28 protein-coding genes are annotated in these 57,671 nt (G+C 40.9%); 12 read left to right on the forward strand and 16 right to left on the reverse strand.

The window, feature by feature from the left end; genetic code table 11:
* Positions 1 to 188: 188 nt before the first annotated feature.
* The 4 genes from malQ (at position 189) to hrpA (ending at position 13,495) form a co-directional block, all read left to right on the forward strand.
* On the forward strand, positions 189 to 2,426 hold the full coding sequence (gene malQ, locus MXE38_RS01205; protein ID WP_246910241.1) for a 4-alpha-glucanotransferase: 2,238 nt from the start codon (positions 189 to 191) through the stop codon (positions 2,424 to 2,426).
* 708 nt (positions 2,427 to 3,134) lie between these two features.
* Positions 3,135 to 5,342: a 1,4-alpha-glucan branching protein GlgB gene (gene glgB, locus MXE38_RS01210; protein ID WP_246910243.1), complete on the forward strand. Its 2,208-nt coding sequence runs from the start codon at positions 3,135 to 3,137 to the stop codon at positions 5,340 to 5,342.
* A 547-nt stretch (positions 5,343 to 5,889) separates the two neighbouring features.
* Positions 5,890 to 8,079, forward strand: coding sequence for a glycogen debranching protein GlgX (gene glgX / locus MXE38_RS01215; protein WP_246910249.1), 2,190 nt, complete (start codon positions 5,890 to 5,892; stop codon positions 8,077 to 8,079).
* A gap of 1,339 nt (positions 8,080 to 9,418) precedes the next feature.
* The gene (gene hrpA, locus MXE38_RS01220; protein WP_246910309.1) at positions 9,419 to 13,495 is read left to right on the forward strand and encodes an ATP-dependent RNA helicase HrpA; all 4,077 of its coding nucleotides are present in this window, start codon (positions 9,419 to 9,421) and stop codon (positions 13,493 to 13,495) included.
* Positions 13,496 to 13,705: 210 nt separating this feature from the next.
* Here the strand turns inward: hrpA and MXE38_RS01225 are convergent, their stop codons facing one another.
* The 3 genes from MXE38_RS01225 to MXE38_RS01235 form a co-directional block, all read right to left on the reverse strand.
* Complete coding sequence (locus tag MXE38_RS01225) at positions 13,706 to 14,275, reverse strand: helix-turn-helix domain-containing protein (RefSeq protein WP_246910252.1); 570 nt, start codon at positions 14,273 to 14,275, stop codon at positions 13,706 to 13,708.
* Between the two features lie 600 nt (positions 14,276 to 14,875).
* Entirely contained in the window at positions 14,876 to 15,664 is a 789-nt protein-coding gene (locus MXE38_RS01230; RefSeq protein WP_246910255.1) for a DUF533 domain-containing protein, read from the reverse strand.
* Between the two features lie 885 nt (positions 15,665 to 16,549).
* A complete protein-coding gene (locus tag MXE38_RS01235) occupies positions 16,550 to 16,810 on the reverse strand; it encodes an HPr family phosphocarrier protein (protein ID WP_246910258.1) in 261 nt (86 codons plus the stop codon).
* 216 nt (positions 16,811 to 17,026) lie between these two features.
* Here MXE38_RS01235 and MXE38_RS01240 point away from each other — a divergent pair, with 216 nt between their 5' ends.
* Both MXE38_RS01240 and MXE38_RS01245 read left to right on the forward strand, forming a co-directional pair.
* Entirely contained in the window at positions 17,027 to 17,413 is a 387-nt protein-coding gene (locus tag MXE38_RS01240) for a hypothetical protein (protein ID WP_246910261.1), read from the forward strand.
* Between the two features lie 955 nt (positions 17,414 to 18,368).
* On the forward strand, positions 18,369 to 20,087 hold the full coding sequence (locus MXE38_RS01245; protein WP_246910264.1) for a methyl-accepting chemotaxis protein: 1,719 nt from the start codon (positions 18,369 to 18,371) through the stop codon (positions 20,085 to 20,087).
* 819 nt (positions 20,088 to 20,906) lie between these two features.
* Here MXE38_RS01245 and MXE38_RS01250 read toward each other — a convergent pair.
* The 3 genes from MXE38_RS01250 to MXE38_RS01260 form a co-directional block, all read right to left on the reverse strand.
* A complete protein-coding gene (locus tag MXE38_RS01250) occupies positions 20,907 to 21,608 on the reverse strand; it encodes a hypothetical protein (protein WP_246910267.1) in 702 nt (233 codons plus the stop codon).
* Positions 21,609 to 22,176: 568 nt separating this feature from the next.
* Positions 22,177 to 22,851 carry a M15 family metallopeptidase gene (locus MXE38_RS01255; protein WP_246910270.1) on the reverse strand — a complete coding sequence of 225 codons (675 nt, stop codon included), beginning with the start codon at positions 22,849 to 22,851 and terminating at the stop codon, positions 22,177 to 22,179.
* Between the two features lie 120 nt (positions 22,852 to 22,971).
* Positions 22,972 to 32,754, reverse strand: coding sequence for a hypothetical protein (locus tag MXE38_RS01260; protein WP_246910273.1), 9,783 nt, complete (start codon positions 32,752 to 32,754; stop codon positions 22,972 to 22,974).
* Positions 32,755 to 33,058: 304 nt separating this feature from the next.
* Between MXE38_RS01260 and MXE38_RS01265 the strand changes: the two genes are divergently transcribed.
* Entirely contained in the window at positions 33,059 to 33,211 is a 153-nt protein-coding gene (locus MXE38_RS01265) for a hypothetical protein (RefSeq protein WP_246910275.1), read from the forward strand.
* A 210-nt stretch (positions 33,212 to 33,421) separates the two neighbouring features.
* Here MXE38_RS01265 and MXE38_RS01270 read toward each other — a convergent pair whose 3' ends face one another.
* Together MXE38_RS01270 and MXE38_RS01275 are read right to left on the reverse strand one after the other, a co-directional pair.
* Positions 33,422 to 34,432 (reverse strand): Asd/ArgC dimerization domain-containing protein, encoded by a 1,011-nt coding sequence (locus MXE38_RS01270; RefSeq protein ID WP_246910277.1) that lies wholly within the window; start codon positions 34,430 to 34,432, stop codon positions 33,422 to 33,424.
* A gap of 522 nt (positions 34,433 to 34,954) precedes the next feature.
* The gene (locus MXE38_RS01275; RefSeq protein ID WP_246910279.1) at positions 34,955 to 36,652 is read right to left on the reverse strand and encodes a methyl-accepting chemotaxis protein; all 1,698 of its coding nucleotides are present in this window, start codon (positions 36,650 to 36,652) and stop codon (positions 34,955 to 34,957) included.
* A gap of 931 nt (positions 36,653 to 37,583) precedes the next feature.
* Between MXE38_RS01275 and trxB the strand changes: the two genes are divergently transcribed.
* A complete protein-coding gene (gene trxB, locus MXE38_RS01280) occupies positions 37,584 to 38,528 on the forward strand; it encodes a thioredoxin-disulfide reductase (protein ID WP_246910281.1) in 945 nt (314 codons plus the stop codon).
* 185 nt (positions 38,529 to 38,713) lie between these two features.
* Here trxB and dapE read toward each other — a convergent pair whose 3' ends face one another.
* The 3 genes from dapE to MXE38_RS01295 form a co-directional block, all read right to left on the reverse strand.
* Positions 38,714 to 39,928 carry a succinyl-diaminopimelate desuccinylase gene (gene dapE / locus MXE38_RS01285; protein ID WP_246910283.1) on the reverse strand — a complete coding sequence of 405 codons (1,215 nt, stop codon included), beginning with the start codon at positions 39,926 to 39,928 and terminating at the stop codon, positions 38,714 to 38,716.
* 185 nt (positions 39,929 to 40,113) lie between these two features.
* Positions 40,114 to 40,764 (reverse strand): hypothetical protein, encoded by a 651-nt coding sequence (locus tag MXE38_RS01290; RefSeq protein ID WP_246910285.1) that lies wholly within the window; start codon positions 40,762 to 40,764, stop codon positions 40,114 to 40,116.
* A gap of 240 nt (positions 40,765 to 41,004) precedes the next feature.
* Positions 41,005 to 45,399 carry a hypothetical protein gene (locus MXE38_RS01295; RefSeq protein WP_246910287.1) on the reverse strand — a complete coding sequence of 1,465 codons (4,395 nt, stop codon included), beginning with the start codon at positions 45,397 to 45,399 and terminating at the stop codon, positions 41,005 to 41,007.
* Positions 45,400 to 46,091: 692 nt separating this feature from the next.
* Here MXE38_RS01295 and MXE38_RS01300 point away from each other — a divergent pair.
* From MXE38_RS01300 to MXE38_RS01310, 3 genes are all read left to right on the forward strand, one after another.
* Entirely contained in the window at positions 46,092 to 47,486 is a 1,395-nt protein-coding gene (locus MXE38_RS01300; RefSeq protein WP_246910289.1) for a J domain-containing protein, read from the forward strand.
* A gap of 425 nt (positions 47,487 to 47,911) precedes the next feature.
* Positions 47,912 to 48,976, forward strand: coding sequence for a methionine ABC transporter ATP-binding protein (locus MXE38_RS01305; RefSeq protein ID WP_246910291.1), 1,065 nt, complete (start codon positions 47,912 to 47,914; stop codon positions 48,974 to 48,976).
* A 19-nt stretch (positions 48,977 to 48,995) separates the two neighbouring features.
* Positions 48,996 to 49,637 (forward strand): methionine ABC transporter permease, encoded by a 642-nt coding sequence (locus tag MXE38_RS01310; protein ID WP_246910310.1) that lies wholly within the window; start codon positions 48,996 to 48,998, stop codon positions 49,635 to 49,637.
* Between the two features lie 655 nt (positions 49,638 to 50,292).
* On the opposite strand, the gene ilvD is transcribed toward MXE38_RS01310, so the two are convergent.
* From ilvD to MXE38_RS01330, 4 genes are all read right to left on the reverse strand, one after another.
* Positions 50,293 to 52,131: a dihydroxy-acid dehydratase gene (gene ilvD / locus MXE38_RS01315; RefSeq protein WP_246910293.1), complete on the reverse strand. Its 1,839-nt coding sequence runs from the start codon at positions 52,129 to 52,131 to the stop codon at positions 50,293 to 50,295.
* 97 nt (positions 52,132 to 52,228) lie between these two features.
* Entirely contained in the window at positions 52,229 to 53,164 is a 936-nt protein-coding gene (locus MXE38_RS01320) for a branched-chain amino acid transaminase (RefSeq protein ID WP_246910295.1), read from the reverse strand.
* Positions 53,165 to 53,473: 309 nt separating this feature from the next.
* Positions 53,474 to 54,493: a bile acid:sodium symporter family protein gene (locus MXE38_RS01325; protein ID WP_246910297.1), complete on the reverse strand. Its 1,020-nt coding sequence runs from the start codon at positions 54,491 to 54,493 to the stop codon at positions 53,474 to 53,476.
* On the reverse strand, positions 54,477 to 54,656 hold the full coding sequence (locus MXE38_RS01330; RefSeq protein WP_246910299.1) for a hypothetical protein: 180 nt from the start codon (positions 54,654 to 54,656) through the stop codon (positions 54,477 to 54,479). The genes MXE38_RS01325 and MXE38_RS01330 overlap by 17 nt, the downstream gene beginning before the upstream one ends.
* A 1,065-nt stretch (positions 54,657 to 55,721) precedes the next feature.
* Here MXE38_RS01330 and MXE38_RS01335 point away from each other — a divergent pair.
* Complete coding sequence (locus MXE38_RS01335) at positions 55,722 to 56,333, forward strand: hypothetical protein (protein ID WP_246910301.1); 612 nt, start codon at positions 55,722 to 55,724, stop codon at positions 56,331 to 56,333.
* A gap of 243 nt (positions 56,334 to 56,576) precedes the next feature.
* Here MXE38_RS01335 and MXE38_RS01340 read toward each other — a convergent pair whose 3' ends face one another.
* A complete protein-coding gene (locus tag MXE38_RS01340; protein ID WP_246910303.1) occupies positions 56,577 to 57,521 on the reverse strand; it encodes a hypothetical protein in 945 nt (314 codons plus the stop codon).
* Positions 57,522 to 57,671 lie beyond the last annotated feature (150 nt).

The following is a 57,671-nucleotide window of genomic DNA, read 5'->3' on the forward strand; positions in this document are numbered from 1 at the left end:
TGTTAAGTAATAGGTAGACAACTTTAGGATGTTTATTCTAGCTCCTTTTTCTGCGGTAAGTGATTGACAGCCTATAAGAGATAGGGGCCATGCTTTAAACACTAAAACTTATTAAGAGTTAATAGAACTAAGAAAGGGAAAGGCGCTTCTTCCTCCTCTTCGTCAGGAGGAGGTTTCTGCGTAGAATTATGATGATTGATTTAGAAAAATTTGCTGATCATGTAGGCATTGCTCGTGATTATTACGATTGCAATGGTCAATATACTCAGATTACTAAAGAAGCGCGTTTAGCTACTTTAGGCGCTATGGGTTATGACCTCAAAGATGAAAAAGGCCTACAAAATATTATCTTAAAAGAGGAAATTACTCCTTATAACGAAATTTTGGATCCAGTAACTGTGATTCGTGAAGGTGAGCGTCCTTTTATTATGATGCGCACCCTAGAGAAGCTCAGTGAAGCAGCTGTTCTGTCATGGACATTAACTTTAGAAAGTGGTGAAGTCTATAAAGGCTCTTGCCCATTAAACGAAATTGAAATTGCCGATTATGAGGAAGTTCAAGGTCGAGTTTATGATACTCGTCGTTTTATTATTCCTAATGAATTTCCTCAAGAGGTCGCCTCTTTACCTTTAGGCTATCACACCTTTAAGGTAGCTATTGATGATGGGGTTGTGCATTATGACTCCATTGAACAATCCTTAATCATTACTCCACTTAAATGCTATGAGCCCGAGGAGATTAAGCAAGGACGTAAGTTCTGGGGCGTTTCAGTACAGCTTTACTCTTTACGTTCACGCAATAACTGGGGTGTAGGCGATTTTCATGATCTCAAGCTCTTATTAAAGGCGGTACATGATCGTGGCGGTGAGTTTGTTGGTTTAAATCCTCTGCACGCTGGATATCCTGCCAACCCTGATCCAGACATGATAAGCCCATATAGCCCATCATCACGTCGCTGGCTCAATATTATCTATATTAGTGTTCCTGATGTTCCTGAGTTTAGTACTTGTAGTGTGGCCAAAAACTATGTGGCATCCAGTGCTTTTACTAAAAAGCTTCAGTCATTAAGAGATCGTGATTATGTTGATTACAAGTCAGTTTTAGATCTAAAGCTTAAAGTTTTAGAAATGATTTTTGACTACAATCGTATGACCGATCGTAGATCTAATCGTGGCAAGAAGTTCTTAGAGTTCATCAATCAGGGCGGTGAATCCTTGATGAGCATGGCAACTTATGATGCTATGCAGCGTACCTTCTACCAAAAGGGTATTAATGCTTGGGGATGGATGAAATTCCCTAAAGAGTATCAAGAGTGCCATGGCCCATTTGTTATTAAGTGGCGTGAGCTTAATAAAGAGCTAGTATATTTCTATTGCTACTTACAGTTCTTAGCTCAAGAGCAGTTACAAGATGCTTACCAAGCTGCCTGTGATGAGGGCATGGTATTGGGCACCTATCGTGATTTAGCTGTAGGTGTTAGTGAGGGTAGCTGTGATGTTTGGGCCGATAGCGATGATATTTATCGTGGCAGTGCCGAGATTGGAGCTCCACCTGATCCATTAGGCCCATTAGGCCAGTCATGGGGTCTTGCTACTATAGAGCCTCATGCTTTACGTCGTAGTCGCTATAAGCAATTAATTGAGCTTTACCGAGCCAACATGCAATCATGCGGTGCTTTACGTATTGATCATGCTGCTGGTTTATATCGTTTCTGGTGGGTGCCTGTTGAACATAAGGCAACTGAAGGCGCTTATGTTAATAACAATATTCATGATTGGCTTGGCATCATAGCTCTAGAGTCACAACGTAATAAGTGTATGATTATTGCCGAAGATTTAGGTACTATTCCTTTAGAGTTACGTATTGCCTTAAAGGAAGTAGGTGCTTTATCTTACAAGCTCTTCTTTGGTGAAAAGGCTCATGATGGTGGCTATATTGCTCCACAAGATTATGAAAAGCAGGCTTTAAGCGCAGTTACTACTCACGATATGCCAACCTTATTAGGCTGGTGGTCTGACTATGATCTTAAGATGGGTCAAGAGCTCGGTATTTATACTGAGGATGATGTTAAGCGCATTGGTGATGAGCGTAAGTACAATAAGCAACGCATTTTAGATAGCTTACATGGCTTAGGCTCAGTAGGTGAGGAAGTGCCTCGTAATGCCAATGATATCCCACAAATGACTCATGAACTTATTTTAGGCATTGAGCGTCATATGTGCCGTGGTTCATGCGTATTGTTCTCCAGCCAAATCGAGGACTGGATTGGCGTACTTAAGCCTGTAAACGTGCCTGGCACCTTTAGAGAGTACCCAAATTGGCGACGCAAGCTAACAGTTAACATTGAAGATTTAGACAAGGACAACTTTGTCAAAGAGTTAACCAAGGCTATGACTCAGGCTCGTGAAGAGGCCTCAGATAAGTAATTAATAGCTATAGTTAGTCTAATTACCAAAAAGCGCAATCTTGCCCCGATTACCAAGGTAAGATGAGCGCTTTTTTTATTTGGGCCCTCCCTTAACTAATAATCACTCCAAGTCCTTATGTCCTTATGTCCTGATGTCATGCTAGCTGTTAGACCATCAGGGTAGCAGGTTAGGAGGAGGGCGTTGATTATAAAGGAGAGGCTTGGGGTGGTTTGTAAAATAGCGGCGGTAAGGGGCTATAATAGATATTAATTTATGTTTAGGATGTAAGTTTTCAATTTTTAATGCTTAGTTTTAGCGCATTAGGGTTTAATCTTGACCAGTTTCGTCTAAATAATTGAGAACTTGGTCAGGTTACATGCTTTTGCCTCTGCAAATACCTACCTAGCTTGTAATACACTATATTAAGTACGACTAATTAAAGTTAGTTTTTGGTTTATTTTAGTTAATCACAGGGCTCATAGTGGTGATGAGCTTTATGGTTACCATTTTCCTTGTCTTAAGCATAAGACAGGGGTAAGAAAATTATCTTACTGCTGATAAGAGTGTGCCCAGCAGGTGCTAATTTTCTTACTTTTTGCATATTGTAAATCATGGCTAGCTGCGGCAGTCTTAGGAAACTTAGACTTACTTTAGACGCTAACCAGTTTTATTTGAGCGCTCGCGGCGGTTTATCGCTTGAGATTGCCAAACACAAAGGAGCTAGAAATGCTTATTGATGAACTAAATAGTGCACGTTTATCCAAACCATTTGAGGCTTTAGGTTTACAGCCTAATCCTAATGGTAAGGGCTTTATTATGCGTGCTTGGCTGCCAGGTGCTAAGACATGCCGTGTAATGACTCTTAAAGGCAAGAAAGACTTAGGTGAGTTAAGTGTTGTAAATCCTGACGGTCTTTTTGAAAAAGTATTTGAGGATGTAACAGAGCCTTTCCACTATTATTTTGAAGTAGCTTATAACGACGCTACTATCGAGGTAATTGATCCATATCAATTCCGTGAAGAGGCATTCTATGGTCTCAATACTATGTATGAGACTCCAGAGAACATCTATAAGACCTTAGGTGCACAATTAATCGAAGTAGAGGTTGATGGCGTTAAGGTACGTGGTACTAAGTTTGCTGTTTATGCACCATCTGCCACTAGCGTAGCTGTAATTGGTGACTTTAACTTCTGGGATGGCCGTCGTCATCCTATGGCCCGCTCCTTATTAGGTCACTGGGTATTATTTGTTCCTGGTCTTGAGGCTGGTCAACGTTATAAGTTTGAAATTAAAGATAACAATGGCAACCGTCTCCCTCACAAGGCTGATCCAGTTGGCTTCTATCACGAGCAATATCCTTCCTTTGCTTCTATTATTTCTGATCAAACCACCTATAAGTGGAATGATGATGAGTGGCGTAAGTCTCAACAAAATGACAAGCTTACTCAGCCAATGTCCATTTATGAGGTGCACCTTGCCTCTTGGAAGAGAAAGTTAGATGGCTCTTCATTAAGTTATCGTGAGTTAGCTAAAGAGTTAGTAGATTACTGTAAGGAAATGGGCTATACCCACATTGAGCTCTTACCTGTAATGGAATATCCATTCTCTGGCTCTTGGGGTTATCAGCCAACTGGTCTATTTGCTCCAACTTCACGCTTTGGTTCAATTGATGACTTTAAGTTCTTCGTTGATACCTGCCACCAAAACAATATTGGTGTGATTTTAGACTGGGTTCCTGCTCACTTCCCAACCGATGCTCATGGTTTAGCCCGTTTTGATGGTACCCCAGTATATGAGTACGAGGATCCACGCCGTGGTTGGCACCCTGATTGGAACTCTTTAATTTACGACTTTGGTCGTGATACCGTTCGTAACTTCTTAGTTGCTAGTGCTTTAATTTGGCTTGATTACTACCACGTAGACGGCCTTCGCGTAGACGCAGTAGCCTCTATGCTTTACTGGGATTACTCTCGTAAAGAAGGCGAGTGGATTCCAAACGTTAATGGCGGCAACATCAACTACGAAGCTGTATCTTTCTTAAAGTGGTTCAACGAGACTGTTTATCGTAAGTTCCCTGGCGCTATGACCATTGCAGAGGAGTCAACTGCCTTTACTGGTGTATCCCGTCCTACTTACACTGGTGGCTTAGGCTTCGGCTTTAAGTGGAACATGGGCTGGATGCATGATAGCTTAGAGTACATGTCACAAGATCCTTACTTCCGTAAGTATCACCACGGTGAGATGTCTTTCTCTATGATCTATGCCTACAATGAGAACTTCATCCTCTCTATTTCTCACGATGAGGTAACTCATGGTAAGCACTCCATGCTTTACAAGTTACCAGGTGATGAGTGGCAACAATGCGCTAACTTACGTGCCTTCTTAGCTTACCAATATGGTCACCCAGGCAAGATCTTAAACTTCATGGGTACTGAAATTGCTCAGGGTAACGAGTGGAATCACGATGCTAGCTTAGATTGGTGGTTACTACAGTACGACAAGCACAAGGGTGTTCAGGCTTTAGTTAAGGATCTCAACCACTTCTATAAGCAAAATGAAGTGTTATGGGCCAATGACTACGATCCTGATGCCTTCCGTTGGCTTGATGTATCAGATGCAGAGCACTCTGTCTTTGCTATGTTACGTACTTTACCTGATACCTCAAAGGGTGGCAGCGGCGAGAACAAGGATGAGATCATTATGATTTCTAACTTTACTCCTGTGCCATATGTTGCTTACCGCTTAGGCGTACCACGTCCAGGTACTTATAAGGTAGTATTCAATACTGATGATAAGAAGTACTGGGGTTCTGGCTATTCTACTGGTCCTGAGAAGCTAATTGCCTCCAATATCTCTTGGCAGGGTCAATACCACAGCTTAGTATTAGATTTACCACCACTTGCTACTATCTTTATCAAGCGTGTTGGTGATTAATTAAACTTGATAGTTAGTTGTTAACAGGTCAGGCTCTTAGTGTTACTTTTCGTAAGCTAATGAGCCTGGCTGTAATTAAAATTCTTTTTACCGTTTAAGAATTTTTTTTAAGAGGTTTGTTTTCTTCTGCTTTCTTTTCCTTGTAGCTTTCTTGTAACAAAATTTGGTCATTAGATAATAAGATTTATGTTAATAGTACTCACCATTTGTTAGTGCTATTGCTAGTCTAGGACAGGATTTTCAAGTTTAAATTTATTAAAGGAAACGAGGTATAAGAAATCAAACCTTTTTTGTTTAACTTTGATGCTGACTAAAGTGTTGTGCTTTTAGTGAGCGTCCTAATCCATAGCTAAGAGGCTGATTAATATTAGCAAGCTCTAGCTGTAATAGGATCTGTAATTGCGTTTGCCTGTGCCGTTTTATTTGTTTATCTCTATCAATAAAGCTCTTTTAAGGTTAGCAAATTTGTAAGCAGCAATTCATATTCTTTCCCATGGTTAGTTGTGGTTAGTATTAAATAAGTCTAAGTGCTTGGTAAGGAGCGAATATGCTCGAGCTAATTTCTGAGGATAGATTACGCAAGGTCGGGTTTGGTGCAACCTTATACCCTGACGGATGCTATTTTAGTATTTGGGCTCCTGATGCCAAAGAAATAGTAATTCACTTATACACTAAGAGTGAAACTAAGCTAGGAGCTTTTACACTACAAAAGAAAAAGGGTGGCGTGTGGTATGGCTTTATTAAGGGTGCTAAAGCAGGTGATTGCTATGCTCTTGAGGCCAAAGGAGAAAATGATCCTGCTAAGGGTTATTATTTTAAAGAAGGCCGCTTTTTAGTAGATCCTTATGCAAAGCAGTTAAACAAGGCTTTTGCTTATGATGAAGATATGTATCTTAATCATAGTGAAGAGTTTATTCCTAAAGCTGTGATCATAGGCGCTGAGGAAGACTTTAATTGGGAGGGAGTGCCAAAAGTTTTCCGTGATCGTGCTGATGTGATTTTATATGAAGCACATGTTCGTGGCATGACTATGCTCAAAGAAGATGTTCCTCCTAATGAGCGTGGTACTTATTTAGGTATGTGTCACCCAAGTGTGATTGCACACTTAAAGCATTTAGGTATTACTACTGTGCAAATTATGCCAGTAGCTGCCTCTATGTCAGAGCCATTTTTGGTTAAGCGTGGTCTAAAGAATTACTGGGGATATAACCCTGTATGCTTCATGGCTCCAAATCCAAGCTATGCCTCTGATCCTGCTAATGCGGTCAATGAGTTTAAGACCATGGTTAAAACTTTCCACAAAAATGGCTTAGCTGTTATTTTGGACGTGGTATTTAACCATACTGCTGAGGCTGGTTTAGATGGCCCTGTTCTAAGCTATAAGGGATTGGATGCCCGATCATATTATGCTTTTGAGCTCAATCAAGATGGCTCCTTAAATTACTTGCAGTTTATTAATGTTACAGGCTGTGGTAACTCATTTAATGCCGATACTTTTATTTCTACCCGTTTAATTATGGATAGTCTTAAGTATTGGTTAGATGAAATGCAAGTAGATGGTTTCCGCTTTGATTTGGCGGTTACCCTTTGCCGTGAAAGCCACTCTAATCAGTATTATGCTTTTGATAAAAACTGCGGTTTCTTTAAAGCTTGCTTTGCTAACGAAGATACTAATAGTGCGCTCATGATTGCAGAGCCTTGGGATCCTGGTTTAGGAGGCTATCAATTAGGTAACTTCCCTCGTGGCTGGTCTGAGCAAAACGATCGCTATCGTGATTGCATGCGTCGCTTCTGGCGAGGTGAAAAGGGCTTGCTAGGTGATGTTGCCACCAGACTCTTGGGTTCACGTGATGTCTTCTTAAAGGGACATCGCTCCATTAATGCCTCGGTTAACTATATTACTTATCATGATGGCTTTACCCTTGAGGATTTAGTTTCTTATAACTACAAGCACAATGAGCTAAATCTTGATAATAATAGTGATGGCTCATCAGAAAACTTCTCTTATAACTGTGGTGCTGAGGGTCACAGCAAAGATCCAGAGATTATTAAGCGCCGTTGGCAATTAAAGCGTAATTTAATGGCCTCCTTAATTATTTCTCAGGGTATACCTCATATTTTAGGCGGTGACGAACTTAGTCGAACTCAGCTGGGTAACAATAATACTTATTGTCAGGACAATGACCTTAACTATTTGCATTGGAATATTTCCATTGAGCAGCAATATTTTAGAGACTATATTGCTAAACTTATTTCAGTGCTCAAAACTTCTCGTGTGTTATCTGAAATTAATCTTTTTGATGACTTTTTCTATAAGTTTGAGAATGATTATATTGCCAAGTGGCGTAAGAGTGACGGCACCTTATTAAAAGATCAAGATTGGCATAGTCCAGATATTAATCACTTAATGCTCTATGTAGGTGATAGAAACTACCGTGGAGAGCGTTGGTGTTTGATGTTTAATAATGAAGACAGGGATCTTATGTTCCGCATGCCAAGCATTTTACATGATCGTTATTGGCATGCCTTAATTGACTCCTCAGAGGAGGATGGTATACCACGTCGTTACTCTAATGAATCAGGCTTAGAGAGCATGTGTGCGGCACATAGTGTTAAGGTCTTACGTATGGATGTAGTTGAAAGCTCAGCCTTGGCCAGCGATGAAACCATGGATGAACTTATCTCCTCACACATTCTTAATCGTTATGCTCCTGGCAACACTAAGTTCCAATATTAAAGTCAAACTATTGATAGTTAAGCTAGCCTAGGCTAGCAATAATTAAAGGCAAGCACTTAATAATGGCTTGCCTTTATGTTTTTTAGAATATAAATCTATATAGCGTATAATAGCGATGTTTTAGCCTTAGAGCTAAGCAATGAATATTTAATAATTTTTACATTGCCGAGAGGCAATAAGCATATTTAGGAAGTCCTTGGTCATGAGTGATAAAAACTCAAACTCTTTTAGTTCCTTTGCCGATTTAAAAGATTTACAAGTACGCTTACGCCAGCAAGAGGCCGATCAAGCTCAGGCTAAGGCTGATGCTATTGTAGTTAAAGAGGGCAACGAGCACTTAAATCCTATTAAGCAAAAAGCAGCTCAGCTAGCAAAATTTAGCTCCCAAGCCCAAGTGCATGGCCAATCTCAGGGCCAGGGCCAAGCTCAGGGCAAAGCCCAGGCTCAAACTCAAACTAAGGCTCAAGGTCGCAGCTCAAATCAGGCCAAGACTCAAGGACAAGCTGGTAGCAATGTCCGTTATAACAATCGTAATAACGCTCAAAAAACAGGTTTTAAGAATAAAGCTGCTAATGATGAGAAGCTCAATAGCCAAGAGCGCTTAGAGCATGCTCTCAATCGCTTGCAACGCAAGGCCGACAGCCTCAATCGCCATCACGATAAAGATGTAGCTAAAGAGCAGAAAAACGCCTCTTACTCTAATCTTAAGCCAGAGCTTAAGTCTCAGCACGAACCAGAGCAAAAGCAAAAGGCTAAGCACGATAAAGGCGCTAATCACAAGAAGGTTGCTAATAATAGCAATAGCAAAAAGGCCCGCCCTGCTAATAAAGGCAAAGCTCCGCTATTACAAGGCAAATACTTTGATGTTGAGCTCTTAAAGGAAGTTAGAGCTAAACAAGATGAGGTAAGTTACCAGACTCGTCGTACTCTGTACCGCAAGCTAGGTGAGCTTGATAATGTGATTTTGCAGCTCATGCAAGATCTCTTCACCAGCAACGCTAGCGCTAATGCCAGCGCAGGTGCAGGCACCAGTGTAAGCAATGGCGCAAGCGCAGATAGCACCGCCAGCGCAGGCACTAGCGCAAGCGCAGGGGCTAATGCAGGTGTAGGCACTATGGGCAATGATAGTGCTGCATCTGCGGTCGCATCTGAGACTGCTGCTGCGACTGCGTCGGATGCTGCAACTGCTGAGGCTGCGGGTATGGCTAGCGCTCAGGGTGAGGCAGGGGCTGATAAGAGTGTTAATAAGAAAGAGCTGCTTGAGTTAGTACTGTCCTCTGGCGAGTATGGTCAGCGTAAAGAGGAGCTACTTTGCTACTTACAAAGCGAAGTAGAGGCCATGGCTTTACGTGAGAAAAATGTACCTAAGCTTGAGTATCCTGAGTCTTTACCTGTAAGCCAGCGTAAAGATGAAATTATTAAGGCTATTGCTGAGAACCAAGTAGTAATTATTGCAGGTGAAACTGGCTCTGGTAAAACAACTCAAATTCCTAAGATGTGTCTTGAGGCTGGTTTAGGTCGCAAAGGCTTAATTGGTCATACTCAGCCACGTCGTATTGCTGCTCGTGCAGTAGCTTCACGTATTGCCCAAGAGCTTCATGAGCAGTTAGGTAATAGTGTTTCTTATAAGGTACGTTTTACCGATATTAGCTCGCCTAATGCCTACATTAAGCTTATGACTGACGGTATCTTACTATCAGAATTAGTAAGCGATCGTCTCTTGCTTAATTATGATGTCATTATTATTGACGAGGCCCATGAACGCTCTTTAAATATCGACTTTTTATTAGGCTATTTAAAGAACTTACTAGCCAAGCGTCCAGAGCTTAAGCTCATTATTACTTCCGCTACCATTGATGTAGAGCGTTTTGCTCAGCACTTTAATAATGCTCCTATTATTGAGGTCTCAGGTCGTACCTATCCTGTAGAGGTAGTTTATATGCCTCTTATGGAAGACAATAAAGGCGTATATATTGAAGGCCACGATGGTAAGGGCTATTACGAGCGTGATCATAAGAGCAATAACCATATTATTGAGTCTCGTAATGAGGCTATTGATGAGGTCTTGTCCCAAGGTGGTCCAGGGGCATGGGCCGATAATTCCATGGCAAGTTTAAAGGCTGCTGCTCAAGCTTCCATCAATGCTAAAAAGCTCGCAGCTAATGCTGTTATCCCACGTTCTAGCTCTTTGGACGACGATAGGGATGTGGCTGATACTTTAGATTTACGCCAAGGTATTTTACAAGCCATTAATTATTTACAAGCTCGAGGACGTGGCGATACTCTAGTATTCTTGCCTGGTGAACGTGACATTTTAGAAATTGCTCAATTCTTGCGTAAGGCAGGCCTTAAAGATACTGAAATTGTGCCTTTATATGCCCGCTTAGCAACAGCTGAGCAAAACAAGATCTTTACTGATCATACTGGTGTACGTATTGTGCTGGCTACTAACGTTGCTGAAACTTCATTAACTGTACCTGGTATTCGCTATGTTATTGATCCTGGTTTAGCTCGTATTTCACGTTACTCTTCACGTACTAAAGTACAAAGATTACCTATTGAGCCTATTTCTCAAGCTAGTGCTAACCAAAGAAAAGGCCGTTGCGGTCGTGTTAGTGATGGTATTTGTGTACGCTTATACTCAAAAGAAGATTTTGACAATCGTCCAGAGTTTACCGATCCAGAAATTTTAAGAACCAATCTGGCCTCAGTATTACTACAAATGGCCTCATTGCGCTTAGGTAGTATTGAAAACTTCCCATTTATTGATGCACCAGCACCACGTCAGGTAAGTGATGGTTTACGTCTATTAGATGAGTTGGGGGCTATTAGTGATAAGCCTTGGTCTAAGGCCTCTAAAGATGATGAATCGCAATTACAGCTTACTAATGTAGGTCGTATTTTATCAAGATTGCCTTGTGACCCACGTTTAGGACGCATGATGGTTGAGGCCTCCAAGTACCATGCCTTAAGCGAGGTTATTGTTATTGTCTCAGCTTTAGCTGTAATGGATCCTCGTGAATATCCATTGGATAAAAAAGAGGCTGCTACCCAGTGGCATAAGCGTTTTAATGATGAGAAGTCAGACTTCTTGTCCATTTTAAAACTCTATGACTATATTAAAGAGTTGCAAAAGACCTTGTCTAACTCAGCTATGCGCCGTCAGTTAAAACAAGAGTTTATCTCTTTCTTACGTGTGCGTGAGTGGATGGATGTGCACCGTCAATTAAGAGCCTCAGCCCAGCTTTTGGATATGAACTTTAACCAAGAGAAAGCTGATTATGAGTCTATTCACCGCTCTTTAATCTCAGGATTGCTTAGCCATATGGGTATGTTAGAGCCTAATGGCAATAATTATATTGGTGCTCGTGGCTCTCGTTTTGTTATTTTCCCTGCCTCTGCTTTAGCCAAGAAACCGCCAAAATGGATTTGTGCCTCTGAGCTTTCTGAGACTAGTCGCTTATTTGCTCGTACTGTTGCCGCTATTGATCCTATATATGCTGAGGCTTGTGCAGGTCATTTAATTAAAAACACCTATAACGAGCCGCACTGGTCTAAGAAAAACGGTGCAGTAATGGCCTATTTGACCAGAAGCATTTATGGTTTGCCTATTGTGCAAAAGCGCTTAGTACAATACCAGGATATTGATCCTAAGCTTTGTCGTGAACTTATGATTCGTGATGGCTTTGTAGGGGGTAATATTCTGTGTAACCATCGCTTCTTTAATCACAATATCTCATTAATTGATGATGTTGAGTATTTAGAAGATAAGGTTAGAAGGCGTGATCTGTTAGTTGATTCAACCACTTTAGAGCAATTTTACGATGAGCGTATTCCAGCTAATATCTGTAATATGCGTGATTTTGATAAGTGGTGGAAAACTAAGAGCAAGGAAGATCCTAATTATCTTGATTTTAGCTATGAGCTTATTGCTAAAGGCGACATCATGGCTATTGAAGATAAGCTCTATCCAGAATTCTGGCATCAGGGTGCTTTACGCTATAAGTTAAGCTATGTTTTTGATATTGGCTCTGAGCGTGATGGTGTAACTGTACATATTCCTATTACGGTCTTAAATCAAGTAAAGGCTGAGGAATTTTTATGGCAAATTGATGGTTTACGCCAAGAACTGTTTGCTACTTTAATTCGCTCTTTACCAAAGCGCCTACGTCGTAATTTAATTCCAGCTCCTGAGTACGCCAAGGCTCTTGATGAAAGCTTAAAGTCTTATACTCAAAGCATTAATCAAAGCGAGACCGTAGCAAATAATAACAATGCTCCTAAGGGTAAAACTAAGGGTGCTTTAGATAACTTATTTGTGGTAGTTGCTCGTGAGCTTACTCGCATGGGTGGAGAGGTTATCAGTGCTGATGACTTTGATAAGAGCCTGATCCCTGACTATTTATTTGTTAACTTCTCTATTGAGGGAGTAGACGGCAAAGAAATAGCTTTTGGTAAGGACTTTGCGGCATTATCATCTCGCTTGCAAGGTAAAGCCCGTGAAGTATTACATCAAGTAGTTAAGAGCCATAAGGTAACAGCTCCAGCTCAATCTTGGGAATATGGCACTATTAAGAAAGAGCAGGTAACTAAGCAAGGATCATTGCGTATTACCGCCTACCCTGCTTTGACTGATAGAGGCGAGGGTGTGACCTTAGAGCTGTATGATAGTCCAGAGCGTCAGGCCAAGGCTATGGCTCAAGGTGCTATTAAACTCATTGCTTTAAGTTTAAAGAGCCCAACTAGTTACTTAGAAACTCATTTACCTAATAGAGCCAAGCTCTCTATGTACTATCAGCCATTAGGATCAATTAAAGAGTTGATTTTTGATCTTATGCTCTGTGCTATTAGTAATATTGTGCAGCGCAATGGTGGTGTACCTTGGGATGAGGAAAATTTCTTACGCTTAAAAGAAATTGTCCGTGGTGAGCTTAATGATGAAGCTTTAGCTATTGCTAAGAATATTGAGCAAAGCTTAGTAAAAGCCCATGAGCTTAAGCGCCTATTAAAGGGTAATATTTCCTTTGATTTAGCACGCTCTTATGCTGATATTTCTGCCCAGCTTGATGGCCTTATCTATAAGGGCTTTATTAGCCAATGCGGCAATGAGCATTTAAGTGAGTTGCCACGTTATTTACAAGCTGCTATTGAGCGTATTACTCGTCTCAATCGTGATGTGGTACGTGATCAAATGTATATGAGAACCTTAGATGGTATTAATGAAGAATATCAAAAGGTGTTACGTAGCTATCACGAAGACCTTATTCCTCCACCATTAAAAGAAGTTAAATGGATGATTGAGGAGTTGCGTGTATCATACTTTGCCCAGCACTTAGGCGTAAGTTGCCCTATCTCTGATAAGCGTATTTACGCAGAGCTAGAGCGCATCCAATCTCAATGGCTGCCCCAAAAATAGCAGTGCACGCTGTAGCTTTGTCCTGTCAGGCCAAAGCTAAGCTCCATAGCGCCTTAGCCCTGGCTAAGGCGCTGGGACTGAGCCCTGGCCATGGCCTAAGCTGAGGCTAGGGTCTGTAGGCTTAGTTTGAAAATTAAAAAGAGGATAGAAATTTGTGTTTTCTATCCTCTTTTTGTATAAGTAAATAAAGCTAAATTTAAGCTAAGTGGACTATTCTTCCTCATCTTTAGACTTTGGCTTGAGAGTTTTGTCTACCACTTTTTCTATAGCTAGCTTAATAGGCGGATCTTTAGGATTTAGTTGTTGATCTATAGTATTAGGCGAGCGATTATATGGAAAGTTATCAATATCAATGCCCTTAGTTTTTAAGAAGCGTAAAACAGGATGGTAGGGCAGATGTAAATAGTTGGCAATACCTTTGGCATGCCATTGGTTTTCATTAAGATGCTCTGGTATATCTTCTTTTAAGGTCTTTTCAATTAAAGCAATATCTTCATCCAACAATATGCTTTTACGTCCAGAACGTTGTTTATCTTTTAGTCCCTCAAAACCACTTTCTTGAAAACGTACAATCCATTTGCGGACAGTTTTACGATCAACATTTAAATGCTGGCTTACCTTAGAAATAGATTTAAATTTGGTAAATTGAATAAGGATATCGTAACGCTCTTTAGCACGCTCATCTTTGGTCTTGCGCCAAGCACTAATCACCTTTTCAAAATCAGGATGATTTTGAATTTCAATAGCTTCAATTGACTTATCAGTAGATGATATATTCATATTGGCTCTAAAACATCCCTAAATAAGACCTATAAAATAGGCACGCTTATACCTGAACTTAGTTAAAAATATCCCTTAACTTACGAAATTTCCCTTGTAAATCAGCTTTAAGAGCACAAAGAGCATTTTTGGGTTAAGCGATAAATATCTCTTTTGCAAAAACAACAATCTTGACATATATCGGATTCATGTCAATAAGGGATAATTTTCAGCAAATTTCAGATTATACTAACTTATACAAGCTGTTAAGCTTGCTAACAGATAGCTCACCTAATGAAAAGAGATAGTGGCTCAAATTACATAGTTAATGCTTTTTTAAAGTCATTTTCTCAAAAATTTTGGTAAAAATGGTAAACAGTTAATGATTATATCTTAATTAAGTTTAATTACTCCATAGCTTATTTTTCTTATCATTCATACAAACGAAACATCTTTATACCGTATTTTTCCCAAATTTCATGATAATAAGATGCTTGATTGGTCTTATCTTGATACAGCGCTCCTCACATCATTTTGAGCAAGGTTTTTACTTAAGAAAATAAAAAAGGGGAGACTTTTTAGGTCTCCCCTTTTGAGGTTTTGTTTTATTCTTTGTAAATGTTAGTAGCCTGACATTTGTCTTCTAAGTTCGTTTGCATCATTATCAAGCTGCTGTTTAGTAAATTCGTTAATATTTAAAGCAGCGGCTAAATCACTTAAATAGCGTTGTTCTTGCATATTATCGGCCACAATAGCAGCAGCTGAGAGGCGATAAATATCCATAGCCTGAGATTGATTTTGTACTTTAGCGGCTAAATCACGTGGATCAAGAGGCTTATTTAAGAACTCACGAATCATTTGGTTGGTATTGCCACTTAATTGATTAGCAGTCTTCATAATCATTTCTTGCTCTTGAGCATCGATATGACCATCAGCACGAGCAGCAAAAATCATAGCTTCAATTAAAAGCTTGCCCATATCATTAGAAAGCATTAATTGTTCTTGCTGGGCATTTTGGGCATTAAATTCAGCAAAAGGATCGTTGCTGGCACCAGCAGAAGCGCCATAACCACCTTGATTATAGGAGCTTGGGCTTCCATAACTGCTAGAGGCCTGGCCGTAACCAATGTTTTGCGAGCCGCTTGGTGCTGCAGTGCCATTTTTGTTAGAGCTCCAATTTTGGTACATCTTATAGGCCAAGGCAGCTAAAGCTGCTGAACCACCTACTACAGCAACATTTTTGGCAGTCTTTTTAACGCCTTTAGAACCTCCAAAGAGCGCACCTAACACAGCACCAACGCCAGCTGCGCCAGCCATACCGACCTTAGGATCAATATTTTTTGGCATGTTAGGCATATTCTTGCTTAGTTTGTTAGCCCCGTCTTTTAGCTTGCTAAATAAGTCGCTCATGGTTCAATCCTTTAACCTATGTTTAATTCAATTTGCTACGTAACTCATTATGGTCTATAGATGCTTAGCAAAAACTTAGAAAGAATAAAAAAGTACCATAAATGCTTAATTTTTTCACAATCCCAGCCGCCAAAAAAAGTCGCAGTATTGCGTACAGCAGAGCATCTTGCTGGCCCTTCCTTGTTCTAAACTCTAACCAAATCAACTAACTTAATTAACAAACAGGCAAGCTAGCCTTAAAGCAGGCAAGCCTGCCAAGCTAGCCTGCTGTCATTGCCTACCATGCTTATACAAATCTGATCTAAATGCCTAAACTCCAGTGCAATTGACCAAAATAGGGGGCTTTGAGCAGCAAATATGGGGAGGGAAATATCCTGTAGAGTCGATTTTTAGGTAGTGTCTGGCAGCGCAGCGCAGCGCAGTGCATGGCATGGCAGAGTCAGTAAGACCAGACGTAGGGGAGACAGTTGGTTATTTATCAAAATTTGCTTAGATTTTGCGTTGTAGAGGTAATAAATTCGTATAAATGACCCTCAACATACAGCAAAACTGTTAGTTTAACGTAAATATTTGAATGTCTCCCCTATGTCAGTAAGACGGTTAACTTCAAAGAGTACAATTTGGAGTTAGGCTCTGCAGAGCGATACGAGGCTAGGTGGCATAATACGGGGCAAAGGGAGACAATGCGAGGTAGTATGGAAAGACTTGGCTACTTAAGGGCTGCGTACTGCTTAGTGCTTATATGGGCAATAGCGGTGGTAGTTGATGCTATGGTGATGGCTCTTGATGAGGGGGCTATGAACTTATAGGGCACGAAATAATAAGCCCCTAAAAGCAAAGGTATCTTTTAGGGGCATAAATAAAAGCTAATAAACTACTTATCAACTAAATAGTGCTTTCAAAAACTTCTTTTAGTTCAACAGCGGCGATATGCTCATCCTCACCTTCAATGGTGATGGTGACATCCCAACCACAACGAATGCCTAAGCCCATAAGAGCAAAAATACCACCCTTAAGATCAGCAGTCTTGCCGTGAGCCTCAATACTGATCTTAGACTTATAGGACTTGGCGGCCTTAATAAGTACACCTGCTGGACGAGCATGGATACCATCGCGATCTTTAATGGTGTAGGTAAATTGTTGCATCTGATTTAGTCCTTTTTAATTTGCTAATAAATTAACCCAAAGGCAAACATATGCTATTTTACAATCATTACAGAAAAAACTTTAATATTAGAGTTAATTTGTGCGCATTATCGTACTAAAAATGGTAAAACTCTTCTTTGTAGTGCTAAAAGTACAGTATTTTGACCCCAAATTCTTTCTTGTTGCATTGTGTTGCAGTGTTAATGAGGGTATTTCATGTCAAGCATTAATTTATTGTCTGATGACAAAGATGACTTAGAGCTTAATAACGGGGCTTTTGCAGGCAATAATTTAAATGACATTACGCAAATTAATCACCCTTGCTCTTTTGTGTTTGTAATGAGCTCAGACGAGTACCAAAGTTATGGCATCTTAAAAGGTGACTACGTAGTAGTAAGGCGTGATGCACTTCCTCAGTCTCAAGATTTAGTAGTCATTAAGTACCAAGGTAAGTTTGTATTAAGACACTATGCCCATCCTAGTGAATACCTGCAAAAAAGAGCTGATGTAAAGCTCTATGTTCCTTACGATGACAAGGGGCGGGCGTTGTTTGAGATGTTTGGTGTGATAAGTTGCACCTTTAGAAAAATGAGGCGCACATAAAAGTTATCGTCATTAAAAAAAGCATGGCTGCATACCTAGACTAAATTTCAATCTAAGCATGTAAATATATTTTTAGTTTAATCAATATCGTTAAAAGCTTTAGAAAATCGAAAATAAATATGAAAAAAATTATGCAGTTGAGCCCAGAAGTATAGGAAAAACTAGCCAAAGGTATGGTAGTATGTCTGCGCAAAAAAGTTGCATCTATGTTTTTTGCAAAAAACGTGAGCTATGCAATAGCTTTAGAAGAATCATTATGAGAAAATCACAATGGTTTTTAAGCCAAATTTACTGAGAATTTGACCTTGATAAGATCAAATGAACAAGGAATTAAGTAAGCTTCAATAAAGCTCGCTTTAGAAAATCACATGCCCGTCTTTAGCTTTACTAAGCTTAAAGTAAATATGAATTTTCTCATTAACTAATATAATTTCCTTTTACAGCTCAGATTGGCAAGGCTTTTAAGATAGCTTTTACAGCAATAGTTTTGCAAAATTGGATTACTAACTATTAAAAATAATGTTTAGTAGCCGTTAACTTATACTAGCGACTCTTTGCAAATGGAGTGTGTAGCTCACATATAAGGATGTATTTATTGTTAAACTCCCATATTTTAGCCAATTTTGATGTGCGTTGTACTTTTTAATTATTTGCTACTTATTGATACGTTGTATCAATAAGCAATAAATAAATATATAATATGGTGTCTAAACCTTAGCATCTGTAGTTGCATAAGGATTAATTGAAAGTAATTTTGGTTGTGAATTATAAGTCATATCAAACAAATTCAACCCATCAGAATAGATTTCTTTATTTTAATGCTCATATGAGCAAATACAGCATAAGCTGTAGAACTTTTAGCAAGCTGTTAGCAAGCTGTGTCTGGCTTTGCTAAGGGTGATTTATGTGTTTGGCAAATTAGAGCGTATGTTCTAAAAATAAACTAGGAGCTTCTATGTTTAAGCAACTTGGCATCAAAGGAAAAATGATGGCAGGCTTTGGCTTCGTAATTTTTGTAGCCTTATCTGTTGCCTCTATGGCCATTTATTCCATGATGAATTCCTCTGAGGTAGGTAAAGAAATTCGTCACCTTATTACTGAGGATGTCGCAGATGTATTTGAGATTAATGTAGCCTATGGAGAGGTTCACTCTTGGTTGCACGAGTTACAAGTTGCTCCAAGTCCTTCCTTAGTAAGAGCAGGCTTAGAAAAGACTCATGCTTTATCTGAGCGTGTGCAAAAAGGTCTCCCAATGGGACACTTTAATGATCTTACTAATGCTTGTATTAACGATTTAAATAATTTAGTGCGCTCTATTGAAAACACTCAATTTAAGACTTTATTAGAGGCTGGTCGTTATGAAGAGGCTGATAAGGTATTCTTAAAGGAAGTATTACCTTATTCCTCATCAGCAAATAGAAATATATCTGCTCTTATTTATGCCTATGCTAATGAAGTAACTGATTATGTTATTCAATTAGACATGACTCACCACATTTATACTACTGTGGTATTAACCCTAATTGGTACAATTGTGGCTGTTATTTTTGCTACTTTATTATCTAGATATATTGTCGGTAGCACTTTAAACATCTTAGAGTACGCCAAGTTAATTGAGCATGGTAATTTCAATATTAAAATTGATCAAGATAAGATCCATGATGATGAAATTGGCCGTATCTATAGATGCTTTAAGGATATTGCTCATACTTTAAACCGTGCTGTAGCCCGTACCATTGCTATTTCTGAGTCATTAAATACTAGCTCTCAAACCTTAAACACTGCATCTAATGCTGTTATTACTGGTGCTCAGGACACTGAAAGCCGTGCTCTAACAGTAGCAGCTGCTTCTGATGAGATGGTATCTACTACTTCTGATATTGCTAAGAACTGTCACAATGCTCAAAGCACTTCAGAGAGCGCTCGTGTTGAGACCAATAAGGGCGTAGAGAAGGTAAGAGCAACTGTAATTAGAATTAAAGAGCAGGCTGAAAACACTCGCTCTGACGCTGATAAGGTTATTAAGCTTGCCGAGCAATCTCAAAAGATTGGTTCTATCGTAGGTACTATTGAAGATATTGCTGCTCAAACTAACTTACTAGCTTTAAACGCTGCTATTGAGGCTGCTCGTGCTGGTGAGGCTGGTCGTGGCTTTGCCGTGGTAGCTGATGAAGTTCGTGCCCTTGCTAGCCGTACTGCTGCCTCTACCAAGGAAATTTCTGCCATGGTAGCTGGTGTACAAGCTGATTCTGAGGCTGCAACTACCTCTATGAACGAATCTGTTGAGCAAATGAACTTAGTTGCTGAGGAAGCATCTGATCTTGAGAATACTTTAGGTTGTATTCGTGATTCTGTTAACAATGTTAACGATCAGATTATTCAAATTGCCTCTGCTGCTGAAGAGCAAATTAATGCTACCTCTGAGATTTCTAATAACATGCAAGGCATCTCAGAAATGGCCCAGCAGTCTGTTGACGTTGCAAGCAATGCCTCTAACGTGGCAACTTACTGTACCAACCTTATCGATGGCTTATTAAGTGAGTTAGACTTCTTTACCTTAGATGAGTCACAGCTTAATAAGGAAGACTTAACCTTTAAGCGTATCGATACCGACGCTATTTCCCGTCAGGTACAAAAAGCCGCAGAGCAAGTTCAAGCTTCTGCAGAGTCATAATTTAACTTTTAGCCCTTAATAGGGCTCAATTTAGCCAAACCTTAAAAAGGGATGCCAACTATCTGGTATCCCTTTTTTTTGGTAAAAGCCTATCTATTTTGCTAAATTTGCAAAAACTTCCGCCTCATAAAATCAAGAAAAATAAGTTCTGTGCTCAGAGCAAATGTCACTTCCATCCCAAAAATAATGAAGCAAACCATAAGCTACTAAAGCTAATCCCTCTCAAGCTTAGCCATTCCAAGCTACAAAGCTAACTCATCTCAAGCTTGGCCATTCCAAGCTACCAAAGCTAACCCCTCTGATGCTCAGGCATCCCAAGCTCACCAAGCTAATCCCTCTCAAGCTTAGCCATTCCAAGCTACTAAAGCTACCCCCTCTGATGCTCAGACATTCCAAGTTTACGAAGCTAATTGAACCATAGCTAAAGAGCAAAAAGAGGGCATAGTGCTGTAAAAGTAGCTGTTGGTGCGTAATGTATAGCAAATTTCTTTAGATTTTTTACTTATTATGGCTTCCTGCAAGAACCATAAAGCAAGTATCAGTGTGCGCTTTTACTATTGCAGTACTAGGCAGTCAGGCCTGCGGTTGTTCTAGTATGTTCGGTTGTATCTTATTTTGTAGGCAATAAGGGATAGACTATAGGCTATAGGTGATAAGCGATAGGGGATAAGGTTGTTTAGGCTTAATCAAGAGAGCTTTAGCTAGTAAAGAGCGCACGTATGGACTGAAAGGTTGGTGAGATTGAGCGTAGCAAAGAAAAGCCCTAATGATTGCTCACTAGGGCTTTAGTATTAAGTATTGTCGAAGTTAATTAATCGATTATTTTTGCTCTAAGCCTTGATCAAAGTGAGCTTGTACATAGGCTCTAATCTTTTGGTCAAGTGCATAGCGGGCCTCACGATGTGCCTTTTTGGCATTATTTACATCCTGAGCATATTTGGTAATAGCACTAGCACTATCACCATCAGCAACACGAGCCTTTAAGATTTGATTTTTAATGAATACTTGATCTTTTAAGGCCTGTAATTGATCAAAGTCAGCCTTAAAGGTCTTTTCAAAATCATCACCCAAGCAATCACCTAATAGAGTTTGGTGGTGTGGGCAGTAGGTATTCATTACTTTGTTAAGGCCTGGGCCTCTGTGAGGGCGTAAATGAGCAGTATGGTGAGGGCCTGGGGCAAAGTGATCTGCATTTAAGGCATAGCCAGCGCCCATACCCATGCCTGCGCCAGGGCCCATGCCCATTCTATGGTGGTGTGGAGTCATGCCGTGGTGGCGTGGAGGTAATGGTCTTTCACCATTTAAACGAGGGCAGTCATTAACGTCAAAACCACGAGGGCAATAGTATTCTTGACCATCGATTACTACTACCTTGTTAGGAGCAGGTGCGTTGGTTGTGGTAGAAGTTTGAGCTGGTGGAACAACTGCGGTAGTTTGTACTGGAGCTGGGGCATCGGCGGCAAAAACTGCAAAAGATGATGCTGCAAGTATGGCAGCTAAAGATAATTTAAGAGCTTTCATAATAAAATTCCAAGTTATGGACAAACAAAGAAACAAATGCTGTGAATACGAGGGTTTTAGTTGCCAAACTATGATTAAAAAAATAGTAAATTGAAAAAATCTGTAGTGCGGGTGAAACACTAATACTCCAATAATGACACTAAAATGCAACTACAATAGATGGCTTATGAATTTAATATTACGTTAGCAAAATTAGGTTTGTATTAGCGATTGCGATAAACAACAGGAATTTGTAGCGTGATGCAATATTCCTAGGAGCTAACCTCATTAGTTAGCCCTATAGGGGGAAGGTAAAACTACCAATAAGGCCTAGCGGTAGTAGCTCATTCTATTGCCACCAGTAATGTCTATTGCTGTGGTGGCGTGGTGTTGCTCTTTGGTCATTGTAGCGTTGACAGTCAGTGTCGTTGTAGCCTTATGGACAGTAATAATTCTGATGGGGAGCAGCTACAACAGCGCAGGAGGCTGCTACTAACAAAGCAGCAAGAGATAATTGTAGAGCATTCATTACAATCAATATTAAAGCACTATAATTAGCTCTTCCTTGGTAGTTGATAATTAGTTGCAATTATTGGTTAGAGGTAAGTTTAAGCATGGCATCAGCTTGCTTAAAAGTCATAACATCCTTTACATAAGGAGCAATAGCCAAATTACTGTGTGCTAAATAATTGACGGCTTGCTCATAATCAAAATTAGTAATATAGGCTTGGGCACTTTCAAGGTGGGAAATATGCCAAGGTTCTATTCCAATAGCTACCACCTGAGAAGTGCTAGTTTCTGCATTTAAATATGGGTTACTAAAACCAAATAAGGACAAGTTTTCTTTTAAATAACATCCAAATTCATAAAAGTAAGAATTAGGAAGATATTCACGATAGGTAAGCTCTAATTTTTGCCCAGCGGGTAACTTATTAGGAGCGTATACGTCTAAATCACTACCAAAATGATGGCGTGAAAATCCTGGCATTGCAGAGAATAATAAAATAGCTTTAATGCGCTCTACAGGGTCGCTAGGAATAGGGGATAGAGGCTGTTCATTTTTATCCAATATTACTCTTTGGCCAGTAAACTTAGCATTAAAAATAGTAGCTTGTGCTTCAAAAGAGCGAAAGGCAGAGCAAGCTTGTAGGTCAAAACCAAATTTTTTAGCATGTGCTTGTAAATTAATAAAAGCCTCTTTAGCCTGAGGTAAGCACATAAGGCGCTCATTTAATGGTACTAAGAACTCATTTGATAAGCCCATACATCTTTGCCAGGTAAGTTCACTCATAGCTTAATCTCTAATAAAAGGTGAAAGGAAAAGAGTAGAGCCTTTATTTTAACTGCAAAAAATAAAAGAGGTGGCCTAAGCCACCTCAAAAAATTAGTTCTTATTAGCGTCTGTGTTGAAGAAGTCGTCATCAAAAGCTAGACCATTGGGACTTTTATCGTCGTCAAAGGTGCTTTCGTCAAATCCTGGCAAGTCAGTAAAGCTGCCAAAATCATCATTTTGTAAAAACGGGTCTTCCTCGTTTTGAGTGCCGAAACTATCCAGGTTGCTGCCTTCAAAATCAAGGTTATCATCGCCTACCATATCCTCAACAAAGCGGTCATTATCTGCTAATGCTTGCTCTTTGTCTAAATTAAAGCCTTGGTGCTCGCCATTCATCATGTCGGATACTAGGTTTTCGTCTTGCTCATCTTGGTCGTCGCTATCAAAATCAGCAAAATCGAATTGATTAGTATCAACATTAGTGTCCTGATCAAGTGACAAACCGTCTGGTAAATTATTAGCACCATTAGATAAGTCATGCTCGCCAGTAGCATTTTGGGCATGTAATTTAGAGCCTGATTGCTGAACAATTACCTCAGGTATGTCAGCAGGGACATCTGAGAGCATATCTGCTAGCGCATCAGAGCCGTCAATACGTGAGTCCAGTAGGGCATCATCAGCATTACCAACCTCAAAGTTAGGAGGCTCCATGTCTAACATATCGCCTGAGGTTATATGGCTGTCGCTACCTGAATTTAGAGTATCATCATGGCTGTTAGAGCTATCTAACTCTGGTTCAAAGCTACCAAAGCCTTCTGCTCCTAAGTTATCAGCGTTAGCTAAGTCATTGTCAGCAGTATCATTGTCGAAATTATTGGTAGTAAAGCCAGCTTCCTCAAGAGTATTCTCCTCAGGTAAATTTAGCTGTTCCTCACTAGTGCTATCGGCACTGTCGGTACTATCAGTACTATCAGCGCTAATATTTGGCGTACTATCAACCTCTTGACCAACATTGAGATCTGAACCTGAGATATTGGAAATATCGAATTCATCATGTGGTACCGACCACATAGAAGGTTCGTCACTATTATCAGTACCATCAAGTTCTGGCTCAATCTTATCTGCGCTTGTCTCAGCCTCGCCAGTTGCAGCCTCTGGCTCAAATGAGCTAGATTCAGCTTCGGCAGTCTCAGACTTGCTAGGCTCTGCCTCTGGCTCAAATGGGCTAGATTCAGCTTCGGCAGTATCATCCTTGCTAGGCTCTGCCTCTGGCTCAAATGGGCTAGATTCAGCCTCGGCAGTATCATCCTTGCTAGGCTCTGCCTCTGGCTCAAATGGGCTAGATTCGGCTTCGGCAGTCTCAGACTTGCTAGGCTCTACCTCTGGCTCAAATGGGCTAGATGCAGCTTCGCTAGTGGCTTCTTCACTAGGAGTGCCAGCGCTAAGAGGCTCTTCATTAGTAGATTCAAAAGAGTCATTGCCATCAGAGCTGTCAGCATCAAAAGCGATAGGCTCATTTTGGTCTGCTGCTAATGGGCTTTCTAAACCAGTATCAGCAGGTTCATCAAAATGCTCACCACTGTCAGTCATGCCCTTTAAATCGGCAAAGTCATTGCTAACTAAAGGTTCTAACTCCATTTCAGAGTTAAATGGGCTGTCAGTTAGGTGTTCAGTTTGAGTACCAGTACTCTCCTCTGGCTGATTCTCAAAATCTGGGCTTATTTCATTAGGATTGGAGTCATATAGTTCGGCAAAATTATTACCAACTAAAGGCTCAAGTTCCATTTCTGGCTCATTGAGAATACTGCTTTGGGTATCTTGAGACATAGGCTCTTCAATAAAGGAACCACTGTCCTCAATGGCTTGCCCACCATCAGATGTAAAGTCACTAGGCTCGAAAACCTCTGGTTTTTCAACAGTAGAGAACTCATCATCTAAACTTGGAATTTCATCCTCAGGGCTTTCATTTACTTCATCTAAGCCTTGAGTTTGGGCATCTTTAACTAAATCTTTAAAGTCGATGTCGCTAGAACCAAGTTCATAATTATCAGAGCTCTTTTCATTAGTGGATATATCTGGGGTTTGGTCATTTTCACTAACAATTTGAGCATCTTCTATCTTAGAGCCATCTAAATATGGTTCTTCGATTTCATGAGCCAACTCAGTCTCATAATCAGAGGCTGGTGCTACTGTTTCTTCATTTTGAGTATCGCTAGATGGCTCTTGGCTGTCATTAGCGTTACCTAAATCAAAAGTTTCTTCGCCAGTATCAATTCTTTCTGGATAAATCTCACTTTGCTCGTCACTAGCGGCATTTTCTACAGTGTCGCTAGAGTCAGTGCTCTGTGAAATAGGCTCAGAAATGACAGGCTCTTCTAACAAGTCGTCATTAGAAATATGGTCTAAATCAATATTATCTAAAGCTTTGTCCAGACCTTCTACTTGCTCATCAATAGCACTAGGAGCTTTTGATTGCATTTCCTCTGGGGTTGGAACAATGTAGTCATTAGCCTCATCATCAATGTTATCGTGATGGTTTTCATCAATTGAGTCCAAACCACGGAAATCAGCAAGCTCCTCAGCTTGTGGAGCAACTTCCTCAATAGTGCTTGGGTTAATAAGCTCTGCTGGGGCACTGTCTTGCTCAGTAAGAGGAGCTTCTTTTAACTTACTATCATTGGAGCTTGAGACAGGCTGGTTAGTATTTTGTGCAGTAGGCTCAGTTCCAAAGTCAACAGGACAGCTAGAAAGGTCACCTAAATCCATGGTATCGATTGAGTTAAGAGCATCTTCTACCCCATCTAACATAGAGGCACCGCTGTCTTGAGCTTTATCAAAATCAGGGAAAATCATGTCATCAGAGGTATCTGGTAGCTGATTACCTGTGTCTGCTAAAGACTGCTCTGAATCGTCCTGATTATTAGTTTGCTCTTGGTCTAAAGATTCATTAATTAAATCGTCGCTGGACATATTGTTTAAGTCCATGTGATTTACAGAATCAATAGCATCCTCAACGTTATCCAAGCTTTCATGATGAGGTTGTAAGGCCTCTAAACTTGGCATAACAATATCATTGGAGTCATCCTCAATATTGTCATGGTGATTGTCATCAATATGATCAATACCTTGGAAATCCTGAGGGATTTCTTTAGTAGGGTCTTCTGCTAATAAATCATTATTAGTTAGTAAGTCCTCACTGCTAGGCTCTGTTTCTAGAGTTTCACTAGTATTTGCTTGTGGTTGCTCGCTAGTAGCAATAGGCTCAGGAGCCTCTGTAGCACTTTCTAGAGTTGTGCTTGGCTCTTGAGGGGTAGCATCCTGGCTAGCGGCCTCTAAATTATTAGAATTTGGAGTGTCTAAAGCCTCATCAATTAAGGCATCGCTGGACATTTTATTTAGATCCATATGGTCTAAAGAGTCCATAGCGCTGTCCACATCGGTTAAGCTTTCGTGTGGAGGCTCCATAGCTTCTGGGTTAGGCATAACAATATCATTGGACTCATCCTCGATGTTATCGTGTTTGTTATCATCGATATGATCAAGTCCACGGAAATCATCACCCATTAAAGAGGCTATATCCTTGTCATCTTCGGCAAAAAGCTGCTTGGCAGTTTCATCTCCACTATCGCCTTCGCTATGCTCTAAGGTGTTATTACCTGTAGTATTAGCATCACTTTCTGGCTGCTCGGATAAATTAGAAGTATCACTTGAAGCTTGCTCGTGACCCATTGGTGCATTAGGGTCAAGAGAGAAGTGGGTATCTTCCATTTCATCAAACATATTATGATCTTGATTAGTAAAGTCCATCTTGTCCAAGATGTCATTACTTTCATCTAAATCAAATATAGAGTCGTTATTTTTGCCATTGGCAGCCATTTCCTCGCCAGAAGGCATAATGAGGTCTACTGAATCACCAGAGCTTGGAATGTCGTCATCTAAACGACCAAAGCCGTGAACATCAGCGCTTTCTCCCTGCTCTTCAGCTAATAAGGCAGATAAGTTTTCGTCATCCTTGCCTAAGCCAAATTCATCTGGATAAATAAGATCAATTGGAGCATTCTCATTAGCTGCGCTTGGCTCAAAATTAGTCTTAAAGTCGTTTTGGGCTTCTGGATTATCTAAATTTTGGGCAAAACGAGCAAAATCATCGGCCATATTGCCTTGGGCTTCGCCTACAGGGCCTGTATCCCAAGTGCCTCTTTGGTCGTTGTTATCATCCATAATGAAAGGATACTCAGCACTACCCATGTCGGACAAGCTAAATGGGTGTGATGGCTCGGTATTTTCAAGAGCAGTAGAGCCCTCATCAATTTGTGGCTCACTTGTGAAAATATCACTCTGAACATCCTTTTTTGGCTCACTTTCTGGCTGCTCTTCACTCTTAGCATCCTTTTGAGTGTCCTGAGCTAAATCTTGCTGTTCTGGAGTTGTTAAGCTTTCAAAAGGATTGTTCTCAAGCTCACTAGGATCCTTTAAATTAGCATCATCCAAAGATGTTCCTAGCACATCTGCTAAGTCCTTTGCCTCTTCGGTAGCTGTTTGAGGGGTAGCTTCTTTTTCAAGATCTGCTACGTGCTCATTGTCTAAATTAAAGGTATTAGATAATTCATCAAGCTCGCTTGGTGGCTCATCAAAAACAGTATTGTTATCGATTTGATTGCTTGGCTCTTGGCCTAAAGCAGATGCTAGGTCACTGGCCTCATCCCCTAAGGAATCGAAATTAGAGTCTTCTTTAGGCTGAGTATTAGCAGTTAAGTTGCTAAGACCAGCGTCTAAAGCAGGTAACTCCTGTTCATCTGCACTTTCACTACCTGGAATTTCTTTGCTAGCAAGATCATTGTTGCTAAAAGTATCTTCTGGGTTGTTAAATACCTCAGCAGCATCCTGAGCATCAAGAGGTAAAGCATCTTCTGGTTGCTCTTGGGCACTAAGATCAGTAAAAGTACTATTTTCAGGTACTTCGAACTGATCGCCACTGCTCTCTGGGCTTTCAAGCTCATTAGCTAAAGAGCCAAAGTCCATATCACCAGAGTGATCTAACTCAGGTGTGTCAAGGCCATCAGCTAGGTCTGAATTGTCGCCACCTAAAGTGTCAAAAGGACTCTCCTCAGCACTTTCTAAGCTTGGCTCTAAAGCTGTATCAGCCTCAACCTCAGGCTGTTGCTTAGCAGCAGTTTCTTGCTCAGTAGGGGCAGTTAAATCAAGTTCATTAGCAGATGCTGTATCTAATTCTTGTTGGTCAGTTGGTTCTTCAAAACCAAAGGCAGATAAATCACCCTCGCCCTCATTAGCAGTATTTTCGTTGCTACTATCAGGGCTATTAAGAGCCTGTTCATCTGTAATGCTGGTGTCTTGTGGGTTCTCAAGCTCATTAGCTAAAGAGCCAAAGTCCATATCACCAGACTGATCTAACTCAGGTGTGTCAAAGCCAGAGACTAGGTCAGAATGGTCGCTACCTAAAGTGTCAAAAGGATTTTCTTCAGCATTATCTAAGCTTGGCTCTACAGCTGTATCAGCCTCAGGCTGTTGCTCAGCAGCAGTTTCTTGCTCATTAGGGGCAGTTAAATCAAATTCATTAGTAGGGACAATGTCTTGTGTGTTCTCAAGTTCATTAGCTAAAGAGCCAAAGTCCATATCACCAGACTTATCTAACTCAGGTGTGTCAAGGCCAGCAGCTAGGTCAGAATTATCGCTACCTAAGGAGTCAAAAGAAGTGTCTCCAGAAGGAGTATCAAAGCCAGAGGCCAAGTCTGAATCGTCGCTACCTAAGGAGTCAAAAGAAGTGTCTCCAGAAGGAGTATCAAAGCCAGAGGCTAAGTCTGAATCGTCGCTACCTAGGGAGTCAAAAGAAGTATCTCCAGAAGGAGTATCAAAGCCAGAAGCTAAGTCTGAATCGTCGCTACCTAAGGAGTCAAAAGAAGTGTCTCCAGAAGGAGTATCAAAGCCAGCAGCTAGGTCAGAATGGTCGCTACCTAAAGTGTCAAAAGGATTTTCTTCAGCATTATCTAAGCTTGGCTCTATAGCTGTATCAGCCTCAGGCTGTTGCTTAGCAGCAGTTTCTTGCTCAGTAGGGGCAGTTAAATCAAGTTCATTAGTAGGGACAGTGTCTTGTGGGTTCTCAAGCTCATTAGCTAAAGAGCCAAAGTCCATACCACCAGACTGATCTTGCTCAGGTGTGTCAAAACCAGCAGCTAAGTCAGAATTGTCGCTACCTAATGAGTCAAAAGAACTGTTGCCAGATGGATTATCAAAGCCAGCAGCTAAGTCTGAATCGTCACTACCTAAGGAGTCAAAAGAACTGTTGCCAGATGGATTATCAAAGCCAGCGGCTAGGTCAGAATTGTCGCTACCTAATGAGTCAAAAGAACTGTTGCCAGATGGAGTATCAAAGCCAGAGGCTAAGTCTGAATCGTCGCTACCTAAGGAGTCAAAAGAAGTGTCTCCAGAAGGAGTATCAAAGCCAGCAGCTAGGTCAGAATCGTCACTACCTAAGGAGTCAAAAGAAGTGTCCTCAGCTGTAGCTGGGGCTTGCTCTTGTGCCTGCTCTGGTACTTGCTCTTGGGTATGGTCAGTTAATTCAGTGGTGGAACTCTCACTGCCAGAGCTTTGTTCTGGAGTGGAAAGGCCGTCAGCATTAGCATCACTATCAAAACCAAATAGGCTATTGTCAGAGTCATACAATGAGTCCTCTGGTAGGTCGCCTGCATTGCCACTTTCTGTTTGAGGGGCGCTTTGGTCAAGATTGTCTAAAGATTGAGTATTATCAGATCCATCAAGTTCATTTGCTAAAGAGCCAAAATCAATATTATTAGATGGATCTGCATTAAAGGATAGATCGTCGCCGCCAAAGGTAGCATCACCCTTGTCAGAACTATTGCCAGAAGCGGCATTAAAATAGAGTTGGTCAGCGGAATTTTGGGCAAAACCATCCTCAGGGCCCTGCTCTTGTGGAGCACGTCCTAAGCCAGCATTTACAACAGTTGAAGCTGGTGCTGGGTTGTTTTGATCAAGGTTTGTTTGAGCGTGGTTTTCTGGATGATCTATTTCATCAGCTAATTCACCAAAGTCTAGACCCTCTAAACCATTACCTTCTACAGCAGGACTTTTTAAGTCTCCAAATTGATTGTTTGTTGCTGTATTTAAAGATACGTTAGATGGATCTTGCTCATTAAAAGCTTGATCGTCTAAATTGCTAGCCCCGCTGACCGCAAATGAGTCCCCAGCATTATTTTGTGCTGGGGATAAATTGCTTTGGTCATCGTGATTAGCACTAGCCTGTATGACCTCTTGAGAGGCTAGTGCATTAGTTTTTGGGAAGGCATTCCCTCCTGCGCCTTGCATCGATGCTGCAAATTGCTTGGCATCATCGCCTCCTAGGTCGTCACCAAACCCTCCCGAGTCGTCGCCAAACCCAGCATCTCCAAAGCCAGAATCATCGCCAAACCCGCCTGAACTATCCGAAAAATCAGCAGAATCTTGCGAGAAGCCGCCTAAATCATCACCAAAACTGCCTGTTTCGCCGAAACCACCAGAGTCTTCACCAAAGCCTGAGGAATCACCAAAACTATCTGCATCATTGCCGAAACCGCTAGAATCTTGGGAAAAATCAGAAGAGTCAGAGCCAAAGCCTGAGTCGCCTGAGGAATCACCAAAACTATCCGCATCATTGCCGAAACTGCCAGAATCTTGGGAGAAGTCAGAAGAGTCAGCGCCAAAGCTATCAGAGCCAAAGCCTGAATCAGCGGTAGAATCGCCAAAACCACTGCCAGCATCAGGGGAACCAAAGCCTGAATCAGCAGAAGAATCGCCAAAACCATTGCCAGCATCAGGCGAACCAAAGCCTGAATCAGCAGAAGAATCGCCAAAACCACCGCCAGCATCAGTGGAACCAAAGCCTGAGTCAGCAGAAGAATCGCCAAAGCCACCGCCAGCATCAGTGGAACCAAAGCCTGAGTCAGCAGAAGAATCGCCAAAGCCAGTATCTGAGCCTAAGTCTACTTGACTGGCAGAATTCTCATTTGAGTCTAACGAATTAGCCCAGTCATCATTTACGGCATTTAAAGCGGACTTATCAATGGTGCTTGAAACATTTGAAGCAGCATTATCCCATGCTTGTTGAGCCTCATCATCATGTGATGAGGCCATAGCTGCGCCCATAGCAGCTCCACCTAAGGCAGCACCAGCAACCGCCCCTGCAACAGCTGCATTATTGCTTGCTGTGTTTAGCGGGGCTGAACTGGGCATCACGATTTCATCGTGGAAATCAGGCGCGCTTGATTTCTTATTATTGCTTGAGGCATCACTACCAAACGTATCTAGATCACCATCGAAGCCGCCATCAAAGTTGTCGTCCATGCCCATGTCACCAGACATTGGTGTATCGTCAACTATTGGAGCACTATCTTCCACTACTTCTTTAGCAGGAGCGCTCTTAGCCTTTTCCTTCTTAGGGGCTGGTTCTTCTTCTGTTATGGGATTCTGAGCTAATAATGATGATATTTCTAAGTCATCTTCGTCCATGAAATCGCCGCTGTCATCGTCGAAACTATTAGCAAGTTCATGCTGGCGACGCATACGAGACTTAAAGACAAATAAGCCAATAGACATTAATAAGGCTAATACACCTACAACTAAAAGGATCCACATTACAGGGCCGCTTTCAAAAGAAGAAGAAGTAGAGCCTGTGCCAGTAAGTGGGGAATGGGTATCAACCATACGACGATCAAGCTGAGCTACGCTATCAGCAGTTTCCATTTGGAAGCCACGAATTTGCTCAACTTGCTTATTAATCTTAGATAAGGAGCTACGTAAATCACTATTGGACTGTTGAAGTTCAGCAATAACCTGTTCGTAGTTATTGATAAGCTCACTAACCTCTTCTTTTGCAGTTACAGTAGCAGTGTCTTTAGCTACTTGAGCTGAGCGCTGAATATTGTCATCCAATCTGCGATAAATATCTTTTTGTGCAGTTTGAATATTATGCTCAGTCTTATCTAAGAGGCTCTCAATAGCACGTAAATCTAAAGAAGATTGAGTGATAGTTGGAACTGACTCTTGAGTTAATTTAGCATTATGGGCAGCTAGTTCTTCATCAGTAATAATTTCCTTATCAGGATTATCCATACCCTCTTGATCGGTAAAGGTTAAGGTAGGATTGATATCACGTAATAAGGTCTCACGGGCTACAAAAGAAGGAACTTCTTGGATGCCAGAGCCTGGTAAATTTGGAGAGCTTGCGTGAACTGCACCAATAGGGCCATTATTAGCTTCATTATTAGCTAATGCGCCTTGGTTAGTAGCATTTTGGTAAAGGCCAGAGCGGTTAAGTGGAGGTAAGGTGGTAGTACCATTGCTTAACAAATCTGAACCAGTTTGAGTCTGCTCTAAGGCCATTTCCTGGGCTACAGGAATGTTTAAAGTAGTGCCTCTACGAATCTGATTAACGTCGCCATTATTAAAGGCATCACGGTTATTACGATAAATAGAAGCTACAGCCTGGAACTCATTTACATCGTTATATGGAGCGGAGTAACGGTGAGCAATAGACCAAATAGTCTCACGAGGGCCTACAGTATGTTGAGCTTGGAAATTAGCTGGTAAATTTGCAGGACGCATTTCTTGAGCAGCTAAATTAGCCTGCTCAACAGGAGACTGAGGAATTAAGCCTGGAATTGCATTAGGTTGGGTGTTTTGACCTTGCACAGCTGGTCTTTGAGCAGGTGCAGCAGGGGTTACAGCTACAGGAGCAGCTGGAGTTGCTGGACGTGCTACAGGCTGAGCTGGGCGAGGTGCACGACGCACTGGTGCCTCTTGCTCATTATCAGGTCCAGTAATACTGATAGAAAATTCTTCCTCAGCATACACCTGAGAAGTAATAGCCAACAGGCTAGCCATTACTAATGTTAAAAAATGCTTTGTAGGGCTCATAAGTACCACCAATTCTACATCACCAAGATGAGACCTGCCAATTTACTGACAAGCAAACCGTTAGTGAAATATGCAATTACCATGCACACCGCAAAACTAAGTACAAATCTAAGCTTTGCTTACATATTTTTTAGTAAAAGTGCAAAGGTAGAGGTTGAATCTTTAAAGCACATACTTTAAAGACTCATTCTCTTTAATACTTTGCTTTAATTCTCATAAAGCAAAATAAATAAAGAGTAAGCTCTTTATTAAAAATAATACAACTTCCAAGATGGCTGATTTAAAAAATAAAGAAGTGCAAGCGCATGTAATTGCATGGAATAAGCACTTACATATTTTTAAAGTGCGCTGTGGTTTAAAAAAATCACAATTAAAGCAAGCTACCAATTTTTTTAAATTAGTAGTCAGTCTCTCCTGGCGTTAATTAAAGATAGCAAATTATGAAAATTTCTATCTAAGCAATAAAGAATACATTTTAGCTATCTACAAAAGCAAAACCAAGTTTAATAAAGCAAAAAAGAGCGCTAAGACAAAATAATCTTGCGCTCTAAGTAAAAAAATTGCTTTAAAACAATCAGATTTAGGCAATATTTAGTGTTGATTAATAATTGCTAATTGTCTAACAAGTAATTGTCTATGACAGCTTGTTTTGTAAGATTTGTAATAAATCAATAGTGCAAGTTGCCTCACCATGACGGGTATTATCCATAACCACAGTAAAGTCAAAGGTTGCTTTATCTTGCTTTCTAATGCGTCCAATAAAGAGCTTATTATTTTGCTCATTATCAGCACAAGAAACAGGGGTGATTAATGCTTTATCCTCAAGATCTTCCTCAAGAGCAATAGCATCACTATTTTTTAATGCCTGTTTAAATTCATCTAAGGAGCAGTCCTCTTCTAACTGTACATGGATAGAGAGTGTGTGACCGTAGAAAGTAGGAACTTGAATGCAAGTTAAGCTTAGACCTTGTTCAAACTCATCAAGTAAAGAGAATACTTCATGCTTAATGATATTTTCGTGCTCAGACACTCCCTTGTCGTCCAGCTCGCCAATACGAGTATGAATATTAAAAGCTAATTGTGCTGGGAAGTCAGTAACATCAACACTCATACCATTTAACAGTAGGGTGGTTTCACGAGCTAAAGTCTGGGTACCTAATTCACCGTGCTCGGAGGCTGCAATCATAGCAGTGATCACGGCACTCTTAACCCCATATTCATCATGTAATGGGTTTAAAGCTAAAACAATTTGGCTTGAGGTGGCTAAAGGCACGCTAGCTAACTTCTTAGCAATGACCTTATCAATGTCATAAGGATTAACTTCTTTTAAAACTGTAGGAGCTGCTTGAACTCCAGAGAAAAGATGACTGTTATCAATGACGATACAACCTTGGCTTTGAGCCTTAGGAATGAGGCGTTCACTTTCATCTTTGGTAGTTAAGAACAGTGCCACTTGAGCTTGAGAAAAATCAAACTCATCTACATAGGAAATAACATAATTTTTTCCACGTAAAGGCACAGCATCATATTCGGCTGCTAAAGGGCTTAAAGGATAGAACTCATCTATAGCAATGTTAGATTCTTCTAAAAGCTCTAAAACTAATTTGCCAACAATAGTGTCATAACCATAAATAGCTAATTTCATCAAAAAAACCTCAGATTGCCCTTACTAAGCACTAAAAATGTAGCCAATAGTATACAGCCACAACCGAAAATAGCCTAACACAATTAATCTTACCCCAGCTTGCTAAAGCAAAGTAGCTAACAGCTATCCTGCTTAGGTAAGCCTAAAATTATTTATGTACCCAAGTAAAACAAAGGCACAAGTGCAGTAGGCGCAATTAGCTGAACCTAAATGATAAAAGCTAAAGACCACAAGCTAAGAGCTAAATGCCAAAGGGCAAGTACCAAGCTAAACTCTAAGGGCTAAGCACCATGGAATTGCTAATAGCTAAAGGCTTATGGTCAAAGGACAATGGCTGATGGGTAAGGGAATGACTAAAAGGTGAAGAACCAAGGTGGAGCCTAAAGATAAAGGCTAAAGGCCAAAGAATAAGGGCTGAGGCTTAGGTGGCAGGAAAATGTGAGGGGGTGATGCGAAAAAGGCCTGCATGGGCAGGCCTTTTGGGAGCGAATACAGAGCTTAGGCTCTGATTAAAATTAATAATTATTTCTTTTCGATAGCTTGGCCAAGGGCGGCATCGCTTTTATGAATACGCTCGAGCTTAACATCTTCAGGCTTAATGCGAGCCATGTTCAAGTTAAAGAACTCAAGCTCATGTAAAAGGGATTGAATCAAGGTATAGCAGTAGTTGGATACATCAGCTGCATTGCCAGATACGTCCACAGATTGCTGAGCCATTTCACTAATGCCTTGCATATTAGTAGATATTTCTGCAGTAGCAGTAGTTTGCTGGCTAGCAGCCTCGGCAATTTGACCAATCTGATCATTAACATTGGTTACTGAGTTAACAATAGTGTTTAAGGTTTGCTCAAGTTCGTTTGCCTCTTCTGCCACAGTCTGCATTTGCTCTACAGAGTTATGCATAGAATCGGTAGCATCTTGAGAGTCGCTTTGTACTGTAGCGACCATTTCGGAAATTTCCTTAGTAGATTGAGAGGTACGGCTAGCCAGCGCACGCACCTCATCAGCTACCACAGCAAAGCCTCGGCCTGCCTCACCTGCACGAGCTGCCTCAATGGCGGCATTAAGAGCTAGTAAGTTGGTCTGAGCAGCAATGTCATCAATGGTACTTACAATAGAGCCAATGCGTTGAGATTGCTCAGCTAAACGCACCACTTTCTCAGCATCATTTTTGGTATAGGTAGATTGCTCTTTAATACGATCAACAGTTTTACGTACTTTTTCCATACCTAAGAAAGTCTCTTGACGAGTATTTTCCGAGGCGCTTTGTGCATTTAAACAGTTACGTGCAATATCTGAGGTAGTAGAAACAAGCTCATCAGCAGCCGCAGCCACAGTAAGGGCTCTATTTTCAGATTGTGATGCTCCATGGTTAATAGCCATAGAGGATTGGTTTAGCATATGAGATTGTTCTTCTAATTCCTTGGAAACAGCAATAGTACGAGCAATGATGCGGTTTAAATTAGTGGCAATAGAATCAAAAGAATTGTAAATCGAGCCAATTTCATCATTGTGAATTCGGCGCATATCAATGCCCAAATTGAAGTCACCATGCTCTAATTGGGAAGCCAGACGAACAATGTTATTGGTATTGTTAGAAATGTATAAGTATAAAGAAGCGGCAAAACCGATAGCAGTTATAACACCCAGAACCGTAACCACGGCTGTAATATATAAAATATGGGTCATATCCAGTTCATCAATAGCATCGGCTAAGAATGAGGTATAGGATACTACCAGAGCTGCCATATTGGCATTGCCTTTAGATGAGTGTGGGAGCACGTCTTTTAAGAACGATACCTGAGCCTCATCATATTGACCTGCTAATAATTGCTTTTCAAAAGTTGAGCCTTGAATAGAATTAACAAGAGCTTCCATGCTACTGCGAGTTTCACGAGCTAATGGCTCTTGAATAGCCATGGATACCTTGTGAGCTGTATCTTTTAAGGTTTGTACATCCTTAAGGCCTTTTTGCACTAAAGAAGGATTTGGGTTTACCTGAAGTTGGTGTAACCAAGAGTGTACAGCGTTGTAGTTAAAGTAAACTTGATAAGTTCCTTGCATTTCTTTACGAATTAAAGAACGCAATTCTTTTTCGGCATTATTCGTTGTGATGATGGAATATAAAGACATGCATGCTATGACGATGGCCAGTAAGATCACAAAGCCGAATCCTGTGTAAAGCTTGCCTCTCAAGCTTAAATTTTTAAGAAACCCCATTACACTCCCCTTATATAGTGCAAGTTGTATAAAACCGCTAAGTATTAAGATGTGATCTAAAATTAGGTAATTTTAGATGGATAAAAAACTAGATAAAGCTATGTGTATGCCACAATAGTCTGATAGCTACTATTAATCAGACTAGTTTGACTAATGACCATCTATGCTAAATATAAGCCAAAACAATACTTGAGCTTATAAAAGTATGGCTATGAAGCCATAAATTGGCAGCATAATAGCTTAAAAAATTTCTTATGATAGCTATATGATAAAAATTTGCATTCATGTTATTTGCAATTCTTTTAGATTGCCCTCACTAAAAGCAAAATCTATCTAAACTTTCACCTAAAACAACTTATCTTGTTAATAAGAATGTACTAGCAACAAGCTAAAGTGTAAAGTGCCACAAAAAACTAAATGATAGCAATATGAAATCATCAAAAGCGCTAACTATGTCGAAAATTTAGGGCTTATTTAAAAAAGTTTCATTTTGTGTTTGCAACTAATTAGGATAAGCCAATAGATTTAACGCTCTTAAGAATCAAATCTTTAGCTTACATAATATTTTACTTTTTCCAAAATAGATATGACAGTGAATACAAAAAATTATGATAGAAAAATGCAAATTGCGGTATGTTGCTCTTGAGATATTATGGGTTGATAAAAATTAGCGCAATCGTCGCTATAAAAATACAGATTATATGACAAAAATTGCGCTGTTTTGCGTGTTGAAATGGCTTATAAATCGCATTCTTACAAGCTTTTCATAAAGTCGAGCAATTTGTTTTGTATTTAGGTATGATTATTACATGAATAGTTAGCCATTGCTCACAAAGGATAAGAGCAATGTGGAGCTGCTAACTGCAACAGAATTTAACTTGCTTAATCTCGTTGTCATTTTGTTTTAGCAAAGACACTTGGTGAGGTTTATATGGTAGAAGAGATTTCCAAAGTAGTTATTATTGGTTCTGGCCCAGCAGCCTGTACTGCAGCAATTTATGCAGCTCGTGCTCAGCTCGATCCTATTATGGTTAAGGGTTTTGAAGAAGGTGGTCAGCTTACTACCACTCCAGAGGTAGGTAATTGGCCAGGTGCTTTAGGCGATCCGAGCGGCTTTGACATTATGCAAAATATGATTAAGCATGTAGAAGCCCTAGAGGTTAAGACTATTAGTGATGTAGTAGTGGAAACTGATTTGTCTGGTGGTGTAAAGCGCTTAAAGCTTTCTGGTGGTCAAGAGTTATTTACTCGTGCCGTAATTGTGGCAACAGGAGCACGTGCTCGTTATTTAGGCATTGATTCTGAGCCTAAGTTCAAGGGCAAGGGTATTAGTGCTTGTGCTACCTGTGATGGTATGTTCTTTAGAAATAAAGACGTAGCTGTAATTGGTGGTGGTTCTGTAGCCTTTATTGAAGCTTTATTCTTAAGCAACCTTTGTAACAAGGTTTATTTAATTCACCGTCGTGAAGGCTTCCGTGCTGAGCAAATTTTAGTAGAGCGTGTTAACGAAAAAGTTAAGCAAGGCAAGATGGAGCTCATTTTAAACGCTAAGGTTACTGAGTACTTAGGTGATGGTCTGTTAAACGGCATTATGCTAGACGTTAAGGGTGAGAGCCGTAAAGTTGACTTAAATGGCGTGTTTGTGGCTATTGGTCACAGCCCTGCTACTGACTTCTTAAAGGGTCAAGTAGAGTTAGATGACAAGGGCTATATTGTAACCAATAAGTGCAAGACTCCTGTAACTGCTACATCAGTACCAGGCGTATTTGCAGCAGGTGACTGCTCGTTCCCTGAGTACCATCAAGCTGTAGTAGCCGCAGGTCAAGGCTGTCAGGCTGCATTAGATGCCGAGCAATATTTATTAGGTATTTCCTAAAGCTAGTTTTACTTAAAAACTAAAGAAAAATAGCCCCCGCCAAACAAATGGTAGGGGCTATTTTTTTAACTGCATTACAGCCAACGCTCGCCATACTGGCCTTGCGCTCAGCGCAAATAGCTGCGCTTTGCGCAAGGCGCTGTGCTGGCGCAGGGTACTGCGCTTTGTGGCTGGTAGGATAGGCCTTATAAGTGCAGTTTTTCTAAGGCTTCTTCGTAAATCTTGGTTAAGGTTTCCAGATCTTCTACATTGACACACTCATTAGCCTTGTGAATAGTGGCATTGATAGGGCCAAACTCTACTACTTGAGTGCCTAAAGGAGCAATGAAACGACCATCAGAGGTACCGCCTAAAGTATTGAGGTCTGGAGTTACCTTAGTGTGATGCTCTACAGCTGCTTTGAGGGCTGTTACTAACTGACCATCCTTAGAACTAATAAATGGTAGACCATTAATTACATAGCGTACGGTAGCATAAATACCAAGCTCTTCCATGGTCTTTTCTAAGCGTCTTTGTAACTTAACTGGAGTTTGTAATGGGCTAAAACGCCAGTTACACATAATTTGACAAGTGCCAGGAGCTACATTTTCTGCACCAACGCCAGAATTAAAGTTGGTAACATTAAATGAGGTTGGAGGGAAGTCCTCATTACCATTATCTAATGGCTTTTCTAATAAAGCAGCAATAAGCTGAGCACCCTTATGGCAGGCATTATCAATTTGCTCTGGGTAAGCTACATGTCCTTGTTTGCCGTTAATAGTAATGTGAGCGGTCATAGAGCCACGACGACCAATTTTGATAATATCGCCAAAGGTCTTGGAGCTAGATGGTTCGCCTACAATACAAAAATCTGGATAGAGACGCTCTTTTTTCAGCCACTCAGCTACAAAAGGAATACCACCAACAGCATCACCCTCTTCATTAGAGGTCATTAATAATCCAATAGTGCCCTTGTAGTTAGGGTGTTTTTTAACAAAGTTCTTAAGAGCAATGGTCATGGCAGCATCAGAGCCCTTCATGTCGGCTGCGCCTCTGCCATAGAGTACGCCATCTTTAATAGTTGGGCTAAAAGGATCGCTATTCCAATCACTCTCTTTAGCTGGTACTACATCAGTATGGCCTAAGAAAATGGTAAAAGGGCCTGGAGCTACAAAACCACTGGCATCATAAGGGCCAGGGTTATTCTTTAAAATAGTAGGATCACCCTCAAAATTGGCCTTTGGATCAACACTGTGTAGGGCCAGTAAATTAAAAGTTGGATACATGCCCTCACGTAAAGTACGGCATTTAAAACCAACCTCTTTAAGCTCTTGTTCTAATAAGTCTTGGCAACCAACATCATTAGGGGTTACTGAATTGCAAGCAATCAATTTACTTGCAAGCTCTAAAGTTTCGGACATGATATAAAAATCTCTCAAAGCAAAATTAAGCAAGAGGAGGGCGTGTAGGTTAACCATAGGCCTTGGTATGGCTTAGTAAAAATACTACCAAGGCCTTAAGCTCTTATAAGCAACTCCACGCTCTTGCCCACAGGGCGATCTTGCCTGCTGGGCTTGATAGTGGGAGTTGTTAGGTAAGCTAATTACTAATCATCGTCATCAGTTGCGTATTGTAAGAAGAGCTTGCTCTCAATTTGTAAAAACTTATAGGCATTAGCATTAGTGCCCTTTAAAGAGAAGCGCTCAATACGACCATAACGAACCTTCATAAAGAGATCTAAATCATCTTGGTTAACTTGAGAGCGGGCCTCAAGGAATTGACTAAAGTAGTGTTGAGCCAATAAAGGATCCCATGGGAATACAGTAGAAATAGAGCGTAGGATGAGCATAGAGTAGGCATCAATAATTAAATATTGCTTAGTGCCTAAAAGATCTAAAAATTGCTCTAACTTGCCATCTTCTTTGGTAAGGTCAACTACAGGTAAAGTCTGGCCTTGAGCACCATCATCATAGCTTACATGAGCCTCGGTACCATCAGCATTTACTTGTAAGTAGCAAGGATCAATATTAGCTTCCTCTTTGTGAGCCTTGATAGTGTTGCGTAGTTCATCAGAGCATACTAAAAATGGCTTAGCACCCATTAGGGCAATAGCTGAACAAAAGTCAGGAGCACCATATTCTTTAACATCAGACTCATTGAGTTTGACACATAAAATGGCTTTAACCACCTTCTCTGGAGGACGAATTACCTTATGGGCATCTGGTGGACACTCGGTTTGCATTCTAACTTGAGCCATAATTACTCCTAACATAAACAGCACAGCATTAGCCTATGCTGGCTCTAATCAAGAAAAATATTTAAACCAACTATGTCATCAATAAGACATTACCACACAGGCTATGTCTTGGTGATGAAATAGTGCTTTTAAAATTGTATTAGCTTTAGACACAAAAGCAAGCATATAGCTAAATTAAAGGCCTTTAACTATTTGGGTTAAAGGCCTTTGTGCCATCAAATGATAAGAATTACTAATCTTTTAGAAGAAATGGCTATAGTGGCGTAAGTATGCTACTAACTCAAGACTTGATTTACTTAAGAAATCGTAGTTTTGACTCTTTAATAAAATCATGTCAAATAAAATAGCAAAGAGAGTAATTAGCTGGAGCGCATAAACATAAGGTCTATTGGCTGTACCTTGGTTCTTGGCAATAAAATAGCCAAAGATTAAGCGTACTAAAATACTTACACCAAAGACAGATAAGCCTACGGTATAGTGTAAGAGACCAAATGAGGCCATAATGCTTAAGATAATGACAAAGAGTAAGCCCTTAGTTGACATATTGCCAATGGAGTCCATTGGGTCTTGAGGGAAATTCCAAGTCAATGAAGAAGCAGTAGCCGCAGCCATCATAGAGGCAATAGCAAAGGATGCAGTAGCCTCAACAATACCATCAGTCTTTACTATCAGAGTATTAGCCAGCCAAATAAAGATCAGCATAGGAACCATAACTGAGGCTGAGGAGAGCACTGAGTCACGTTTCCACTTACGACTAATAAAGACGCAAATACGATGAATACCACGATAGGCAGTTAAGCCTGTTAGTAGTAAATAAATTAAATAAGAAATCGATCCTACATAATCAAGCTCAATAGTAGAGTGCAAGATACTACCAACAGCACCAGCAATTAAACCCACAAAGAAGAATGGAATAGGCATAGAGCTTGGATAGCTTTGGCCTAAAGTCTTAGATAGGTTTGGTGCAATCAGCGGTAAAGTAGTGTGACTAAAGAATGAGGCAATCAGCTGACGGATATATAAGCATATCATCATGCCAAAGCCGACATTATCTTTAATGGTCATATTAGAGAAGTTGTAATTACCATCTTCTTCTTTACGCTGGTTGGCATTTAATTGCTTTTGCTTAAGCTCAGCACTAGTAAGCTCCTGATTAGTAGTTTCAGGATTTAAAGTAGCACTATTAGCTAATTCCTCGGCATTAGCAGCCATAAGGCCATTAGCCTCTGTCTCAGCAGCTTGAGCATTATTAACGCCATCAAAAAGCTCAGGGCTTGATGATAAATTGTTAGTCTCATTACCCTCTAATAACGCACCATTAGGCTCATCTAAGGTAGTTTGCTCTCCTTGAGAGGCCAACATACGAGCACGCTTAACCACCTCAGAGTTAGGGGCAGCCATGGATTCACGAGCTGCATCGGCAAGCTCCTTCATATAGGCAGCTTCTTCCTCTGGGGTTGGCATAGCCTCATAAGACTCTAAAGATTCATCATGAATAATTTTAGAGCGCTGTGCATTAAGCTCGCCTTTATTGCGCTTAACTCCTACTAAATAAACTGGGCCATCATCTTGATTAGCTTTATTGGCAAGCTTATCTTTGCTCATATAGTATTTTGGACCATCATCTGGCTCAATACTGTTTTTAAGGTTGAGCTGAGATAAAGCGCCATCACCCATACCTGATGGTTCTGGGCTGTGATGCTCTTCGTTTAATTCTTGTTCAAAGGCTGGCTCTAAATTAGCCTCAGCCATGGCTCTTTCTTTTGCCAAAGCTCTTTCTTTAGCACGAGCACGCTCATTTTGCTCAAACTCAGCAGGAGATTGATAGCGTGGTGGGGTATTGACCTTATTCTTATTGCGTAAGGCATTTTCCTGAGCTAAGCGGCTAGCATAAGTACCATAATAAAGAGGTGCTTCCTCTTGAGGCTCACTTACATTGTTAGTCTCATCGGCGCTAGTAAAGTTATCCTGATCTGGCATATCAGAACCGTAGAAATCAGTCTCAGACTCTTGATCAGGGGTCTGACGCATAGCGTTTTGATGGGCTAATTTATTAGCATAAGTGCCATAAGAGTATGGATTATCCTCTTGTTGATTGCTCTTAGCAGCTACCTCGGCATTAAAGTTTTCGTGTACACCTACTACATAGTTAGGGCCATCATCCTCTTTTTCTGGCATATCAGTAGGCATGGCCTGAACTTCACTCTCATCATATTGAGAGTAGTCGTAGTAATTAGGATTATCATTAGTATTTTTTACTAAAGCATCCTGGTTTTCTTCGTAATAATCATTACTGTTGTCATAGTAAGGCTGCTCACCATCATTAGCCTCATAATCTGGCTCTTCCTTGTGGTAGTTAGGATCAGCAATACCATCATACAAGGAGTAATCCAAATTACCCTGCTCATCGTAGCTCTCTACAGCCTCATTACCTAAGCCTTGCTCTTGGCCCTGGCTCTGGCCATTGGCCTGAGCCAATTCCTGAGCCATAGCTGCCTGAGCCTGCTCAGCGGCCATTTCCTCTTCAAACTTGGCTTTGGCCTCAAAGTGCTCTTGATTTTGACGGGCGGCCATTTCATTAACCGCTTGGATTTGGTCAATGTAGCTGGCTGATAAACCTGTAATTACAGTGCTAGTATCTGGAGCCTCACTAGCTACCATGCGATTATCTAAACCTACAATGGCAGTGTGACCCTCCTCCATAACAGTAGCATCCTTAAATAGGTTAGTAGTACTGCCACTTTGGATACTATTGATATCACGAGCAATATTGCTTGAACCTGTTTGATGGAACAGGTCATTTTCACGAGGCTCGATAGTAAGAGGAGTCATACCAGAGGTTGGAGATTTAGGAGTAGAACCTCCAGCCATAGCAATAATAGCAAGCTCCTCAGGAGTCATGGTACGGGAGCTAGTGCTTTGTTCTACAGGGGTAATAACACGCTCCTCAATACCACTAATAGCAGTAGAGGTATCAAGCATCTTAGCGCCTTTCATTACGCCCTTTTCAGGAACTTCAATACTCTCATCCACTACTAAGCCGCTATTATCCCCAGCGCCAGCGCCCTGGCTATCGCCAGCGCTCTCGCTGCCGCTATCGCTAGCATCTAAACTTGCAGAACGTGAGAAGGCAGAACCAGCCTGAGCAATCATAGCCAGCTCTTCTGCGCTGATAGTACGGGAGCTAGAGCTTTGCTCTACAGGGGTAACCACACGCTCCTCAATGCCGCTAATAGCAGTAGAGGTATCAAGCATCTTAGCGCCTTTCATTACGCCCTTTTCAGGAACTTCAATACTCTCATCAACTACTAAACCGCTGTTATCACCAGCGCCAGCGCCCTGGCTATCGCCAGCGCTCTCGCTGCCGCTATCGCTAGCATCTAAACTTGCAGAGCGGGAGAAAGCAGAACCAGCCTGAGCAATCATAGCTAGCTCTTCTGCGCTGATAGTACGGGAGCTAGAGCTTTGCTCTACAGGGGTAACCACACGCTCGGTACTACCACTAATAGCAGTAGAGGTATCAAGCATCTTAGCGCCTTTCATTACGCCCTTTTCAGGAACTTCAATATTCTCATCAACTACTAGGCCAGTACCATCGCTAGTGCTCTCACCAGCGCTTGCGCTGGTATCAGAGCTTAAATCAGGGCTCTCCCCAGCGCTATCACTGTCATCTAAATTTGCAGAGCGGGAGAAGGCTGAACCAGCCTGAGCAATCATAGCTAATTCTTCTGGGGTTATAGTGCGGGAGCTGGAACTTTGCTCCACAGGGGTAACTACACGCTCAGTGCTGCCGCTAATAGCAGTAGCAGTATCAAGCATGGTGGCACCCTTCATAACACCACTTTCAGGAGTAGCAATTTCACTAGCGCTTGTAGTTAAGCTTTCGTCTGCAACCTTGCTAATATCTTCTTGTGCTTGGCTCTTGTCACTGTCGCTAGTTTGAGCCTCTGCCTCAATGGTAGCTGGGCTTTGGCTATCCATAGCTTGGGATTGACCTTCCTGGGAGTCATCAGAGGATGGGGTATCGTAAATCTTGAGACGTGGCTCTTCCTCTTGAGGCATAGTAACGTCTACGCCTTTGCTAGTGGCATTATCTTGGCTTGGCTCTGACTCTTGGAGCATATTGGAAACCTCAAGATCGGCGCTTGCACCTAATGAGCTATTTTCAGTATTGTTTTGATCTTTTTGAGATGACACAGTACTTGCTCCTATAGTGGAAGATGGAGAATTAAAGTTGCTAACTGCTAAGGCTATATCATCAGCACATAAATCATCAGCAATCTCTTCAGTGTTATTGTCACTAACATTGCTTAGAGCTTGCTTAGATAAGTCATTTTCATATTCAAAATGGCTGTCCTCTGCAATATAGTTGCTGTGAGCCATACTATAGCTATTGCCAGATAAGGTAGCCTGAGCCATGGATTGACTAGTGCTATTATCTTGTGAATTTGGTTCGGACATAGTGCTATTAGCATCTGGATTGGTTAGACGCTCTAGAGTTTCTAAGTCAATATCATCAATATTTAGAGACTCTGTATTTTGGGTCTCTGGTTCTAAAGATGCGTTGCTGTCTAATTGAGTTGCAGCATTTAATTTGCGATCGTTAAGATCGTTAGCCTTATTAGAGTCAGTCATAATTCAAAAACATTGTGGTTGATCTACTATAAGAGCACCAAAACTCCATAGCAAACAAACACCATACCCTTTAATTGTCTTAGTAAAGATAGAACATAGTTAAGATACAAGTTAACTATTAGTGTTCTCTCTCATCAGAAAGTGCCTTAGCAAGGATCACAAAGAAAAAATTTCTTACCCAGGAAGCTTTAAAGCTGGCAATTATAAAAAGCTTAGCTAAAAACTATTTGAGATCCGCAAATCAATAATTCTAGCATCATGTGGCTTACTTTGTAAGACTTTAGCCAAGACAGCACTAAGCGCAATAGTGGTAATGGTCTCTTAAAAAGACATCAGGGAGAAAATTGGTGATGCTTTATCACGATACGACTTAAAGGCGCTTGAGTAACGTAAGTAGGCTAATGCCACCATAATGCCTAAGCTATCAGCTATAAGATTACTAAGGAAAAACAAAGAGCATGTTTTTCAACCAAACAAAATGGTGAGCAATCAATGTGGACAAAGAGATGGTTTGAAAGAAAAATACATGCTCATTAGGCATAGGTAGGGTACACTTATATTGAGAGTTAACAAAGTTAAGTAAGCTATCAGGCATAAAGGTTCTTAAGAGTGAACCTAAGGCCCATACCCTAAGAGTAAGGAATAATAGTGTGATCAGAGCATTTTTAGTGCATTTGGGCAGGTTTTTTAGAATGCTGCTGTTATCAGCTTTTGTCTGCGTGCTGTTAATCCCTCTTGCTTTTAATATTTTAGAAATTATCTTTGGTCGTTTTGCTAAACAAGATAATGTCTACCTAATATGTGCTTTAATTTCTTTATTAGTAAGCGCTCTGTATACCTTTTGGCAGAAAGATAGAGTTAATTCTGATGAAGTGATTTTCTTTATGCGCAATCGCATGATCAAACAAGGACGTAGGTTTAATCACTTTATTGCTCTTAATGCCATATTAGTGGCTAAAGTTGGCAATTATGACCTTAATTTGCATATTAAAAAGTACAAAGAACAATTACAAAAAGAAGCGCAGCAACAAGAGGCCCAACAAAATCAGTCCCATGATGGCAGCTCCACCACTAATAGTAATGACAGCCTTGCTTTGATGGATCTCTACCAAGCTAGAGAAAGTACTAAACAATATGATGCCATACTTAGTAGCATCATGGCTCATAAAAGATTCCAGGGACAAGATGACTGGGAGAATAAGGCCAGAGCATTGGCTTATGGTGAGGCCTTGGCTTTTATTGAAAGTTTAATGAGCTCAGTTAGTGCTACTGATAAGCAACATAGCGCTATTGCCAAGGTTTACATTGCAACCCTCTTAGATAATCCTCAACTTGCCTATGAGCTCAATTATGTAAAAAAGATCAGCAAAAAATGTGGCCCATATTTGTGTGAGCTATTGTTCGTCTTGATGTTAAGAACGCTCATGAACGTCAATCCCTTTAAAATTGGCTATATCGATTATCGTGTGCTCTTAGAACATCCTACTGTTAAGAAGGTAGGTGCTATGCTCTTAGAAATAGACGAAGACTTAATTAATAGTAGCTATTACAATCGCTTTTTCTTTTTGCTCAATCAAGAGCAAGTACGTATTCGCCAAAAATGGATTAACTCTCACTACCAAGAGGCAGCTGCCTCAGCCTCGGCCTCTGCTTCTGCTGCAGGAGCGGGCGCTGATGCTGGCTCTAGCCAGGGCGCTAGCTCTAGCTCTAGCTCTAGCTCTAGTGATGGTTTTGAGCGGCAATATAGCTACTCTTATAGCTATAAAGATGGCTTTAGGGAAGGTGCAGGCGCAAGCGAAGGTGCGGGCGCTGGTGCGGGCGCAGGCGCTCAATTTAACCAAGATAATAGGGCTAATAATAATCAGCGCTATTTGTCTAAAAAAGAAAAGGCCTATATTACTTTAGGCTTAGATAGCTCTAGCACTATTGAGCAGGTGAAAAAACAATATCGCAAGTTGGCCTTTAAGTACCATCCTGACCATATTGCAGATTATGAGAGTTTTTCTCCTAGTCAAAAACAAGAGCTTAATGCGCAATTTCTAGCCATTGTTCAGGCTTATGAGATCATATTAAAAGACCAAGCATAAGAGCCTCAAGAGCTGTTTTGTAAAGCTTGTTTTATTAATTTTTAAGATGGGGGGACTGCTATCAATGCAAGTGCCTAAAATGGTGCAAAAATCTTACAGAGTATAAAGATTTGTGATAGAATGATAATCCCCCTCAAATTTGACTTCTTTATTGAGCTTGCGATAGCTCTAGTAGTGAAGTGCCATCTTTTCTTTTAGATGCTCTTAATGGGCAGCTATGCTTCTTTGCATTTAAAATCCTTATGCTTTTAGCTACTGATACTGAAATTTATACATCAGCCAAGCAAATAAGATATTTTTTACTATGTGGCTATTAGTCAGTAGCGTAAAGAGAGCTTATCAGGTTTTGTTGGATGATTTTTAAGGCTAAATAGAGAGCTTTAGAAATTGTGGATTAAAGGTTTAACACAGGAATTGTTCTTCAAGTGATCGAGCTTAAGAATATTGAGAAAGTGTACAATCAGGGCACCTCACGAGAGGTTAAGGCCTTGAAGAATATTTCACTTTCAATTGAACGTGGTGAGATCTTTGGTGTGATTGGTTTATCAGGTGCTGGTAAGTCCACCTTGATCCGTCACATCAATATGTTGGAGCGTCCAACCTCAGGTCAAGTTATCGTTGATGGTCAAGATTTGACCGCTATGAGCGAGTCTAAGTTACGTGCAGCTCGTAGCCATATTGGCATGATTTTCCAAAGCTTTAATTTGTTATCTTCAGCTACTGTTTCAGATAATATTGCTTTTCCTCTACGTTTAGAAGGCAAGATGACTGAGGATAAAATTAAAGAGCGTGTTGCTGAGCTTTTAAAATTAGTAGGTCTTGAAGATAAGGCCCAAATGTACCCAGCTCAACTCTCTGGTGGTCAAAAACAACGTGTGGGTATTGCCCGTGCTTTAGCCAATGATCCTAAAGTGTTGTTATGTGACGAGGCTACCTCTGCTTTAGATCCTAAGACTACTATGTCTATTTTAGAGTTGCTCATGCAATTGCGTGACAAGCTCAATTTAACCATTGTGATTATTACTCACCAAATGGAAGTGATCAAAGAGTGTTGCGACCGTGTAGCGGTAATCGATGGTGGCATCATTTCTGAGATGGGATCTACTTTACAGATCTTTACTGATCCTCAACAGCCTTTAACTAAGCGCTTGGTTAGTGCTGTGGTACGTCGTGGCTTGCCAGAGTTATTACGTCACACTGAAATTGTTGATCAATATACCGAAGGCTCTAAGGCTGTAGTAGAGCTCTTATTCTTAGGCCCTAAGGCTGATGCTCCTGTTATTGTAGAGGTTGCTACCTTATGCAAGGTTAAGATCAGTCTCTTAGGCGGTAGTATTGACCATATCAAAAAAGAGCCTTTTGGTCTCATGGTAGTAGAAGTTGGTGGCTCAAAAGCTGAAATTGAGCATGCCTTAGATGAGTTTAAGGCACGTATTCATAGAGTGGAGGTGTTAGGTTATGACCAGCGTAAGCAACTTTCTGACTTCTAATTGGGCCCAATACTCTAAAATGGCTACCTTATTATGGGATGCCACTTTACAGACCTTATACATGGTAGGTGCCTCCTCTGCAATTTCCATTGCTTTAGGCGTGCCTTTAGGCGTGCTCTTATTAGTAACCTCTAAGGGTTATTTCTTTGAGAATTTAGCTTTCTATCGTGTACTTGGTACTGTGGTTAATGCCTTACGCTCCATTCCATTTATTATTTTAATGGTGGCTATTAGCCCATTAACTAAGATGATTGTAGGCTCTTCTATTGGTACCACCGCTGTGATTGTACCTTTAGTAGTAGGTACTATTCCTTTTACTGGTCGTTTAGTTGAGACTAGCTTAAGAACAGTACCTCAGGGCTTAATTGAAGCGGCTACCTCTATGGGTGCTAGCCCTTGGCAAATCGTACGTAAAGTATTACTCCCAGAGGCTCTTCCTGAGTTAATTCAAAACTTTACCATCACAGTCATTGTTATTATTGGCTGTTCTGCTATGGCTGGTGCCATTGGTGGTGGTGGTCTAGGTGACGTAGCTATTCGTTATGGTTATATGCGTTTCCGCCTGGATATGATGATTGGAACTGTGGTGATCTTAATTCTCATGGTTCAAATCGTTCAATTTATCGGTGATTACTTAACCCGCAAGGTAGACCACCGCTAAAAATTCAAGGCCTCATAGCCAGTACTAACAGAGCCAGCCCATCTTAATACCAATAGATAGGCTGGCTCTTGTATTTTTAGAATTCATCTTTTTAAAAAAGCTACGCTCTTAAGCGCAGGCAAACAGGGCTCTAACAGCCATCAATTAACTTCTGTGCAACCACCTAAGCGCTACAAACTATCATGGCCCTTCAGCCAATCATGGCCAATAATGGCCATCCTGAGCGTTGTACGCATTCTGACTATAATGACCATGATTGCAAGAAACTAAATTGGGTGCAATCCAAGCCATTGGTAGCTTGAAAGGTAATGGTTGCTTGTGAGTTGTTAAGCTTGCATCTGTGCCTTGAGGGCTACAGCTTGTAATGGGTAGAGCTCAAATTTTGAGCTTGGAACTTTAAGCTATATTTTTTGTGTGTTAGCTTAGGTGAAATACTGATAGGAACAAGCTTTTCTTAGCTTGCACTTACCTTTGCATTGCAGTTGCGTGACGGTGGAGATAGGGCGATATCTTGCTTGAGTGTAGATGCAGAGAAGACTGGCGGTATATTTTGGGATGGCACAAACAAATAGCGCCGCCACTAAGTATTAGGGCAGCGCTATTGTTGGTTTCCTTAAAGTTAAACGCTAGGGGCGTTTAGCTTTTGGGGTGGTGATTAGCTAAGTTTGCTCAAATCACGGACACCGCCCTTGTCAGCAGAGGAGGCAAGAAGGGCATAGGTCTTGAGAGCTGTGGAAACTTCACGCTCACGCTTTTGTGGCTTAAAGGCATCCTTGCCTAATTCCTTCATGGCCTGACGACGCTTTTCAAGCTCGCTATCATCCACTGAGATTTGAATTTGACGGTTAGGGATGTCGATCTTAATAAAGTCGCCATTCTTTACTAAGGCAATATTACCCTCGTTAGCGGCCTCTGGAGAAACGTGGCCAATGGATAGACCTGAGGTACCACCAGAGAAACGACCATCAGTGATTAATGCGCAAGATTTACCTAAGCCCATAGATTTTAAGTAGGAAGTAGGGTAAAGCATTTCTTGCATGCCAGGGCCGCCCTTAGGGCCTTCATAACGAATAATGACTACATTACCAGCCTTAACCTGACCGCCTAAAATGCCCTCAACAGCCTCTTCTTGAGACTCATAAACAATGGCAGGGCCGACAAACTTTAAGATAGAGCTGTCAACGCCAGCAGTCTTAACAATGCAGCCATCTAAAGCTAAATTGCCATAAAGTACAGCTAAACCACCATCTTGGCTATAGGCATGTGCTAAATCACGAATACAGCCATTGGCACGGTCATTATCAGGCTCGTCATAGTACTTTTCTTGAGAGAAGGCTTCAATAGTACGTACATTACCAGGAGCGGCTAAATAGAACTTCTTAACCTCATCACAAGTGGTTTTATCAATAGCATAGCGAGCTAATTGCTCTTTTAAGGTCATTTGGAGCACAGTCTTACATGAGGTATTTAATAAGTTAGCCTTATCAAGCTCATTTAAAATGCTCATTACGCCGCCTGCACGGTGCACATCCTCAATGTGATATTGGTGGGTAGATGGAGCTACCTTACAAATATGAGGAACTTTACGGGAGAGTCGATCGATGTCGCTCATGGTAAAGTCTACTTGTGCTTCGTTGGCAACAGCTAATAAGTGTAATACTGTGTTGGTAGAACCACCCATAGCAATGTCTAAAGACATGGCATTTTCAAAAGCGGCTTTAGTAGCAATAGAGCGTGGTAAGACGCTATCATCGTCATGCTCATAATATTGCTTGGCTAACTTAACAATAAGCTCACCAGCCTTGGTAAAGAGGTCTTTACGCTTAGCATGAGTAGCCACAATAGTGCCATTGCCTGGTAAAGATAAACCTAAAGACTCAGTTAAGCAGTTCATGGAGTTGGCGGTAAACATACCAGAGCAGGAGCCGCAAGTTGGGCAAGCTGCGCTTTCAACTTCATTAATTTGCTCGTCACTAGCATGTGGATCGGCTGAAACCACCATAGCATCAATTAAGTCAAGCTTATCTTTGCCAGGTAATTTACCAGCTTCCATAGGGCCGCCAGAGACAAAAATGGTAGGAATGTTAAGACGCATAGCAGCCATTAACATACCTGGAGTAACTTTATCGCAGTTAGAAATACATACTAAGGCATCAGCTTTATGGGCATTACAAGAATACTCAACGCTATCGGCAATAATTTCTCTACTTGGAAGTGAGTAGAGCATACCGCTATGGCCCATAGCAATACCATCGTCAACAGCAATAGTATTAAATTCTTTGGCTACACCGCCTGCTTGTTCAATAGAGCGTGCTACTAATTGACCAATATCTTTTAAATGAACGTGACCTGGTACAAATTGAGTAAAGGAATTAGCAATAGCAATAATTGGCTTGCCAAAGTCCTCATCCTTCATTCCAGTTGCTTTCCATAAGGCACGTGCGCCTGCCATTTTCTTAGTTTCGTAAGTAACACTAGAGCGATATTTAGGCATGATGTTATTCCTAAGCAAAATAAGTCTTGAAAAGAAAAGGCCCCGTGAGGGGCCTTTTACAACCCGCCTTAAGCGGATTAAGGCTTAATTATTCTTATTATTTAACTGGAGTGAGCCAGCCCCACTTGTCTTCGAGCTTGCCTTGAACTAAGGCAAAGAAAGCATCTTGTAATTGCTTGGTGATAGGGCCACGGCAACCCTCACCAACATCAATACCATCAACAGAAGCAATAGGGGTAATTTCAGCAGCAGTACCAGTAAAGAAAGCTTCATCAGCTAAATAGCACATTTCACGCTGCAGCTTTTGCTCGTATACAGGGATATGTAATACTTCTTTAGCTAAAGTAATAATGGCGTTACGAGTAATGCCTGGGAGCAAGCCATTAGTAAATGGAGCTGTATAAATAGCACCATCTTTTACAAAGAATACATTCTCGCCAGAGCCTTCGGAAATAAAACCATCAGTGTCTAAAGCGATAGCTTCAACATAGCCATTTTGGTGAGCTTCATTGGAAATTAAGATAGAGCTCAAATAGTTACCAGCGGCCTTGGCCTCAGTAGGAATAGTGTTAGGAGCAAGACGGTTCCAAGAAGATACACCTACCTTAACACCCTTTTGAAGGCCTTCTTCACCTAAGTAAGCACCCCATGGCATAGCTGCTACCATAGCAGATGCTTGGGCACCCTCAGGAATACGTACACCAAGACCAATCTCGCCTAAGAAAATTAAAGGACGGATATAGCCAGACTCAAGGCCGTTATCGGCAATAACAGAGCGACATGCTTGCTTAATTTGCTCCTTGGTATAAGGAACAGGGAAGCGATAAATCTTGGCACTGTTAAATAAGCGGTCAATGTGCTCATCAAGGCGGAAAATGCATGGGCCCTTAGGAGTGGAGTAGGCACGAATACCCTCAAATACCGCAGTACCATAGTGGAGAGCATGGGATAAAACGTGAACCTTGGCATCTGCGTAATTTACTAACTGACCATTAAACCAGATATATTTGGTAGGGGTGTTATTGAGACTCATTTGAAACTCCTACAACTTATAGCTCTTGTTTGATTAAAAGAGCTTAACTTATAAGTTGTGTCTAATTAAGCCGAAAAAAATTAAAAAAACTGTAATTTAAGGTTACTAAAACTCAAAGTGAAAACTTGATATGACAACCTAAAAGGGATGGCCATTTAAATTAGATAGCATCTACTATGTAGACCTAATAGTCAGAAAAGTTTGGTTTTCTAAAGTGCTCTTGGGTAAAGAGCACTATCTCATACTACAAGGTTAATGGTAGCTAGTAAGGCTGTGATTTAAATAGCTCTTAATCTTATTAAGCCTGCTTTAAGCTTGGGCTGGATGCTCACTAGTACCGTTAGCGCTGTGAGCTTCTTCCTTAGCATCAGCTGCCACCGCAGCATCAGCCTCAGCTTCATCTTCGTCCTTCATATTGGCAAAAACAGTGGCTAAGATTGGGCCTGAGATGTTGTGCCATACTGAGAAAATAGCAGAAGGAACAGCAGAGAGCGGATTAAAGTGAGCCATAGCTAAGGCTACGCCTAAACCTGAGTTTTGCATGCCTACTTCAATAGCTAAAGCCTTACGCTTCTTTAAATCCATCTTAAAGATCTTGGCTAAAACATAGCCTAAAGCTAAACCTAAAGTGTTATGCAGTACTACTACAGCAAAAATTACTAAACCTGTACGAGCAATTTGATCACGGCTTACAGCAACAACAGCACAAACAATAGCAACAATGGCAAATACTGAAATTAAAGGTAATACAGGAACAGCATTACGTACTACTTTGCCAAAGAAAGTGTTAACCAAAACGCCAGCTACAATAGGTAAGACCATGATATAGAAAATGGAAATAAACATAGCCACAGGGTCAACTTGTACCCATTGCTTGGCAAAAACGTAAATTAAAGTTGGGGTTACAACTGGGGCCAGCACAGTAGTACAGGCTGAAATGGTGACACTCAATGGTACATCACCACGACCTAAGAAAGTCATGACATTTGAGGCAGTACCACCAGGGCAGCAGCCTACTAAAATAACGCCTACGGCAACCTCAGGAGACAACTGTAAAAGAATGCAAAGTAAATAAGCTAAAAGAGGCATAATAGCGAACTGACCCACGATGCCAATCAACACATCAAGTGGGCGCTTAATCACCTCAGAGAAGTCCTTAGCACGAAGAGTCAAACCCATGCCGAACATTACAATGCCAAGCAAAATGCTAATGTATGGGGCGAGGACTTTGAAAATCTCTGGAAGATAAAAAGCAATAATCGCAGCGGCAATAACCCAAAAAGCAAAGGTTTTGCCGAAAAACGCACTCAATTTAGCTAAAGTTTGCATGATGATCTCCTAAGCGCCATCCTTTAGCCATGGTTGCTGTCTCATGTGCATTAGAACCTTGATATGACTGATAATTGCGCTTCATATTAGCATTAGCAGCCATTGTCATAGAGCAACATGGACGATAACCAGGCATAAAAGACGCATTATTTTTAAATGACATCTTAAGCCTCGCTTATTGGGCCTTGCCCAACAAAGTGATTGGTTTAAAAGATAAGAAAAAATAGTCCGCCAATTAAGCTCACCTAAAGTAAGCATCATTGCAACAAAGTAGCACTTGCTGTATTGCGAGGTAGCTTCGTTTGTAAGCGGTAGATGCATTGTAATTGAGAATTTTTGTAAATCGTTTGCAGTGCACTACAATGCAGCAGTAAAAAAGCAATTCCCTATAATCTGCCATCTTATGCACTAAAAAGAATCACGCATGCCGCCCCAGTCCAGATTTTTAGCCCCTCAGAGCACTTTATTGGTACTAATAGACAGAGCGCCACCACAACAAATGCCCACCCAACCAAACTAGCACCCATCAAAGAAAAGCTTATGCTACAACAGGTGAAGCCCTATTATGAGTTAAGAGCAAAACCACCCCAGTGGCAATAAAACGCAATAGTGCCCATTTTGAATCAAACGCTCACCATAGGTGACTTATAGCCTTCGAACCTTCGGGCCTTCGATCTTTCTAACCTTTTCTCCTTTGAAAAAACGAAATTACTTTCACTAACATTTTGTGATAGAAATCGGCCTTTTGAGCACAAAAGCCCATATCAAGCGCAAACATCTTTTAGCTTTGCTAAACTCAAAGATAGTGTTAACTAACAAATTAATCTCCAGCGCAAGATTCAGGGCTAAAAGTAACAAGCACCAAGAGGTCAATAGACCAGAGCTTCGATTTAATCTAAAACATGTCAACCCTAGCCATTAGGGCCAAGACAGCCAAGGCCTATAAGCTCAGGCCTCCATTGCTATCAAGGCAAGTTATGGTCATCTATGAGGGCCAAGCCACAACCACCATGGTCTCTCAGGATAGTTAGGGCTAACCTTAGCCGCCATGGCCATGTTATGGTCATGCCCTGGCTGGCAAGGTTGCTATGGTATGGCAGCAAGGGCAGGCAAAACGAAGTGAATATAGTATGAGCAAGGCACAGTTGTTAGCCTAATTGGCTCTTGCCAGTCCACACGCAAACTTGCATATATTAGATTTAGTACCACTAGCACTAGTAGGTTAGATTTGAACTTACAAGCTTTCAAAATTAAAGGTGATGGTATGTTAGGTCGCATCTTTAGCAAAAGTTTTTGGATCAAAGTACTACTTTATTTGGCCACCGTAGGTATGGTAGTAAGCTGCGTGGCTTTTTATAAAGGACTAGAGGGATATAAAAGTGTGTGCCCTCAAGAGAACTATGTTGATAAAGGAGTGCATGAGTTTAGACCACTAAGAGTAGTCAGAACTAGTAATTCAGATGGTATCTATAATTCCAGTCGTAAAGCTCGTATGCGTGAGGAAAATAGTGCCAAATGGCTGGTAATTTATAGGGCAGTAGATAAGTCTGGCTATGGTTTTAAGCGCTCTTTTGGCATATCTAAGCTAAAAGCTCAAGAGGCGAAAAAGGAAGGTAATGTGAAAAGAAGAGTGTTGGAGGCCTATGACAGTCAAAACAAGAAGCATATCTACGTAGTAAAAGAGCATGAAAGTATAAGCACGCATTTTGATTCACAGGTTGCTTATTATTCTAGGCTTTTGACCCTGCCTCTTTTGTACTTACCGCTCTATCTTGTGCTACTGTTTTGGTATTTCAAGGTCTACAAACGCAAGCTAAAAGAATCCCAAAACCTATCATAAGGCTCACTAGAGTCAGTCAAAAACATGATCACAAAGCCCAAGCCCATACCCAGCATATGGCCTTGCTAAAGATAAAATGCCTTGGCTCTGGGCTTTGGCCATAAGCTGATGCTAGGATGAGCAAAGCCTTGCTGGGATAAGCCATGCAGGGCTGAGCTTAGCTAAGCTGCGCAGCGCTGCGCTGGACTAAAATTAACTTATCGTCGCTGGGCTTAGCTTGGCTGGGGAGCTTGCGCATAGCTTTTATGGGAACTTAAAAGGCTTATTGTTCTCTTCTAACTGGTAGTGGTATTGCTCTTGTTTGGGTGGATCAAAAGGAGAAAAAGAGCGACGCTCTACTACTGGTGCTACTTGTGGGGCAGCGCTCTTGGTTGGGAGTAGGCGTTGGTCTTTTGGCAATGGTTTTGGTAGAGCCTCAAGATATTTTAAAGCCACAGTATTAGGATTATTGGCTAATTGCTGAGCAAAAGTATCCTCAAACCACTTTTGAGGGCTTAAAGCAATGTCCTGATAGTCTAGTAATAAGGTTAGGGTAAAGTTATTAGTAAAATGGGAATTGATGGCTGAGTTAGAGGTTAAAAAGCCATAGAAAGTGCCTTTAGGATCAATAACTGCTGGAGGGTTTGAGGCAAATTGATTCCATGGGCAAACACGTGATTTGACGTTACCAAACTCAAATAAGGTATTCCAAATACTAAAGTCACCACGGCTAGAGCCATAAGGGCCTTTAGCATTCCATACCGAAATAGAATACTTAGGGTTGCAGTTTAAGCATCCTAGGAATTTATCTAATTGGGTACTGCCATAAATTAATAAAGGCAGATCGCCAGCGGCTACAATTTGCTCAATTTCTTTATTCTCAAGAGCAGGATTAGGCGCAATGCTGTTTTGGATTTGAGCCATGAATTCATTTTGCTCTTTAATAGCAGCTAATTCCTCAGCAGACAGTTCCTTTTGAGGCTTTTTAGGAGCTTGTGCCTGCTGTGGTTTTGCTACTTGTTCTGCTTTAGGGGGAGGGGTAGGGGCAGAGCTATAGCGAGGGCCTTCTAAAGTATAGCCATAACTTACAGGTGCAATAAACCATAGGCCTAAAGCTAAAGTACAAGCAAATAAAGAGTAATGATGTCGATTATTCAGTGTGAGCATATGAGCAAATGAATTAAAGTCAGCAAAGAGTCTGCGCAACACAGCAAAGCTCCTTTTGAAAACAAGACCAAGCTATGAATAAGATTAGGAGGTGTTAGCTAAAACATAGCAATAGTCTAATTAGCCTTGAAATAAAATAAGCTAATAGGGTCTGATCTTGGCCATGCCTATAGCTAGTGGTACATGGACTGT

Source organism: Anaerobiospirillum sp. NML120448 (assembly GCF_023050945.1).
Taxonomy (GTDB): Bacteria; Pseudomonadota; Gammaproteobacteria; order Enterobacterales; family Succinivibrionaceae; genus Anaerobiospirillum.

Excerpts from the sequence above, each read along its gene's own strand:
- MXE38_RS01275 (WP_246910279.1), bottom strand. The coding sequence starts at position 36,652 with ATGGGGTTTCTTAAAAATTTAAGCTTGAGAGGCAAGCTTTACACAGGA.
- malQ (WP_246910241.1), top strand. The coding sequence starts at position 189 with ATGATGATTGATTTAGAAAAATTTGCTGATCATGTAGGCATTGCTCGT.
- MXE38_RS01320 (WP_246910295.1), bottom strand. The coding sequence starts at position 53,164 with ATGAGTCTCAATAACACCCCTACCAAATATATCTGGTTTAATGGTCAG.
- MXE38_RS01270 (WP_246910277.1), bottom strand. The coding sequence starts at position 34,432 with ATGAAATTAGCTATTTATGGTTATGACACTATTGTTGGCAAATTAGTT.
- MXE38_RS01310 (WP_246910310.1), top strand. The coding sequence starts at position 48,996 with ATGGCTACCTTATTATGGGATGCCACTTTACAGACCTTATACATGGTA.
- MXE38_RS01330 (WP_246910299.1), bottom strand. The coding sequence starts at position 54,656 with ATGTCATTTAAAAATAATGCGTCTTTTATGCCTGGTTATCGTCCATGT.
- hrpA (WP_246910309.1), top strand. The coding sequence starts at position 9,419 with ATGGCTTTACGTGAGAAAAATGTACCTAAGCTTGAGTATCCTGAGTCT.
- MXE38_RS01290 (WP_246910285.1), bottom strand. The coding sequence starts at position 40,764 with ATGGCTCAAGTTAGAATGCAAACCGAGTGTCCACCAGATGCCCATAAG.
- MXE38_RS01225 (WP_246910252.1), bottom strand. The coding sequence starts at position 14,275 with ATGAATATATCATCTACTGATAAGTCAATTGAAGCTATTGAAATTCAA.
- MXE38_RS01255 (WP_246910270.1), bottom strand. The coding sequence starts at position 22,851 with ATGGGCTTATCAAATGAGTTCTTAGTACCATTAAATGAGCGCCTTATG.
- MXE38_RS01300 (WP_246910289.1), top strand. The coding sequence starts at position 46,092 with ATGCTGCTGTTATCAGCTTTTGTCTGCGTGCTGTTAATCCCTCTTGCT.
- MXE38_RS01260 (WP_246910273.1), bottom strand. The coding sequence starts at position 32,754 with ATGGCTAGCCTGTTGGCTATTACTTCTCAGGTGTATGCTGAGGAAGAA.
- MXE38_RS01265 (WP_246910275.1), top strand. The coding sequence starts at position 33,059 with ATGGCTGATTTAAAAAATAAAGAAGTGCAAGCGCATGTAATTGCATGG.
- trxB (WP_246910281.1), top strand. The coding sequence starts at position 37,584 with ATGGTAGAAGAGATTTCCAAAGTAGTTATTATTGGTTCTGGCCCAGCA.
- MXE38_RS01245 (WP_246910264.1), top strand. The coding sequence starts at position 18,369 with ATGTTTAAGCAACTTGGCATCAAAGGAAAAATGATGGCAGGCTTTGGC.
- MXE38_RS01235 (WP_246910258.1), bottom strand. The coding sequence starts at position 16,810 with ATGCAACAATTTACCTACACCATTAAAGATCGCGATGGTATCCATGCT.
- ilvD (WP_246910293.1), bottom strand. The coding sequence starts at position 52,131 with ATGCCTAAATATCGCTCTAGTGTTACTTACGAAACTAAGAAAATGGCA.
- MXE38_RS01295 (WP_246910287.1), bottom strand. The coding sequence starts at position 45,399 with ATGACTGACTCTAATAAGGCTAACGATCTTAACGATCGCAAATTAAAT.
- glgX (WP_246910249.1), top strand. The coding sequence starts at position 5,890 with ATGCTCGAGCTAATTTCTGAGGATAGATTACGCAAGGTCGGGTTTGGT.
- MXE38_RS01250 (WP_246910267.1), bottom strand. The coding sequence starts at position 21,608 with ATGAAAGCTCTTAAATTATCTTTAGCTGCCATACTTGCAGCATCATCT.
- dapE (WP_246910283.1), bottom strand. The coding sequence starts at position 39,928 with ATGTCCGAAACTTTAGAGCTTGCAAGTAAATTGATTGCTTGCAATTCA.
- glgB (WP_246910243.1), top strand. The coding sequence starts at position 3,135 with ATGCTTATTGATGAACTAAATAGTGCACGTTTATCCAAACCATTTGAG.
- MXE38_RS01325 (WP_246910297.1), bottom strand. The coding sequence starts at position 54,493 with ATGCAAACTTTAGCTAAATTGAGTGCGTTTTTCGGCAAAACCTTTGCT.
- MXE38_RS01230 (WP_246910255.1), bottom strand. The coding sequence starts at position 15,664 with ATGAGCGACTTATTTAGCAAGCTAAAAGACGGGGCTAACAAACTAAGC.
- MXE38_RS01240 (WP_246910261.1), top strand. The coding sequence starts at position 17,027 with ATGTCAAGCATTAATTTATTGTCTGATGACAAAGATGACTTAGAGCTT.